Genomic DNA, 57671 nt, shown 5'->3' on the forward strand with positions numbered 1-57671 from the left:
GGCACCTGCTACAAGGCACAGGGTCAAAAGGCGGCCATTGCCCTGGGACATCAACTGGTCAACGGGGTAGTCAAGCAGGCGCGCGTTGAGCAGTGGCTGAGTTTTGCCCGGCAACATCCTGGTGGCTATCTGTACTGCTTTCGGGGCGGGCTGCGGTCACAGATCTGTCAGCAGTGGCTGGCCGAGGCCGGGCTTCAATATCCTCGCGTTGTTGGCGGTTACAAAGCCATGCGGCGGTTTCTGCTGCTGGAACTGGAGCGCTATTGCACACAGGGCTCCCTGATAATCCTGGCAGGCCACACCGGAGCGGCCAAGACAGAGCTTCTCAAACATGTGCCCATGGCGGTCGACCTGGAGCATCATGCCAATCATCGTGGCAGCGCATTCGGCAAGCGGCCGGATGGCCAGCCAGCGCAGATCGACTTCGAAAATGCTGTCATCATCGACATGCTCAAAAAATGTCACCAGGCGCCAGGACTACCTGTTGTGCTGGAGGACGAAAGTCGTCTGATAGGGCGCTGTTCATTGCCGCCGGTGCTGCGTGATGCCATGGCCAAAGCGCCAGTCGTGCTGCTGGAGGCAGACCTGGAGTCACGCACTGAACACTCCTGGGAGAATTACATTCTACGCAAATCCACCGAATGGCTGGAGGTGGCAGGTGCCGAGCAGGGCTTTGACTGTTTTGTAGAGGATCTGCGCGAAGCGTTGTCCAGAATCCGCAAACGCCTGGGCGGTGACCGGTATGCGGAGATTGGTCGTATGCTGGAAGACGCTATTGATGCCCATCGGCGTGGCGACGCCAGCCAGCACAAGTTGTGGATACGCCGGTTGCTGGAGGATTACTACGATCCCATGTACCAGTGGCAATGGCAGCGCCATGACTCACGCGTCATGTTCCGTGGTAATTTCACGGACGTTTTAAACTACCTGCGTTAAGGTCTCACCTACCGACAGACGACGGAGCTGACAATGACGACGCCTGTATCAGAAGCTGAAACAAGAAAAAGCAGCACATGGGAAGTGTTCCGTGTCTTTCTGCGGCTGGGACTGACCTCTTTCGGCGGGCCTGTCGCGCACCTGGGATATTTTCGTGAGGAATTTGTCAATCAGCGGCGCTGGATGAGTGAACGCAGCTACGCTGACCTGGTTGCCCTGTGTCAGTTTCTGCCCGGACCCGCGAGCAGTCAGGTCGGTCTGGCAGTTGGCATGTCGCGCGGTGGATACCGCGGCGCCGCGGCTGCCTGGCTGGGCTTTACCATGCCTTCTGCGATCGCGCTGATTCTGGTGGCTCTGGGAATTGGTGTCTACGCCGACGGTATTAACTCGGGCCTGCTTGGTGGCCTCAAGGTCGCGGCAGTTGCGGTCGTGGCGCAAGCCGTGTGGGGGATGGCGCGAAATCTTTGCCCGGATACACCACGCATTACCTTGATGGCGATTGCTACCTGCCTGATGCTGATCAGTCAGACCGCCTGGTCGCAGGTGGCCGTTATCATTGCTGCGGGCGTGACCGGATTGTTTCTGTTCAAAGCCGACACACAGAGTTCGGTTGATGATGGCTTGCAGGTTTCGGTAAGTCGACGAGCCGGTATTTTCTGGCTCATGCTGTTTTTTGTTCTCTTGCTGGCGCTACCGGTGCTTGCAGGCACGATGTCATCCCAGACGCTGGATATGATTGATGCCTTCTATCGAGCCGGCGCGCTGGTCTTTGGTGGAGGCCACGTGGTGTTGCCGTTGCTGCAGGCTGAGGTGGTGCCGACTGGCTGGGTTAGCGAGGACAGTTTTCTTGCCGGATACGGAGCCGCGCAGGCCGTGCCGGGTCCCTTATTCACATTTGCAGCATTTCTGGGTGCGGCAATGAATCAACTTCCTACGGGTTGGCTGGGCGGATTTATCTGCCTGCTGGCGATATTTGTGCCATCCTTCCTGTTGATCGCCGGCGCACTGCCATTCTGGCAACAGCTGCGCCAGAGTCCGCGCATTCAATCAGCCCTGATGGGAGTGAATGCTGCCGTGGTCGGCTTGTTGCTGGCGGCACTTTATGACCCGGTGTGGACCAGCGGCGTCAGCGACGCCGCCGATTTTGGTCTGGCACTAATGGCGCTGGTGGCACTGGCAATCTGGCGCCTGCCACCGTGGCTGGTGGTGGCAAGCTGCGCCGTTGCTGGCTGGGCAATCAGCCTGGTCTGAGTCAGATGGCAATGTGGCCACCAGACTGCTTCAGTCCAGTGGCAGTATGCCCAGCGCGTTGTTGTTGTTCATCGGAATGATGATCTGGTTTTGCACAGAGTCGTAGCAGATTGAAGCGGCACTCGGGATGCCCTGCGCAATCACCTCAGCCTCTTCGCCCGGACGAATACGGGAAATGCTGCCGAATCGCACACTGCTGACGTACTTGGTGCCATCCTCAGTCACTATCACACCGTCATTGCCGGCTTCCACGGCATATTCAGTCTGCAGAAGTTCGCCAGAGGGGGCGAATGTCATCACATGGTTGTTGCCGATATTGATGACAACAATATTGCCATCATTGTCGATCGCCACGCCATTGGGTGCCATCAGCGGGCTGCCATCAATAAACACAGAAGTGTCGCCATCCGCCGTAATACGATAGACGCGCTGTGGATCACGGGTGTTGGAGGCGTAAATCGTGCCGTCTTCCGTCACACCAATGCCGTTGAGCATGCTGGCGCCGGCTTCTGCAACAGAGAAGGCCTCGAGGGGCTGACCACTGGCCAGATCAAACGTGCGCACGTGATCCATATCTGCCACATACAGCACGCCATTTCGAATCGCGCTGCCCAGAGGATGGTTCAGTGTCAGACCGTTGCGATCATTGCCAATCCACTTTGCAGTGTGCACGCTGCCATCGGGATTGATCAGCGAAACATAGCCGTCATTTGGCTGCATGTCTTCTGAAACGCCGGCGTTCATGGCCAGAATCAGATTTCGCTCTGGATCAAAGGTACAGCTCTCGGCAAAGCGGAAGCTGCCAAAGACTTTGACGTTGCTGGACATCGGCGTGGCCTGACCGGCCTGATTGACTGTACCTAGGGGCTCTCCAGCCTGAAAAGACCCGGTTTGTGCGACGACCGCTGAACTGGCCGCTATTGCAAGCACACTAAAAATGGTTCGAAAACTCATAAGCGTTTCTCCTTAAACAGGACAGTTTGTATACTGTGCCAAACGTTCGGCCCAGTTTACTTGATACTGGCCGCCTCGATACAGGTATCATCGTCATTACTACGCAATTCATCGTTTCTGTGTTTCTGTTTGCCCTGGCAGCCGCCATCACCCCCGGTCCCAACAATGTCATGTTGATGAGCTCGGGCGTCAACTTTGGTTTTCGGCGCAGCGTGCCGCTTCTGCTGGGTGTGTGTATCGGTTTTCCGGCCATGTTTCTGGCTATTGGGTTCGGGTTGGGCACGGTATTCCAGCAATCTCCTCAATTGCACGAAATCATCAGCATCATAGGCATTGTGTATCTTTTGTACCTGGCCTGGCGCATTGCCCGATCGGGCGAGCCAGAGCGGGCGCGCGACATCAAGCCTTTGACCTTTCTTCAGTCTGCCGCCTTTCAATGGGTCAACCCCAAAGCCTGGGTGATGGCTACCGGCGCCATTGCCGCCTTCACGACAATCGAAGGGAACATCTATCTGCAGGTGATCAACCTGGCACTGATTTTTATTACTGCAGCCGTGCCAAGCGCGCTCACCTGGCTGTTCTTTGGTCTGGGATTGCAGGCCATGCTGTCTGATCCGAAGCGCCTGCGGCAGTTCAATTATGTGATGGCGGGCTTGCTGGTGCTGTCCATGGTCCCGGTGATTATGGATCTACTGGAATAAAAAAAGCGGCGTCTCCATCGGGAGATACCGCTCTTTATCAGACTATTGCTGGATCAAACGATTAAAAATGCCCGGCCTTGCAGAGCCAGACCGGGCTATTATCAATCAGTGCTGCGGGAAGTTGTCAGGCAGCAGACGGGGCACAAACTTGGTCATACCCTGCACCGGTCCTACTTCGCCAGCGTAGATATTGCCGTTTCGATCAACGGTCACACCTTCACCCATGGCACCAATGCCACCCATGCCGGTAGGACGCTCGGACATATGCTCCGGGATGTAGTACCAGACCTCGCCAGTGCGAGCACTGCCGATACGCAGACCTTTGCGCCAGCCCGGGTTGTAGTTGGCATCAGACTCGGAATCGATGGCGTACAGCACGTCGTTCTCGTCGATGAACATGCCGCTGATGCGGCTGAATTGATACCAGGTGTCCAGGTGATTGCCGTCCTGATCGAAAATCTGGATACGGCGGTTGCCACGATCCGCTACAAAAATGCGGCCTTGAGAGTCCATCGCCAGCGCGTGTGGTGATCTCATCTCACCTTCACCGTAGCCCCAGGTGCCCCAGCTCTTCACGAATGTACCATCAGGTGCAAACTTGGAGATGCGGCTCAGGGCGCGCGGGCCTTCTTCATCCATGAACTGTGCACTGTGTGTCTCAGCCACAAAAATGTGCCCATCGGGTGCCACCAGTACATCATTGGGCTCAGTAAAGTGGGTGGGCGGGTTGCCAGTTTCGCCGGGCGTACCCAGCACCATCAGCACTTCCCCTTCAGGGCTGAACTTGATGACCTGGTTGCCACCTGAAATATTGGGATTCTCGGCCAGTTCCTGTGCATTGGGCAGGCGTGCGTCGGCAATCCAGACATTGCCTTCCTGATCCACTTCGATACCGTGTGGCCAGACAATCAATCCGGCACCGAAACTCTGCACCACGTTACCGTTCTGGTCGAGTTTCACAATCGGATCGACATCTGACAGCGCGCATGAGTTAGTTCCACAGCGATCGCCAGCCCAGATGTGAACGCCGTCGACATCTACATGGACTGCACTGACTGAACCCCAGCTGCGTCCGTCGGGCAGCGTACCCCAGTCGCGCATTGTCTCGTATGGGTTGGGCAGATTATTGATCGGGGCCACATCGGCGTGTTCCTCGGGACCAGTCGCGCCCGGTTGAGCCAGGACTGCTGGGGCGGCCACAGCCAGCAGAGAGCCGGCCACCAAACCTGTTAACAGGTTGCGTTTGTTCATTTGCTGATTTCTCCTTTTCTCTGGGTTGCGGGGCTGTGCCTCGCGATTCAGGACGCCGTTACAGCGCCGTTTCAAATATGGCGAGCATACGGCTCCAGGCTCTCTCGGCCTGTTCCTGATGGTATACCGCCGAATCAATTACACACCAGCCATGCATGGCATCTTCGTATACTTCGATCTCTGCGGGCACATTTGCAGCAGCAAAGGCTTCGCGCAGCACTTCTTTGGATTGTGGATCACGTTCGTCGTCATTCTCGGCGACCGCAATGAGCATGTGAGCATCCATGTTTGGAATGCCCAGGTGCGGACTATCGGGATTGTCGGTAACAAGCCCTCCACCATGGAATGAACCGCCCGCGCCGATCCGGTCAGGCAAAGCGGCAGCCGTGCGCATGACAATCGGGCCGCCCATGCAGTATCCCATGGTGCCAATCTTGCGGCCGGTATCCACAGCAGACTGCTGATCGAGCCAGGCGACAAAGGTTTCTGCATCAGTAACGTGAGTACGTGCATTCAATTGACCTGCCATCGGCAGAACAATCTCGCGGATAGCCGGATCCTGAAAGCTCGCACCCTCGCCGACGACTGGCGACGGTGCGCTGCGATAGAATGGGTTAACGACCAGTACGGAATAGCCCGACTGGGCCAGCCGTTTACCCATTTCACGGAAGGCTGGGCGCAGGCCCAGAATGTCAGGCCACATCAGGACCGCCGCGTGGCTGCCGCTGGACGGGTGGACAAAATAGCAGTCGGCCATACCATCAGGTGTTTCAATCATGACGTCAGATTCGGTTACGTCCTGAGCATTGAGTACCGGTGGCAGCATGGCAGCCAGCGCGGCGCCAGCAGTCAGTTTGCCAAATTGACGTCGGGACAACTGACCCTTTCTACGCATGAATAAAATATCGTCTTCGAGGGTATGCTGGTCACACATTATTTTTCTCCTGAGTTGGAAGGCCTGCACCGTGACGAACCAGACACATGCTAATGCAAAGCATTCAGCAGCGCAAAGCCCGCCGTAACGGGCGATGACGGTTAACTTGACGCACCGGCTCCAGGTGCCCATAGTTGAGTAAAACGCCGGTTTATTGCTGTATGCATGACCGAGTTAGACAAAAAGGAGTTTCATTGATGAAAAAACTACTGGTAGGACTGTTGGCATTGGCCGTGATTATCGGGGCAGGGATGATGCTGTTGGTCAGTAATCTGGACAGCATCGTCAAACGAGCGGTGGAAAGCGCAGGTACCGATGCGCTTGGTACGCCGGTACGACTGGAGTCGGTTGCCATCGACCTCCGCGCTGGCACCGCCAGCCTCTATGGGTTTTCGGTCGCCAATCCGCCTGGCTACAGCGACCAGGATATGATTCGTGTTGATGAGTTAAGTGTCGCGATCGATATTGCCAGCCTTAACAGTGATGTTATCCGGATCACCAGTATCCGCTCGGTCAATCCCTATGTGCTGTACGAGCTGCAGGGTACCCGCGGTAATCTCAATGCGATCATGGACCAGTTCCCGCCAGCGGCCGAAACACAGGAGCCCGCCGGCCCCCTGCCAGTGATTGCAATCGACGAAATCAGTGTTAATGGCATCCAGGGCTCATTGCAATCCGCCCAGGTCAACAGAGCCGTCGACATCAATCTGGGCAATGTCCTGGTGACCGGCGTTCAGGGCACACCGGATGAACTGGCCACACAGATTTCGCGACCGTTGATAGCTCAGTTGGCCCGCAATGCGGCGGCGGCGCTGAGCTCCGCGATTGCTTCAGGCGCACTGGAAGGAGAACTACAGCAGCGAGCTTCAGAAGCGGTCGACGATCTGCGATCGGAAGCCGCCGACCAACTGGAACAGGCGGAAGATGCGGTACGTAGCCTGCGAGACCGCCTGTTGAACAACAACTGATCTTCCGAGGCGGGGAGCCTGGCTCTCCGCCCTGTTACGCATAGGGGCATGGCGCTACTACTGGCGCGGTTTGGTTTTTGCAGTCGCGACAGCGCTGGCTGGATCCTCTGGCCAGGGATGTTTGGGGTAACGGCCTCTCAGGTCCTTGCGTACATCAAAATAGCTGGTCTGCCAGAAACCGGCGAGGTCCCGTGTCACCTGAACCGGGCGCCGCGCCGGAGACAGCAAATGAACCAGTAGCGGTACTCTGCCTGCCACGATGGCGGGCGTTTCGCCCTGACCGAACATCTCCTGAAGCTTGACTGCCAGTATCGGCTCGTCCCCACTGTAGTCGATGCTTATGTTCGATCCGCTTGGCACTTTGATGTGAGTGGGTGTTAACTTATTTAGAGCATCCTGTAGCGACCAGTCCAGGCTCTCCAGCAGTATTTTTCCCAGTGGCAGACGATCTACCTGATCCAGCCGATGCAGGCCGACAACATGCGGCGCCAACCATTGCTCAAGGGATTCGAGCAAGAGAGTCTCTTCTACCTCTGGCCAGGGATCGCCCACTGTGTTGTGCAACAGTCTCAACCGGCCCAGTAACTGGCGGTCTGCATCCGACCAGCGCAGGAATCCTCGTCGGCGCAGCCCCTGCAGCAATGCATTTGCAACAGTGTCAGCAGGCAAAGAGCTGACGCTGACAGTGCCGGGCCGAGTCGCCAGGGTGAGTTCACGGTGGCCAAGCCTCAGGCGGCGACACTCGTTGGCTACCAGCCTCTCGGCTGACTGATCCCAGAATGCCTGCGGCACCCAGTGCATCGATTCAGGATACTGGTGGGCTAACGTCGCTTCAGGTAGCGAAACCGCACTGAATATTCGTGCATTGGATGGTTGTCCATCCAGCTCCAGAGCCAGTAGCAAAAGCGACTGGCTGAGAGGGTGCTGCTGCGGCAGACTGGCCTGGCCCCCGGAGAATAATTTGTATCGACCTTCACCCTGACTAAGAGCTATCCGGTCTGGATACGCCTGCAGCAGTAACATCGGCGCCACCGATTGCATGGTTGTCATATTGGGCTGAGGCAAGCTGATTCGCAGCCGCTGCGCCCATTGTCTGGCCGTCTGCTCCAGTCGCCGCTGCCGATGTCCAGCAGATTGACCAGCCTTGATCATCGCTGCCAGGGCGCCCAGCGCATCAGGTTCCGATGACTCTGGCCGTTCCTCCAGCCAGGACAGCAACCAGCAGGCGACCCCTTTACAGTCGAGACTGTCCTGTTTGTCAGCGAACTCCAGCAGGCGCGCAAGTCTTGGATGTGTCGGCCAGCGCGCACACTGCCTGCCCAGTGGGGTCAGTTGACTGGCATCCTGATGCTGCAGTAACTCGAGCATCTGCAATTGTTCCTGGCTGCTTCTGAAAGCGCCGGGAGGAGGGGGTGTCACCCAGCTCAGACTGCCTGGGTCGCCGGCACCCCAGCGGGCCAGTTCAAACACCAGTCCGGCGAGATCAGACTGCTGGATTTCAGGCTCTCGGTGCGAGGCCAATACCGTCTCCTCTGACCACAGCCGGTAACAGAATCCCGCCGCTTCACGCCCCGCGCGACCTCGGCGCTGGTCGGCACTGGCACGATTGACCAGTCGGGTAGTCAACCGTGTCAGACCACTGCGGGGCTGATAGATTGGCACTCGCTCGCGGCCGCTATCGACGACAATTCTTACACCGGGGACCGTCACACTGGATTCGGCAATCGCAGTAGATAGAATTATTCTTCTGCAGCTTTGGCGGCTGGCGCTTAATACTTCCTGTTGTTGGGCAAGCGGAAGCTGTCCGTACAAGGGGCTGACTTCGATTCCTTCAGCAAGCCTGCTGGCCAGCGCATTATGCAACTCGCGGATTTCGCGTTGACCAGGCAGGAACACCAAAATGTCGCCGTCATGCGCGGCCAGAGCTTCTATGATCACATTAGCCTGGTGCGTGACTGGTGGCGTTTGAAGTGAGGCATTGCGGTAGAAGGTTGTTACTGGCCATTGCCGTCCAGGGCACTCGATGAGTGGTGTCTCGGGGCCGAGCAGATCCAGCAGCGCTCGGGTGTCCAGCGTTGCCGACATGATCAGGATTTTCAGGTCCTCGCGCAGCACCTGTTGCGCTTCAATCATCAAGGTCAGCCCCAGATCCGCATCCAGGCTGCGCTCATGAAACTCATCAAAAATGACGCCAGTTACGTCGCTGAGGGTGGGGTCGTCCTGCAGCATGCGGATCAAAATGCCCTGGGTGACCACTTCCAGGCGTGTCTGGGAGCTGGTTTTGCTGTCGCCCCTGACGCGGTAGCCAACAGTGTTGCCGACGGATTCGCCGAGTTGATCTGCCAAAAACGCTGCAGCGAGCCGTGCCGCAACTCGACGCGGCTCCAGTAACAGCCATCGACCGCCAGGTGGTGTATCTTCCAGCAGAGCCAGTGGCACGCGAGTCGTCTTGCCCGCGCCGGGCTGCGCAACCAGCAGGCAATTTGCATTCGCTGCCACGGCTGACCGTAGCGCTGGCAGGACTGTTTCAATCGGCAGCGTGCCGGACATCAAATTCCCAGCCTTGCACCTGCGCCCAGCAAAGTGGCGATACCCAGTGCAGCGAAGATGATGGCCGCGACGATGTGTATGGCTCTCACGGGCAGGCGGTCAGCCAGCTTGTCGCCAACATAAACAGCAGGGATGTTGGCGATCATCATGCCCAGTGTTGTGCCCAGCACAACCCAGACGAGCGCTTCGTACTGCGCAGCCAGGGCAACGGTGGCGATTTGTGTCTTGTCACCTATCTCAGCCAGGAAAAAAGTGATGAAGGTAGTACCAAAAACGCCAAATGAAGTCGTTTTGGTTTTGGTATCTTCCAGAGAGTCCGGGATCAGCACCCATACCGCCATGGCAATAAATGACACACCGAGGACCCAACGCAATGCCTGGGGTTCCAGCAGCGCATTCAGCCAACTGCCTATCAGTCCGGCGACACCATGATTGGCAAGCGTTGCCAGCAAAATTGCCAGAATGATGGGTGCCGGACGGCGAAAACGCGCTGCCAGCAGGAACGCCAGCAATTGAGTTCGATCACCGATTTCAGCCAGCGTCACCAGTCCGGTGGACACCAAAAACGCATCCATCAGGAGCGCTCGTTGAACATGGCGGTACGACCACCATCAACAACGATGTCCTGGCAGTTGATATAGCTGCCTTCATCGCTGGCCAGAAACAGAGCAGTGTAGGCAATGTCCTCCGGCAAGCCGGAACGCGGGGTCGGCGTTGCTTTGGCGAGATTGCCCTGCAGTTTGGCCATCTTGCCAGCGTTCTCATCATCACTCAGCGTTTCCGCGCGTGACGAGCCACCCCAGAAAATAGGTGTGGCAATTGCGCCGGGAGATATGGCATTGACGCGAATATTGTGAGGTCCCAGTTCCACGCCGGCCAACCGGGTCAGGTGAGATACGGCGGCCTTGGCGCCCGAGTAAAGATAGCCGCCCTGGTTGATTCGGTGAGCAGCGATACTGGCATTGTTGATAATGCTGCCACCGCCGCTGGATTTCATGACCCGGGCTGCGTGTTTCATGCCAAAAGTGACACTACCGACCAGCAGTCGCATCACGCGATCGAACTCCTCTTCTGTAACCGACTCGACTGAGCTGCGCTCGCCCGCACCTGCATTGTTAAACAGGCAGTCAAGCCGACCGAATTTTGCCAGGCAGGCATCTACCAATCCAGCCATCTCGCCCTCGCGGCTGACATCCACGGCATGGAACATGAACCGTGCGCCATATTGTTCCGTAAGACTTTCAACCAGCGCTTCTCCACGCTCTTTGCTGCGCCCGGCAATTACCAGTTGCGCACCGTGTGCCGCAAAAATCCGTGCAGTTGCTTCGCCGATGCCACTGGTAGCTCCAGTGATAATGGCGACTTTGTCTTGTAAACGACATGACATCGTGGTTTCCTTCTCAAGTATTCAGTCACGGGGCATTCTACTGGGTTATTTATGGATAGAAAACGTGCAGTACTTACCGTGTTTTTGATTGGATGGGTCGGTGCAGGGAGCGCTCTCGCGCAGCAGCCACCAATCGACCCAAACGATATAGAACCAAATGTGGTCGGAGTCAGGGACGAATCGGAGATTACCGAAGAGGAGGCAGAAAGTCCGGCCATCGTTGCCGTAGCAGAGTACCGCGACCCGCTGCAGCCACTCAATCGGGCTATCTTTGCGTTTAATGATGTTTCCTACCGGTATGTCATTACACCTGCCGCCAGAGCCTATCGCACTTCTGTACCGCCGCCAGTGCGGACCGGCATAGGCAATTTTTTCCATAACCTGAAAACACCAATTTATCTCGTCAATCATCTGCTGCAGGGAAAACCACGCGAAGCAGGCACGGATGTGGGCCGGTTTTTGATAAACACGACGATCGGCGTACTGGGGTTCATGGATCCGGCCACGACACGGTTCGAGCTTGAGAAAAGAACACCCAGTGCAGGTGATACGCTTGATGGTTACGGCGCAGGCTACGGAATATACCTGGTGCTGCCATTTATCGGTCCTTCAAACCTGCGTGATGGTGGCGGGACCATGTTTGATTCGATGCTCAATCCCATTCAGTACACGATGGATAATCCAGAGGGGCTCGCAGTCAGAATCTTCGACAACTTCCAGCAGTACGCACCGTTTGCTGAGACCTATTTTGATATCAGGGATGAAAGCCAGGACCCATATATCTTTATGAGAAACCTACATCTTCAGGGATTGGAACGCGATGCAGCCTACGCAGAAGAGTGACAAGCCGACTGGCGGAATCAGGGACAGCATTGTCAATCTGATTATCGCGCAGCCTCTGCTGATCCTGTTTCTGTTTCTGGTGTTGGCCGGGGGGCTGGGATGGCAGGCGCAGAACTTCGAAATAGATGCGTCACCTGACACCCTGTTGACGCGTGACAACGAACTCTATCAGCAGACCCAGCAGGTCAATGAGCGCTACGCTCCGCAGGAATTTCTGCTTCTCACCTACGAACCACTGAATCAGCAGCTTTACTCGGACCAGACCTTTCACGACATCCTGGCAATAGCGGATGACATCATGGAATTGCCGCGCGTTGAATCGGTGCGACATATTCTGAACGTGCCGGTGTTCTCAGGTGTAGAAGGTGTCACGGAGCTTGATGCTGATCTGTCAGGGCTCTCCATCGATCCGGAAAACTACGACGCTGAGGCATTGCGGGACTCGTTCGACAATCATCCGATTTATACAAATCTACTGGTCAACGAAGATCAAACTGCCACGGCCATGCAGATTCTGTTTCGTGATGTCGAGGGGGAGTACAGCCAGCAGGAGCTGGAGCAGATGCGTGTCGATGAAGTCGATCGCATTCGTGAACTGACAGCTCCTTATGCCGAGCGTGCCAGCATCCATCTTGGTGGCGTACATGTGATCGCGTACCAGCTGATCAATATTATCAGCAGTGATCTCGTTGTCTTTGGCCTGGCTATCGCGGCAATGATCTGTGTGCTGCTGCTTATTCTGTTTCGCGGATTGCGCTGGGTAGCAATTCCGGTTATCTGCTGTGCCTGCAGTGTGTTGCCTACCATGGGTCTGTTTGCCTTGCTGGGCATCAAGGCCACGGTGATCTCTGCCAACTTTATTGCATTACAGCTGATCCTCACGCTGGCCATTGTCATCCACTTGATTGTTCAGTATCGGGAAGAAGCTAATGATGATAGCGGTGACCACAAGAATCGAATTCGTCGGACATTAAAGCACAAGATAGGTCCGTGCCTGTTTGCCGGGGTGACCACCTCAGTTGGTTTTGCTTCGCTGATCTTCAGCGACATACAACCGGTGATCAGTTTTGGCTGGATGATGATCATTGCGATGGGTTTCTCGATTCTGGCCAGCCTAGTGCTGTTTCCGGTGCTGGTCCTGTTGCTGCCGAGAGGCGAGATTCACGACGATTATCGCGGACTGACCGGCCTGGTTGGCGGTATGCGAAAGCTGGCGCTGGGCCAGCCAGTGCTCGTGTGTATTGCTGCCGCGTTGATACTGGCTGTCGGTATAGCTGGCGCGACACTGTTATCTGTGGAAAACAGTTTTATCAATTACTTTCGAACGTCAACACTGATCCACCAGGAGCTTGCATACATAGATCAGGACTTCGGCGGCACCACACCGCTGGATATCACCTACCAGATACAGGAAACGCCTGATAACCCTGATCTGATCATGTCTGCCGAAGCTTCGTTGACGCTGCAGCGCATTCATCAGGTCATGGAGAACTTTGAGGCGACAGGTCGCATTCTTTCGCCGGTCAATCTGACAGACCTGGCCCGTGAGGTAAATAATGATCGACCCATCACCGAGTATGAACTCACAGCGATCTACTGGCTGATGGAGGAGGAATTCCGAGAAGATCTGGTGGGTTCCTTTTTTAATGAGGAGCTACAGGAAGTCCGCTTCAATGTCTGGATACAGGACCTGACACCCGGACTGAATCGTGCGGAGTTTCTGGAACAGGTCAGGACGGATCTGGCGGATATTGGAGTGTCGGAAGACAGCTATCAGCTAACCAATCTGTTCATGCTATATCAGCAGATCATGCAGAAACTGTTCGATTCACAGATAAAGACCCTGGGGCTGGTATATATCGCCATTACCCTGATGTTTATGTTGATATTCCGATCCGTGAAGATCGCGCTGGTGGCAATTGTCCCAAATATTATTTCAACAGCAGCGATATTTGGTGTGATGGGATGGGCAGGGCTGCCGCTGGACCTGATGACAATCACGATTGCGGCAATTGTAATGGGTATCGCCGTCGACGATACCATTCACTATATTCACCGTTATCTGGAAGAGCGAGAATCCAATGACGCCGAGGCAGCGATTGATAATACGCATCGCAGTGTCGGCATGGCAGTGCTTTATACATCAGTATTGATTTCTGCTGGATTCTCGATGCTGGCGTTTTCGGATTTTGTGCCAAGCGTGATCTTTGGCCTGTTGACGGCGCTGGCCATGATCATGGCGCTGCTGGCGGATCTCTGTTTATTGCCAGTATTGCTGAAGAAATTTGTTTCTGCATAAAAAAGGCCTGGATCACCAGGCCTTTTCTCGATCATTTTGTCCGATCGTCGTTGCAGGCCATGTTGATATCAACGACCTGCATACGCGAGACTTAGCAGTCTGCGCCACCTACAGCTTCACAGGCTTCTTCTGCGGCGTCTTCAGTCGCGTCCATTACTTCTTCGGCGGCGTTATCAATGTTCTCGCCAGCCTCTTCTGCAGGACCGTCGCTGCATGCGGCAAGTGTCATAAATCCCATAAATGTAAAAATCAGTGCAATCAATCGCATAAATATTTCTCCTGGTTTACGTCCGTGATTTGATCAGTGTGTGAAAGCTCAGTATTGGCTGAGTGTCCATCACTACATGGGAGGTTTGCCTCGCACGGCTCTTGCGATCAGTGCGATCACAAACAGTACGATAAAGACAAAAAACAGGATCTCCGCAATCCCTACCGCAGCGCCAGCAATACCGGTGAATCCCAGCAGGCCAGCAATGATGGCGATTACAAGAAACGTTAACGCCCAACCCAACATGTTACTCCTCCTTCAGACACTAAGTCTTGAGTGATTGTTCATGTGGTGCCATTCGATAATGACAAATTTCCCTTTCAATAGCAAAACGGCTGCAAAGCGTTATTATTCCATTGGCTTTCCGTCAGCGATGTGACACAGCGCTTTGCAGTGCCTGTTGCTGAGCCACCAGTGGAGCGACAATCTGGAATTCAATGAGGTCATATAATCGGCCAAGATGGCCGCGGCGAGTGTCGCCGGGAGTGCTGTCAGAGGTCGCCACAACAACCATGTCAAACATGGGCAGTACAAAAATCAGTTGACCCCCGAAACCCCATGCGAGGGGTACCTGCAGGCCAGCCATGTCCCGCAGCCACCAGCCGTAACCGTAAAAGCGGCCTTCGCCGCGCGGTGACTGGGCGTGGGCCTGAAAAGACTCCTGTACCCAGTCGCCAGGGACGACCTGCTGGCCGTCAAAACGTCCCTGGCTCAGATACATCAGGCCAAAAGCCAGCATGTCTCTCGGGCGCATCTCCATATCATTGCCGCCAAAATAAACGCCTTTTGGGTCCTGGCTCCAGTATGCCATCCGAAATCCGAGCGGATCAGCAAGGTATCGCTGCGCAAACGCTTTTGCATTCAAGCCAGACGCACGCTCCAGAATTGCAGACAAAATATGAGTCGTGCCGGTGCTGTAAATCATGCGGCTGCCGGGTTCAGCGATCATGGGCATGCGCAAAGCAGCATCGACCCAGTCATCGGAGACAACCCAGCGCCCGTAGTTACGGCCGCTGGTGCTGGTCAGTCCGGATTGCATAGTCAGCAGGTCTTCCACTGTGATCGACGCCACCGTCGGCGCCAGGTCGGTATTGACGTATTCGGGGAAGAACTCAATGATTGGCTGCTCAACACTGTCGATGAACCCTTCTTCAATAGCGATGCCGATTAATGCAGAGATCACACTTTTAGACGCGGACTTCATGTTGGCAGGCTGGCTGGCGCTGCGACCATTGAAGTAGCGCTCATAAATGGTTTCGCCGTGCTGATGGATGATCAGACTGTGCAGGCGTGGCAATTGCTCTGCAGAAGTCTCGACCGCTTCAAGGTTGAGTGTGTTCGCTGCTGAAGATTCTGTTAGCTGTGCCGATAAGATCTGGGGAAGGGCAGCGCTAAAAGTCAGCCATATGATGACCGCCATGGACCTAGCGTGGAACAAAGTGTCGTCCTCCTGCTTGTTGCGGGTGTCGAGAGAGCATTGCTGAATTGCATCATAAACAATTACAGCCATAAAAAAACGTCTGTCTGAGTCAAGTGATTTACCTGTTCAGACAGACGTCATCGCTCTTCTCTCACTGCAAGTACGCAAACTGGAGTGAGTCGGTTCATTAAACTGGGCTGCAGTTATCATGCCATAACAAAAGCACCCAGTAGAGCGTTCGCCAGATTCACGTAAATTGGGGTTTTTTCGACTGTTTCTTTATTCTTGACGGGGTGTAATAATACCTCGATAAAAAAAACCCGCCCACTTTTGGTGCGCAGCCTTCGTGCTAGCGACCAAATCAGGGCCGTGTGGCTTGCCTATATTGATATGAACGAGTCCCAGAACAAAAGTTACAAAATATCTCCATGGACCGCCGAATTTCGGGATCCGGTGATCGAGCGGGATTACTGCCGCACGGTTGAGCGTGACAACGCGCGTTTCCTGCGCGTGGCACTGGTCATCTGGGGCACTTTGCTAATGGTGTTTGTCCCGCTTGAGTGGATCGCATTGGGGAACAGCACGGCATTTTATGTATTGTTCGCCATCAGACTATTGAATGTTACTGCATTGCTGACGCTGGCATTTTTGCTGAGAGCCAGACCACATTGGGTCAGCTGGGGCTGGCCGGTCACCATCGTCACGATTCTAGGCTATCTGTTGTTTTTCGCCTACATGCGCTATATACCGGACAGTGGACCACTGGGTCTGGCAGTGCTGATGCTGTTGCTGTTCAGCCTCTATGTCTTTGTGCCCAACCGCATTCCGTTGAACAACCTGATCGCTGTTGTTGGGATCAGCACCGTGATGGCGTCCTCAATTATGGCCGGACTCGACGCAGTCGGTTTGCTCTACATGGCCATATTGCTGATCTGGCCGGTGGGGGTTGGCTACTTTACCGCCCTGCGGATCAGCACGGGCAATCGACGGGCATATCACCTGTTGCAACAGGCCGAACAGAGTAACTCAGAACTTCAGCGTGAAATCCGGCGGCGTCAGCAGTTGGAGAAGGAGCTAAAATGGCAGGCTCAAACTGATCCGCTGACAGGTCTGTTCAATCGTCGCCAGTATGAGCTGCTGTTCAATCAGGAGATGGCCAGTGCCCGGCGCAACAAAACGCCCCTGACACTGGGGCTGATTGACCTGGATCACTTTAAGGCCATCAATGACAAATATGGTCACGATCTGGGCGACCACGTACTTTGCCAGGTCGCCGATATTCTTCAGCAACCGCTGCGTGACTCGGATATTATCGGACGGTTCGGTGGTGAGGAATTTATCATCATTCTGCCCAGGACCGACGTGGATCAGGCGCGGGTCGTGGCTGAGCGTATGCGCCTTGCCCTCTCAGAAACCATCATCAGCCATCAGGGGCAGACAGTAGTAGTCAGCGCGACATTCGCACTGGCGGAATTGACGCCTGAAGACAAAGATATCAACTCCGTAATCCGTCGAGCGGATGATGCTCTCTACGAGGGCAAAGACAGTGGCCGTAACTGTGTTGTCTGTGTGAGAGCTGCCTGACCCCGATGCGACTTGATAAGTATCTCAGTCAGGCCAGCGGTCTGTCCCGTTCGCAAGCCCGCGAGACTATCAAGAGCGGCGTGGTCAAGGTCAATGACAAGGCGGTTAAACGCGTTGATCATCAGCTTGCTGCAGATGCCATCGTGACCTGGGGTGAGGAACTGGTCTCACCAGGCTCTGCCCGCTACTTCATGCTGCACAAACCGCCCGGATATATCAGTGCGACGCGAGACAGTGATCATCCTGTTGTACTGGACCTGCTGGATGAATACCCGCGGGGATTGTCTGTGGCAGGGCGTCTGGACAAAGACACGACTGGTCTGGTGCTGATCAGTGACAACGGTGCCTGGGTTCATGCCATCATTTCACCACGGCGTGATTGCGAAAAGGTGTACCAGGCGGAACTCGATGCTGAAATTGATGACGAGATGGTCGCGGCCTTTGCGCAAGGAATGACCTTGCGCAATGAAGACAAACCCACCTTGCCTGCACAATTAAAAGTTCTTTCCGGCCGTCTGGTCGAAGTCAGAATTCGTGAGGGAAAATACCATCAGGTGAAGCGCATGTTTGCCGCTTGCGGAAGGAAAGTCCTGACATTGCATCGAACACAGATTGGTTCTATTGTGCTCGACCCGTCACTGGCGCCAGGGGACTACCGGGCGCTGACTGAGGAAGAAGTCAGAAGTATAGAAAAAGGCTGACGGTGAGCGGGTTGGACGCAACAGTCATTGGAAAAGGGCCGACCAGAGATCCACGGTGAGAAAAAAGGCCTGCAGGAAACCATACTATGAAAGATGCCAGTCTTGACCAGCTAATGCTGGTGCTCAGCAACGCCCTGCAAAACCGCGAACAGGTACTTTGGGTTGCCGATGAGAATCTGTCCCCTGAGGTCATGATGCAGCTTCGCTCTGATACTGCACTGACGGCGATGACCAATCGTATTGATGTGGCTGATAAGCTGAAGGGCCTGGGTGTTGCTGTTTGTGCGAGTGATTTTGATTTTGACGGTCTGGGAAACTTCGACCGAATTGTGTATCGACTGTCGAAAGAAAAAGCCATTGTGCATCACGTAATCAATCAGTCACTTCAGCACCTGACAGAGCAGGGCGTGCTGACGCTGATTGGTGGCAAGCAGGACGGTATAAAATCCATTGTAAAAAATGCATCGGACACTTATGGGTTGAATGCGAAGGCTAAAAAGCAGGGCGTCACCTATGTCGCGGAGCTGCCGGCTCCGAATGTCGATGTCCCGGCAGACACAGCATTACCCGACAGCAACTACGCCAATCTGCGCCAGATCAGTGTGGGTGGCGAAAAGTTCTGGACCAAGCCGGGCATCTTCGGTTGGGATAAAGTGGATCGTGGCAGCCAGTTACTTGCTGAATCGCTGCCTGGCGTTTGCCAGTACATCAAATCAGTTGACAGCATCCTGGACCTGGGCTGCGGCTGGGGCTATCTGATGTTGCAGACTAAGTTTCTGGAGGCAGCCCGTCGAGTCGCCACCGATAACAATGTCGCGGCCGTGCTGTCCGCCGAGAAAAATTTTGCCGAAGCTGGCATGAAAGTTCTGAGTCTTGTCGATGATTGTGGTGCATCACTGCAGGAGCGGTTTGACCTGATTGTCTGCAATCCACCATTCCACCAGGGCTTCTCACAAGGGGAAGCCGTCACGCTGAAATTCCTGCAGGCAGCCAGGCGGCTGAGCCGTCGCAGCACGCGTGCGGTGTTTGTGGTCAATCAGTTTATCCCGCTGGACAGACTGGGTGCGCAGTACTTCTCCCGGATTCAGGCGGTGGCCAGCAACAATGGTTTTACGGTGTACGAGCTGCGCCCCTGAGCGATTCAGATATTCTGACAAAATGAACAAACATTTCAGACTGGTCGCTGTAGCTGGCGTCTAGCGTTTGATCAGGATCTGCATTAAAAGGATTTGATGACGAGTTGTCGTAGACAGTTTCTGCTGTCAGCACTGTGCCTGCCGGCAACAATTTCTCAGAGGCAGTCCGATAGTCCAGCTGCCAGTTGTAATTGAAATTGGCGACGTTTATCAGAGACTCCTGGCGCCCATCCGGATAGGTGGCTGTCAGGTTCATGCTTTTTCCGCGACTGTGGGCGTGCGGTGAATAACTTTCCAGTCGTGCATCCTGTGTCAGCGGCTCGGATCGAAGTGTTTCGATATGATTGGCGGTATTGGCTGGGATATTAAGTTCGGGCTTCTCCAGCATGATGGTTCGCAATTGCCGCGCGGGTGCTTCGTCGTGGAAATACAAACCAATCTGAGAGCGGTCAACTGTTTCACGGCCTGAGGTCAGATAACGCAATTTAAAAGCCAGGTCGCGATCAGCACTCAGCAGAAAGCCGGTGTCATCACCAAACTGGTCACTGTGTTCGCCAGGCACATAAACGCTGATGTACTGCGCATTGTCCCCGGAGATCAGGGCATCCGGATCTGCTTCTGTCACCGATTCTTCCACGGCATAAACCAACAGGCTGTGCAGCACACTGCGATCACCCACCTTGTAAGAGATGGCGCGAAGCCAGCGATCTTCAGTTAAATCCAGAGCAACTTTTTCTACCAGGAAGTCGACATTACCCGTGGCCGGTATCTGTTGTTCCGGGACATCCACAATCAGGTCCGGTTCGCCCAGAGGCCAGTCTTCCATCGGTGCAGGCGGAACAAGCAGCGGATCTTCGCTGCCATCATTGGGCGCACCACGGTCTATCCAGGCAATCAGCATGGCCATTTCGGCATCGCTGAGCTCATGGGTCTGCTGCCAATTACCGACGGCATTATCGATCTGTCCTGGCGGCATACGACGCGTGATCAGCACTTCTCGCATCATCGGGCTCCACCCCATCACCATGATATGGCGATTCATCGCCCAGGGCGCCAATCCGTTTTCAATGTGGCAGTAAGCACACCGTCGTTGCAACAGGGGCGCAATGTCGTCCTGGTAGGAAATACCACGTTCGTCCAATGCGGCAAGAAAGTGAAAGTCGATGGCCGTTCCCTGCTCAGGAGCCTCGAATCCGGTAATGGCGGCATCCTTGAAATCGACGGATGCGGGGTCCAGCGTGACCAGCTCTCCCAGTCGGGTGAAGCCGAGCGTGCCAGCAACCGTCTGTGAGCCGTCGATCAGCACGGGCAGGTTTCCGGGCGACTCAGCCTGATTACGAATTTCGTCGGCGGAGTCGGAAGCGTTCAGCAGCAGGCAGGCCAACTGTGAGGGCTCAGCCTGATCGCAGGCGTTGGCAAACTGCCGGGCCGCGACGAGGGATTCAGCATCTTGATACGAGAATGTAAGCACGGCGACAGTCTCCACATTCCTGTACCGGTACAGGTGATGGAACTGGCCGTGCTGGTCAATCAGTCCAAAGTCTGCGGCGCTGGCGCGCGGGCTGGCGGCCAGCAGCAGAGTGGTAACTACAACTGTGATCAGGGCGAATCGCATGGCAGAAAAATCGTTATTGTTGTGTCTGTCTATTTAAGCACAGAGCCGTCACCAGGTAAGCCAGCAACAATACAAACCCTGACGGATTTTCGAATTCAGCGCTATTTTCTGCGCAGTCTGAGTGCGTTAGCAACGACAAACACGCTCGACATGGCCATCGCCCCCGCTGCCAGCATGGGTGACAACAGCAGCCCGGTAACCGGGTACAACACGCCGGCGGCGACCGGAATCAGGCTGATGTTGTAAGCAAACGCCCAGAAAAGGTTCTGTTTGATATTGTTCAATGTGGCCTGGCTGATGCCCAGTGCATTGACGACACCGTTCAGGTCGTCCCCCATCAGCACTACATCTGCCGCCTCGATGGCGATATCGGTACCGGTACCGACGGCAATACCAACATCTGCCGCAGCCAGCGCTGGCGCATCATTGATGCCATCACCCACGAAACTGAGCGTGCCGTGCTGCCGACGAAGGTTTTCCAGGGCGTCTACCTTGCCTTCTGGCAGCACTTCCGCTGCGACCTCATCAATACCGAGCTGATGCGCGATGGCCTCGGCTGTGCCCCGATTGTCTCCGGTAATCATGGCGACTTTAAGGCCCAGTTCATGCAAACCCTTGATCGCGGCTCGCGCAGACTCCTTGATGGTGTCGGCAACAGCCAGAGTAGCAGCGGGTTCACCGTTGATGGCGGCGTAAAGCGGCGTAGCGCCTTCATTCGCCAGCAGCGCGCCCTGCTTCGCCATTTCAGTCAGCTCCGGGTGCTTTTCCGCCAGAAACCGATCGGCACCCACTTCGACCCTGACGCCGTTGACGAGAGCAGATATACCCATACCCGGCGTTGCCTGAAACTCATCAGCAGGCAATAGCGCGAGGCCCTGTTCCCGCGCTGCGCTGACGATGGCACGCGCAATGGGATGCTCCGAGTGCTGCTCGGCGGAGGCGATCAATTGCAATACTTCCTCATGCTGGCGACTGCCGCGCAGAATCAACTCGATCAGTTGCGGCTTGCCTTTGGTCAGCGTGCCAGTCTTGTCGAAGGCCACTACCCGGGTGTCTCGCAGCAGCTGCAGGGCCTGGCCTTTACGCAGCAAGACTCCCAGGTCCGCCGCCCGGCCAATGCCAACCATGACCGACGTGGGTGTCGCCAGCCCCATGGCGCAGGGACAGGCTATGATAAGAACAGCGACCGCATTGATCAAAGCCATGGTGAATGCAGGCTCTGGTCCGACCAGCAGCCAGACCAGAAATGTCAGAGCAGCAATGCCCATGACAATTGGCACAAACACGGCCGTTACCCGGTCGACCAGTTGCTGGATCGGCAGTTTGGTATTTTGCGCTTCTTCGACCATCTGCACGATGCGGGCCAGCACCGTGTCACCACCGACACGAGTGGCGCGAAATGACAATCTGCCATTCTGGTTAACGGTACCACCAGTGAGCTCATCGCCTTCACGCTTGGCGACAGGCATCGCTTCGCCGGTCAGCATCGATTCATCGACATAGGAGTTTCCCGCCAGCACGATGCCATCAACGGCAATCCGCTCACCCGGGAAAACGTGGATGGTGTCATCAAGCCTGATGTCTGACAGCGCAACTTCTTCTATGGCACCTTCTCGCTCTACCTTGGCAGATTTGACCTGCAGGTCCATCAGTTTGCGAATGGCGTCACCTGTTTTGCCTTTGGCGCGTGCCTCCAGCAGTCGACCCAGCAGAATCAGTGTGACAATCACTGCAGCGGCTTCGAAATAAACATGACGTGTCTGCTCTGGAATGAAACTGCCAAACAGCGTGACAAAAACGGAAAAACTCCAGGCGGCCAGAGAACCGAGTGCTACCAGCGAGTTCATGTCGGGCGCACGGCGCAGCAGAGCCGGAAGACCTGCTTTCAGGAAGCGTCGGCCCGGTACAAACAATACAACGGAAGTAAGCACCAACTGCAGCCACCAGCTAGCAGTCTGGCTCAGTGTCTGCATCACCCAGTGATGGAAGGCAGGCACGATATGCCCGCCCATTTCCAACACCACCACCGGCAGCGTCAACACGGCTGCCAGAATGACATCGCGTTTGAGCTCAGCTAATTCGCGATCGCGGTGCTGTTCCTCCTGCTGGTAGGAGCTTTCCCGTATTGGCCGCGCCTGGTAGCCGGCATCGGTGACAGCGTGCGTGACGGGCTCGATGCTGGCGCCACTTGTCAGAGTGACCTCCGCACGCCCGGTCGCCAGGTTGACCGAAGCCGATTCCACGCCAGGTGCTTTTGCCAGAGCCTGTTCCACACGACGCACGCAAGAGGCGCAGCTCATGCCTGCAATGGCCAGTTGTAGTCGCTCACTCATTAGCAGTTTCTCCAGAGTCGGAAAGCTCATCAATAATGACACAATCAGGCGAATCATCTCCTGCGCACCGCGTGACAAGATCTTCAAGCATGGCCTGCATTTTTTTCAGGGCCAGCATCTGCTGGTCCAGCTCCTGCAGATGCTTTTGTGCCAGTTGCTTCACTTCGCGGCTGGCGCGGCGCGGGTTGTCGCGCAGTTGCAGCAGGTCGCGAATCTGCGCAATTGAGAAACCCAGGCTGCGGGCGTGTCGGATAAACCCGAGCTGTTCCAGCTGGGCCGGAGAGTACTGCCGATAACCAGCCTCGGTTCGCGCAGCGGGCCGAATCAGACCCACGTCCTCGTAATGCCGTATCATCTTGCTGCTCAGTCCGCTGTGCTGCGCAGCCTTACTGATTCGCATCATGTTGATCAGTGCTCCCTGTCATTTGCGTATGGTATTAGTTTGAACCTTCCCATAGTGGTAAGGTCAAGCACAGGATGTAAATAGCGGTTAAACTTCGTGACTGATCTGCTGGATTGAGCCTGATACAGGAGCTAAACGGATGAAATTGATACTTAAACCCTTGCTGGCGATGGCGGCGATTGTGCTGCTGACTGCCTGCCAGTCAGCGTATTACGGGGCGATGGAACGATTGGGTGTAGCCAAACGGGACATCATGGTAGACCGTGTTGAGGAGGCACAGGACGCCCAGCAGGAGGGGCAGGAGCAATTTCAGAATGCGCTGGAGCAGTTTCGCAGTGTGGTCAATTTTGATGGTGGTGACCTGCAACAGGTTTATGACCGCCTGGACGCTGAGTTTCAGCGCAGCGAGCAGGCTGCCGACCGTATTCGTGATCGAATCGAGGCAGTAGAGGATGTAGCCGATGCATTGTTTGACGAATGGGAAGATGAACTTGATCTTTATACCAATCAGCAATTGCGCCGCGACAGCGAGCAGCAACTTCGTGCAACGCGCGATCGCTACGATCAACTGGCGCGCGCGATGCAGCGCTCAGAAGCAACGCTGGACCCCGTGCTCGACAGCCTGCGCGACAACGTGCTGTATCTGAAGCACAACCTGAACGCCCGGGCGATTGCGTCGATACGCGGCGAGCTGGATACAATAGATGCAGATGTGGACGAATTGATGGCAGCGATGGAAGCCGCCATCGCCGAGTCAGATCGATTTATCGCGCAGATGCGCAGTTGAGCTGTCCTGATAGCTTCAGCAGACCCAGCCTAGCAGGGGCAGCGGCTTACCTTGCCATCGCCGGCTCCGTAGCGCGCGTCGACCCGGTTTCGGTACCAGGCGCTGTAGTCGAGAACGGGCAGGTCTGGGTGATGCGAACTCATGTGCTTTAGATAGGCCTCATAATCGCCGACGCCAATCATCAGACGCAGCGTCTGGGCTGTCAATGACAGCCCTCGACGCAGTGTTGACGGGCGAAGAAAGTCGCCAGCAGTCATCATGCATACTCCTGAGCTGGAACCAGTTTGGCCGCATCAGGGTTGTTCAGAGACTGGCGTATGGTTTTGATGGCAAAGAACACCATCGCAACCACAATCACCATAAAAAACGCGGTCATAAATGCATTGATCCGATCGTTGAACAGCACCGCCTGCATCTGAACCATGGTTGTAGCTGGCGCCAGAATTTCACCGCGGGCAATCGCAGCGGAAAATACATCAGCATGTGACAGGAAACCAATGGCGGGAATCTCGCTGAACAGTTTCTGCCAGCCGGCGATCAGTGTAATCAGCAGGACCCAAGCCGCAGGCACAGCTGGCACCAGCGCCAGCCTGCCACGACCCATGCGCACCAGAGCCACGGTGGCCAGAATCAGTGCGATGCCTGCCAGCATCTGGTTAGAGATACCAAACAGCGCCCACAGGGTATTGATGCCGCCAAACGGATCAGACACACCCTGGTACAGGAAGTATCCCCAGCCGGACACGACCAGGCTGGTAGCGATCAGGTTGGCAAACAGATTGTTGGTATCTTTCATGGCGGGCACTGCAGTGCCCAGCAGATCCTGCATCAGGAAACGGCATACACGCGTACCGGCGTCCAGTGTGGTCAGGATGAACAGGGCTTCAAACAGAATGGCGAAGTGGTACCAGAACGCCATCATCGCGCCGCCGCCCATTGCCTGAGACAGAATATGGGCCATGCCGACGGCGAAGGTTGGTGCACCCCCGGTTCGAGACAGAATGCTGCCTTCGCCCATGTCATTGGCCAGCTGGCTTAATGCTTCTGGTGTCACTACAAAACCCCAGGAACTGATGGCAGCTGCGGCGCTTTCAACAGTCGTACCGATGACCGCAGGTCCGCTGTTCAGCGCGAAATAGACTCCCGGGTCAAGAACGCAGGCTGCTATCAGCGCCATGATGGCCACGAAGGATTCTACCAGCATGGCGCCGTATCCGATCGGGCGTACATGCCCTTCGTTATCAATCATCTTTGGCGTGGTACCTGAAGACACCAGAGCGTGGAAACCGGACACTGCACCACAGGCGATCGTAATAAACAGGAATGGGAACAGCGAGCCTGAGAACACCGGACCTGTGCCATCGATAAACGGCGTAACAGCCGGCATTAGCAGCGGTGGGTTGACCACCAGGATACCGATAGCCAGGCCAATGATGGTACCGATTTTCAGGAAAGTGGACAGATAGTCGCGCGGAGCAAGCAGCAGCCAGACTGGCAACACTGAAGCAATAAATCCATAACCCATCAACCACAGTGTCAGCGTTTTGCCGTCCAGGTTAAACACCTGACCCCAGTAAGGGTGAGCGGCAACGGTCTGCCCGTAAAGCAGTGCAAACATCAGCATTGCAAAACCGATAACCGAGATTTCTCCCACTTTGCCGGGCCGGATGTAACGCAGATAAACACCCATGAACAGTGCGATCGGAATGGTAGCCGCCAGCGTGAACACACCCCACGGGCTGCCGATCAGGGCCTTTACGACCACCATGCCGAGCACGGCGAGCAGGATGATCAGAATCGCCATGATGCCAACCAGCGCGATGATGCCCGCCACCGAGCCCATCTCGCGACGGATCATTTCACCCAGTGACGCGCCGTTTCTTCGCGTCGACAGGAACAGAATGATCATGTCCTGCACGGCGCCCGCCAGCACCACACCTGCCAGTATCCACAGCGTGCCCGGCAGGTAACCCATCTGCGCCGCCAGTACCGGGCCAACCAGTGGGCCGGCGCCGGCAATCGCGGCGAAGTGATGCCCAAACAGCACCCACTTGTGAGTCGGCACATAGTCCAGGCCATCGCTCATGGTGTGAGCAGGTGTCGGTCGCGCTGGATCGACCAGCAATACTCGATTGGCGATGAACCTGCTGTAAAAGCGATAGGCAATCAGGTAAACCGAAATCGAGGCACAGACCAGCCACAGAGCACTGATTGTTTCTCCCCGGTGCAGAGCAAGCACTGCCAGACAGATACTGCCGAACACGGCTATGAACGCCCACATTATTTTCTGCTTCATGATTCAAGACCCCAGGGTCAATTGAAGGTTGAGAGGAAGGAAGTTATGGTTGAGAAAGCGTTGAGAGGAGTGATATTGATTGTCCAAATCCGCGAAGGACCCGCAGCTAGATTTGGCGAAGGCTAACAGTAAAATCAGGAAAAGATAGATGGGTCAAAGAATATTTTTTTGCGAGAGAAAACTGGTATGAGGTTTGCCGGCAGGCAAACGAGTTGAGTAGGAGAAATCGCTGGGATGCGCAATAGCTCTGCAGAAATATTTTTTAAATCAACAGGAAGATTCGGATTTATGCGGCTAATATCAGGCTGTACATCCGAACAACAATAACAAGGATCAAAATATGATGACGGATTATCAGGACGTAGACCCCGCCTACAAAACGCTGCTGCGACTTATCATCCTGATGGACACCGCATTGCTTCTGGTGCTCTGCGTATTGCTGACACGACTGGTGCCGATTGTGCCGCTTTGGGCGGGTACTACCATAGCCGGGCTGATAATCCTGCTGGCAGGTACTTACGCGACCTTCTGGGTCAACAAGCGCTATCGTCTGACAGGTTTTCAGGTTCAGCCACAGGCGGTGTATTTTCGCACTGGTGCACTGTGGCGCACGCAGACGGTAGTCACACTGAACCGCATTCAGCATGTAGAAATCACTCAGGGTCCGCTCGAGCGACTAATGAAGCTGGCCAGGCTGGTAATCTATACCGCAGGCGGGCGTGGATCTGATCTGACAATCCCGGGGCTCCCGGTGGCGAGTGCAGAAACCATTCGTGATGGCCTGCTGCAACGAATCGATGAGCAGCCGCGATACGATGAGCAGGGAGAGGCGGAGGCGGGCAGTGACGAACACTTATGAACGCGTTTCCCTGTGGGCACTGATCTACTTCATCGGGCGAACTCTGATTTTGTTTCTGCGTCAGGCAGTCAATCTGATTCCGCTGGCTGTGGTGATAGTGACTGGAGGTGACCAGTTGCGTCTGGTCATCCTGTGGCTGCTCGCTACGGGATTACCAACACTCATCGTGGTGCACGCCGTTGCGTCCTGGTGGTGCTTCCGGTATCGGGCAGATGCACACACGCTGCATGTGCGTGAAGGCATTCTCAAGCGGACTCAGCTGACTCTGGACTACGATCGCATTCAACTGGCGGATATCCGCCAGCCCTGGTATTTCAGACCTTTCGGTCAGTCGATACTCGGAGTCGAAAGCGCGGGATCCGATGGCAAGGAAGTTGAGCTCGCAGGACTTTCATATGACCGGGCTGAGTCATTGCGTCAGGCCATGATGCAGCACAAGGAAAATGCTCAGGGTCTGGCGGCAATTGATTCGCCGGCCGATGACTTCCGAGTCGATAGTGATAGCTCAGTCGCAGGCTTCAGATTGACCTTGCCTTTGTCAGAGCTTGTCCGTTATGGCTTGATGCACAATCCAGTGTTGTTGGCTCTTCCCGTTGTGGCTTATCCGCTAAGCCAGCTAGATATTATTGATGACTGGGTGATCCCGCGAGTGGAGGGTCTGGTAACGCTGATTGAGAGGGGAGGTGGGGTCCTGCAGACGACTCTATTGTGGGGGGGCGGCGTGCTTGCCGTGCTGGCGTTGTTGGTGGTGGCTTCCGTTTTGCTGTCAATCGTGCGCTACTACGGGTTCACATTAACGGCGATGGGGCAGCGCTACCAGACAAGAGCTGGCTTGCTCAGTATCGTCACTCGCAGCTTTCAGTATGTGCGGCTGCAGCGGCTGGTCTGGAGTCAGGGCATAATAGCTCGCGCCATGGGGCGCCGGTCGCTTCGCATAGATCAGACAGGCAGGCCGGATACCATGCAGCAGGCCAAGACTTTTTTTGTTCCTATCCTCAATGCCGAACGTGAAGCAGGTATTAAACAGCAACTAAGACTGACAGACGCAAACTGGCAATCTGTTCACCCAGCCAGCATGATACTGCCCTGGCTAATGACGACATCCGCGCTTACTTTACTGGTGGCGCTGTTAACTTCATGGAGTCTGGAGTGGGTGCTGGGATCGCTGTTACTGATCTGTCCTGGTGTAGCTTTGCTTGCATGGGCGAGCTGGCGCCTACGTGCAGTTTATGTCGATGATAACTGGATCGCGCTGCGACGTGGGATGATCGGCCAGCAGCAAAGCTGGATTCCGGCGTACAAAATGCAGACCTTGCGAATTCGACAGGGACCCTGGTTAAGGCTGTGGGGCACATCAGCACTGCAAGTGCTTAGCGCAGGTGGTCGCGAGACAATAGCCTGGTTGCCCGTTGCACAGATTGAGGCCCTGCAGTCGCGGCTTACAAAGTGCACGGCGGACTACCAGGGCCGCTGGATGTGAACATTTATTTGATCAGGAGATCACGCTGTGTACCAGATACATCTTGCGCAGCGAATCCACGGTCAACACAAACGGATAGCTGTCGGGCTGACCCATACTGCGGGCCAGCACGTTGAGGACGCTGCTCAGTCGCACCCACTGATTAACCTTTTGCATAAAGCCGTCAGAGAGTTCGGAGTCAGCCATGTGAAATGGAAGCTCTGCAAGATCCTGCTGGGTGAAGGGATCGGTCTGAATGCTCAGTGCATCCGCAGCAATGCCAAATTGCTCAGCCGCGCTTAGCGTGTCAGTCATGTGCAGATAATGCGCCCAGGTTTCTGCCCAGTCTTCCCAGGGGTGCGAGGCCGCATAGCTGCTGATGTAATGGCTTTGCCAGTCAGCCGGGGGACCAACATTGTAGTGATTCTGGAGCGCGGCCGTGTAATCCTGACGCTCATCACCAAACAGGCTTCTGTAAACGGGTAACCAATTGGTGTCGCGAATCAGGAGATCCCAGTAGTAATGCCCGGACTCGTGGCGGAAATGTCCCAGCAGTGTGCGGTAAGGCTCCTGCATCTGCTGACGAATCTGCTCACGAAAGGCAGGATCGGCTTCGGCGATATCGATGGTTATGACGCCAGCTTTGTGTCCAGTGACAGGTGCATCCTCTCCTGGCTGCCAGCGCAACAACTCAAAGCCCAGGCCCTTTTGCGGATCCATTTGCCGTGTTTTTACCGGCAGCCCCAACATCAGTAGCTGCGCAATCAGCCGCCGTTTGGCAAGCTCACACAGACGCCAGTAGTCGGGATTTCCAGACTGAGAAAGATCAGGAATGGTGATGTTGGTCGCGCAGGCGAGACACAGGTCGGCAGGCGAATCCTGGTCCAGCGAACCTGTGACAAGCCAGTTGCATTGTGCGGCAGAGTCAACATTGGCGCAGCGTCGATAGCTGGCAATAACGGCTTTGTCGCTGTCGCAGTCTGTCTGCAATACCCAGCGACCTGCCTGCTCGGCAGGCACCAGGCTTTGCAGTTGACCCTGCTCTGGGTGAAAGCCAAGCGCCGAGCCACAACGCAGGCAAACGCTGTTGTCGAAGAATACGACCTGGCCACATTGGCACAACTGCCGGTGACTGTATGAACTGAACAGGATCATCTATGAGGCCTGAGTCTGCACATTATCCTGTACGCGCGCGAAATAGGTCTTTGCCAGCGCGTCGTGAAGCTCACTGAAGTCCAGTTGAATATCGTCGACGAAGGCATGCAGGCGCTCCGGCTCACTGGCCAGCAGCGGGATATCCGCCCTGGAAAGATGATCGCGGCAGGTCTCCACTTCGTTTAGTACAATCTCATGACGTGGTAGCGTCAATAGTGCATTCGCGAATCGTTCCAGACAGGTCCCGACAGCGCGCGGAAAGCTCCGATTCTGCAACAGGAAGCTCAATACATCCGGGCCCCGGATACGCAGTCGAACATGCTGGCGATACATTTGATAACCGCTGAGTGATTTGAGCACACTCATCCATTGAATATTTTCAAAAGGGGTCAGTTCTCCCGGGCTGCGCGGCAGCAGATTACCTGACCTCACATCGATAATTCGGGTGATCATGTCTGCACGCTCGAGCTGACGTCCCAGCATTAGAAACGTACGCGCCTGCGTGTAGCTGAGCGTGCCCTCAATCAATCCATTGACAGTCTGGCAGCTGCGAATCACGCGTCTCAAAAATGCGTCGCGCTTGCGTGGTGTGATACCCGATTCAACCTGGTCGCGCACCGCAATAAACAGCTGGTTGACCTCTTCCCATATCTCTCTGGGGATAACGTCACGTGTGGTGCGAAGATTCTCACGTGCCGCTGCCAGTGAGCGGATGATGGAACCGTCATAGCGCTTATCCCCACATATGAAAGTCAGCACACTGACTTCATCACGATTGGGATAGAGCTCGTCAAACAGTTCGGCGTTGCCCGTGATCGCAATAATCTCTGACCAGCCGAGTTGTGTGGCGCGGGGCAGGTCCAGCAACAGGTTACTATTGACGCTGAGCAGGCGTGCGGTGTCTTCGGTTCGTTCGATGTAACGTGCCAGCCAGTATATATTTTCAGCAACGCGTGAGAGCATGGTCAGCGGCCCTCCACATCGACAATCCAGGTGTCTTTACTGCCGCCACCCTGGGAAGAGTTGACGACCAGCGAGCCTTTAACCAGTGCCACTCGCGTCAAACCGCCGGTGGTCACGTAAGTGGATTGCCCCGATAGAATGAATGGACGCAGATCAACATGGCGCGGCTCCATCACGTTACCGATCAGAGTTGGAGACGTTGATAGTGCGAGAGTCGGCTGCGCCATGTAATTGCGAGGGTCCGCCTTGATCAGCTCGGCGAACTTCTTGCGTTCTTTTTTATTCACGTGCGGGCCGATCATCATGCCATAGCCACCCGACTCATTGGCTGGTTTAACGACCAGCTTGTCCAGATTGTCGAGTACGTATTTGCGGTCGTCCTCAAACATGCACAGATAGCTGGGTACGTTCGGGATCAGTGGTTCCTGGTCGAGATAATATTTGATGATCTTCGGCACAAAGGCATACACCACCTTGTCGTCTGCTACGCCAGCACCCGGCGCATTGGCCAGCGCCACATTACCTTTGCGCCATGCGCGCATCAGGCCTCGGGCACCCAGCGCCGATTCGGGGTTAAACACCTCGGGGTCAAGGAACATGTCGTCAACGCGCCGATAAATGACATCGACTCTCTCAAGGCCGTCCACCATGCGCATGTACACGCAGTCATCATCACCGACCACGAGGTCGGATCCTTCAACCAGCTGCACACCCATTTGCTGTGCCAGGTAGGCATGCTCATAGTAGGCGCTGTTGTAGATGCCTGGTGTCAGGATGACAATTGAGGGGTCATCACCAGGGCGCGGGCTCATAGATGCCAGCATTTCGTATAGCTGGGATGTGTAATCGTCGACTGGCTGAATGAAACCGGTAGCAAAAAGCTCTGGCATCACCCGCTTGGTGACATTACGGTTTTCCAGCATGTAAGAGACGCCCGAGGGTACACGCAAGTTGTCCTCGAGCACGTAAAGAGTACCGTCTTTGTCACGCACAAGGTCTGAGCCACAGATATGTGCCCAGATGTTGTGTGGGGTATTGATGCCGACGCACTGGGGGCGGAAGTTTACTGATTGTTTCAGCAATTCGGCGGGGAAGACACCGTCTTTGATGATTTTCTGGTCGTGGTACAGGTCATTGATGAACATGTTGAGCGCCTGCACACGCTGTTTCAGGCCGGCCTCGGTTTTTTGCCATTCCTGCAGCGGTATGATGCGCGGCACAATGTCAAAAGGCCATGCCCGGTCTATCATGCTGCCTTCGGTATACACGGTGAACGTGATGCCCATCAGTTGAATGGCCAGTTCAGCAGCAGCCTTGTGCTCGCCCAGTTCCTTCGCGTCAAGCCGTGCCAGATATTCGCATAGCATATGTGCTTCGGGACGGGGCTTGCCGGGTGCGGCAATCAGCTCGTCATAGAATCCATCAAAACTATAGGTATCCCAGTCTACATTGCTCATTCAGATCTTTTTGTCCAAAACGTGGATAGCGGTTTTCCTGCAATAATTGTGCAATCACTGTACCAGTTCATCACGTTGTATCATGCGGCTGGTTGATCGGCAACTGCGGCATGGTGCGGTTTAATCAAAACAGCTCACATTGCATTAACGGTTGAGTGTTTGTCATTTGCAATTGGCATCGCCCTTGCTATGCTCGATAGACCGTTCTATGAGCCGGACTTCCTGTCATGACGATTCGCGTAGCCCTGAAACACTCCACCCGCTATAACTTTGACAGACCCGTTCAGGTGCATCCGCATCATATTCGCCTGAAACCAGCACCCCACTGCCGCACACCCATCGAGGCCTACAGCCTCAAGATCACCGGTGGTCAGTACTTTATCAACTGGCAGCAGGACCCATTCGGCAACCATGTGGCGCGGCTCGTGTTCCCCGACAAGATGACCCAGCTTCACGTTGACGTGGAAGTCATTGCGCCGATGACGGTCATCAATCCCTTCGACTTTTTTGTGGAGGAGTACGCCGAACATTTTCCCTTCAGCTATCCGGAGGCGCTAAAAAAAGATCTGGCCCCTTACCTGGAAACAGGTCGGGAAGGATCAGACGGACAGGACGGGCCCTTGCTGGATGCCTGGCTGGAGCGGGCCAGAACAGAGTTGCTGGACTCAGAAGATCTTCTGATCGCCAGTGCACTGGTGGCGCTGAACCAGCAGCTCAGCAATGATATTGAATACCTTATCCGCATGGAGCCGGGCGTGCAGACGCCTGAGGAAACCCTGCAGAAGGCCAAAGGCTCCTGTCGTGACTCGGCCTGGCTACTGGTCCATATTCTGCGTCGTCTGGGCCTTGCCGCGCGCTTTGTGTCCGGATATCTGATACAGCTGAAGGCTGATGTCAAAGCCCTGGACGGACCCTCGGGAACGGACGTTGATTTCACCGACCTGCATGCCTGGACTGAAGTTTATATACCCGGTGCTGGCTGGATCGGTCTGGATCCGACATCCGGACTGTTTGCCGGCGAGGGACACCTGCCACTGGCAGCCACACCAGAGCCATCAACTGCAGCCGCCATCACCGGTGCAACTGGAAAATGCGAGGTCGAGTTTGACTTTGCCATGAGCGTGACCCGGATTCACGAAGATCCACGAGTCACCAAGCCATACACAGACGCGCAATGGGAAAAAATCGATGCGCTTGGCGAGCAGGTAGATGCAAAGCTGGAAACACTTGATGTGCGCTTGACCATGGGAGGTGAGCCCACTTTTGTATCAATCGATGATATGGATGCACCAGAATGGACCATTGCCGCGCAGGGACCCACCAAACGCCGGTTTGCTGAGAATCTGCTGCATCGACTGCGACCTCACTATGCCCCCAACTCCCTGCTGCACTATCAACAGGGCAAGTGGTACCCGGGCGAACCTCTACCGCGTTGGGCGCTTGCCTGCTACTGGCGAAAAGACGGCAAGGCGGTCTGGAAAGATGATCGCTGGCTGGCCCGCATGGATCAGGACTATGCCGTTGGCGAGTCACAACTGCGTCAATTTGCGAGCTCGTTGGTCACGCGTCTGGCGCTGGACGAGAAGTATCTGATCCCGTGTTATGAGGATGCGTACCACTATCTTTGGCTGGAGCGTCAACAGCCGGTTGATATTGATCTGCGCAGCGAAAAGCTGGGCAAGGATGAAGATCGCCTGCGGCTCGCGCGTTTGCTGGAGCATGGCATGGACAGTCTGGTGGGTCTGGCACTTCCACTGACGGCAACATCGGTGCAACAGAGCCAGTCAAAACAGCCGCGGCTGTGGTTGAGTGGCCGCTGGCATGTACGCCGCGATCACCTTTATCTGATCCCTGGCGATTCACCAATGGGTTTGCGATTGCCATTGAGTGCATTGCCAGTCAAAAAGCGTGAAGAAGAGCAGGCGCCCTCCTGGTTTGGGGAGCTGCCACCGCTGGAGGACGACAATGGCGAGGTCGCCCAGTGGTATAGCGAGTCCCCACAAAGACAGCCCGGTGTTACTCAAACTGGCCTGCATATTCATGGGCGGAGCCAGGAATGGCAGGAACAGATCCCGAATGAGAAAGCGGATGAAACCATCGGCACCGCATTGTGTCTGGAACCCAGAGACGGCAAATTATTCGTATTCATGCCGCCGCTGCCGCTGCTGGAAGACTACCTGGCTTTGCTGGCAGCTATTGAGAACACAGCGGCCGAGCTGAAGTTGCCAGTCTGCATAGAGGGATATCCGCCACCTTCAGACCCCCGCCTGCAGAAATTCATGATCACGCCGGATCCCGGTGTCATCGAAGTCAACGTCGCGCCATCGAAGAGCTGGCGCGAACTGGTCACCAATACCCGTGTGCTGTATGAAGAGGCACGGCTGAGCAGGCTGGGAACGGAAAAGTTCATGCTTGATGGCCGGCACACCGGCACTGGCGGGGGTAACCATGTCACGCTGGGCGGGGCAACGCCAGCTGACTCCCCCTTCCTGAGACGGCCGGATCTGCTGGCCAGCATGCTGACATTCTGGCAGCACCATCCCAGCCTTTCCTATCTGTTCTCAGGGATGTTCCTTGGGCCGACCAGTCAGGCGCCGCGTGTGGATGAGGCGCGTCATGAAGCCCTCTACGAGCTGGAGATAGCGCTGTCGCAAATGCCAGTTGGCGATGTGCCGGCCCCCTGGCTTGTGGATCGCTTGTTGCGGCATTTGCTGACCGATATTACTGGCAACACCCATCGCGCCGAGTTCTGTATCGACAAGTTGTATTCGCCGGACTCCGCTACCGGGCGCCTGGGTCTGCTTGAGTTGCGTGGTTTCGAAATGCCACCACATGCAGAGATGAGCCTGATGCAGCAATTATTGATTCGGGCACTGGTAGCCAGGTTTTACGCCTCACCCTATCGCAAGCCACTGGTGCGCTGGGGAACCGCGCTGCACGATAAATGGATGATGCCGTATTACATCTGGCAGGATCTGTGTGACGTGCTGGCAGATCTGCGCGATCATGGCTTTGAATTCCAGAGCGAATGGTTCGCGCCATTTCTGGAGTTTCGTTTTCCGCTCGCTGGCGAGGCCCAGTACGACGGTGTTCAGATTCAGCTGCGCCAGGCTATCGAGCCCTGGCATGTGCTGGGAGAGGAAGCCAGCGGCGGCGGCACAGCGCGTTATGTCGATTCATCTGTCGAGAGGCTGGAAGTCAAATTGACAGGCTACAACCCGGCACGCCATGTCCTTACCTGCAATGGCTACAAGGTCCCGCTGCAGCCTACCGAGCAATCCGCGCAGGCGGTGGCGGCGGTACGTTTCAGAGCCTGGCAACCGCCCTCGGCACTGCATCCGATGATCAAGGTGCACGCACCGCTGGTCTTTGATCTGGTGGATACCTGGAATGGGCGTTCTCTGGGCGGTTGTACCTACCATGTGTCGCACCCGGCCGGCAGAAACTATGAGACATTCCCGGTTAACGCCAATGAGGCTGAAGCCAGACGCATGGCGCGATTCTGGGCTCATGGTCATACTCAGGGACAGATTGCTGAAATCAAGCGTGTGTCGGTGCGGGAGTACCCGCATACTCTGGACCTGAGGCGCAGCGCCGTGACGGATTCAGATCTCTAGAGTCGAGGCTTACAGCAATTACCCGGAAGCTATGTGAACCAGGCAGACAGGACGCTAAGCTTGTACACTTGTCAGCCGACACACTGCATGACAAGATCTACCGGTTTTTAATCACGAACAGGCCACACCATGCAGTCCGCAAGCCCCGCTGACCCCGTCAAATCCCTGCTGGGCGACTACCCTGGTCATGGTGCTCATGACGAGTTGTACGAGCGCGGGCAGGTCAGGGCGCACTGGCAGCAGCTGCTGACTGAATTTGCAGCGCTGGGCGCAGAGCTTCTCACACAGCGCAGCGACGAAGCACAAAACCTGCTGCACGAGAATGGTGTTACCTTTAATCCTTACGAAGACGACCCCGGCCAGCAGCGCTCCTGGCGACTCGACTGCTTGCCCTGGGTCATCAGCACCGCCGAATGGGAGGCGCTGGAAAAAGGGCTGCAGCAACGCAGCAGGCTCCTGGCTCACCTGCTGGATGATCTGTACGGTGAACGCCATGTGATTGCTGAGGGTCTGTTGCCGCCGGAGCTGGTTTATACCCATCCCGGTTTTCTGTTTTCTGCCGCTGACTCGCCCCCCATGGTTGAACGACCGCTGCTGATTTCCCACGGCTGCGATGTAGTTCGCGATCATGAAGGGCAATGGCTGGTGCTTGGCGACCTGACACAATCACCCTCCGGTGTGGGTTACGCACTGGAAAACCGGATCACACTCTCCCGCGCACTGCCGGGCCTTTACCGTGATGCACCACTGAAACGACTGGCCGGGTTTCTGCAGGCACAGCACCGATGCCTCGCGGCACTGGCGCCGGCGCACCGCGAGCAGGCCAATATCGTCCTGTTGACGCCGGGGCCCGGCAGTCCGGGCTATTTCGAACACGCCTGGCTGGCGAATTACATGAACGTGCCACTGGTAGAAGGCGACGACCTGGTTGTGCGCGAAGGCCAGGTATGCGTGCGAACACTGGGTGGGCTGAACCAGGTTGATGTCATTCTGCGCCAGATCAATGACCCCTGGTGCGACCCTCTGGAGCTGCGACCGGATTCTTTACTGGGTGTGCCAGGCCTGCTGCAGGCCGCTCGTGATGGTGAAGTGAGGATCGTTAATGCTTTGGGCGCCGGAGTCCTGGAGCATCCGGCCCTGGCGGCATTTCTGCCGGTACTCTGTGAGCGTCTGCTGGGTGAAGCGCTGATGCTGCCATGTCGTGAAACACTGTGGTGTGGAGACAATGATGCGCTGCAGCGCATAAGACAGGCACCGGAAGAATGGATCCTGCGCGACATTACACAACCTGGCAAAGCCTTCAGGGTTGACCAGATGGGGCTTGAAGCTGCACGTCATCTTAGGATGGACCTGAATGCGCGCCCCCATCTGTTCTCTGCCCAGCGTCCCATAAAAACGGCCGTGACACCGGGCTTCAATCCCCGCACCGGTCAACTGGAGCGTCAGCAGGCCTCACTGCGACTGTTTTCACTGCTGGAACCGAATGACATTCCCAAGCCTGTTGCCGAGCAGCATTTCCGCATCATGCCTGGCGGTCTGGCCTGGGTGGGAGAACCCGGCTCAGCGATGATGAAAAGTGCTGTGGTCAAAGACATCTGGGTGCTGGCGCCGGTACCACAGCCGCACATCAGTATGCTCAGGCATGCCGGCGGTCCCATTCTGGTGACACGTGATGGCAAGGATTTGCCATGCCGGGTCGCAGAGAGTCTGTTCTGGCTGGGCCGCTACGGGGAACGCCTGGATGTGCGCGCCCGTCTGCTGCGTGAATCCCTGACCAAACTCCTGCAGGAAGACCCTCACAGCGAGGGCGCGACGCTGCTGCCTGACCTGATGACCGCATTGGATGTGGCACCTGATGCTGATGAACTTGAAGAAATGCTGAAGGAGCTTCCTGAGCATCCAAGATTTTCCAAGGCGCATACGCTGGCGCGGGACCGCTTATTGAATTTGCTGGCAGACCAGGGGCCACAGGGTATGCCAGGAATTTTTGCCAGTTTTGTGCGCAACAGCCGTTCCGTGCGTGACCATCTTGGCGACGACCTCTGGCGCTCGGTCAGCAATATTCGCCAGCGCTGCAATGCCATGTCGCGCGCGCGCGGCGTAGTTGCTGGCCAGCGACTGCTGGAAGCCGTGGTACTGGATCTTGCTGCATTTTTTGGCCTTTGCAACGAAACCATGCCGCACCACTATGGCTGGCGCTTTCTGGACATTGGTCGCTTTATCGAACGCATTCTGGGCACGCTGGAATTACTGAAGCTGGCGCTGCTCACCGCCAGGCAGCCTGGCATCCCGCTATGGGAGGTGGTGCTGGCCACGACTGACAATTTCACGGTTTACCGACGTCGTTTCCGTTCACAACTGCATCCATCGGCAATCCTCGATCTGCTGCTGTTTGATGAGACCAACCCGCGTTCGGTGGGTTATATGTTGCGCCGCATTCAGCGGCAGGTGGCGCGTCTGCCGGGCCAATCGCAGTCGTCCTACCGTAACCTGGAGAACCGCCTGATCATCGAGGCGACCAGTACTCTGCATTTGATGGATATCGAGACCCTGGCTGATCTCGAAAACTCCGACTCGGCCCGAGAGGCCCTGACGGGTCTGCTGGATCGGATTATTGCGCCGATGTCCGCGCTGTCGGATGCCATCTCGCACAGTCACTTCAGTCATGTTGAGGCGCCGCGCCAGCTGGTCACCATGCAGGTCAGCCCGGGTCTGGACGATGGCAAGACGCCAGCCAGGAGTGAGCGCCGATGAGATATCAGATTCGACACCTGACACGCTACGATTACAGTGGCCAGGCAACGCTCAGCCACAATGAAGCGCGGGTTCTGCCGCGCAATCTGCCTTGGCAGAAATGTCTGAACAGCGAGTGGCAGATCAGCCCGAAACCGGTCCGGCTGCGCGAGCGCAGCGATTTTTTTGGCAATCGGGTTGCCTATTTCTCGACCGAGAGCGTGCACGACAGCCTCGAAGTGGTGGTCGTAAGTGAGGTTGATGTCAGTGCGCGTCCTGCCCAGGACATATTCAGCACCATTACCTGGCCTGATGCGGTATCCGATGTCGCGCAAAGTCACCGCACCGGGAACAGAGAATGTATCGACGCCAGGCTGTACGTGCTGGAGTCGCCATTTGTCCGGCAGCAGCAGACACTTCAGCAGTACGCCGAGGAGTGTTTTGAAGACACTTCGGACCTGATTCAGGGCCTGCATATCCTGAATAAACGCATATTTGATGAATTCACTTATGATCCGGGAGTCACCACGACGGCAACCCCGGTGCATGAGGTTATGGCTGCCAAGCGCGGCGTCTGTCAGGATTTTGCGCATCTGATGATCGGATGCCTGCGCTCTCTTGGGCTGCCAGCGCGCTACGTGAGCGGTTACATGGAGACCCTGCCACCTCCCGGACAGGAGAAACTGCTGGGTGCTGATGCCACCCATGCCTGGATTGCGGCCTTTATTCCGGGTTGGGGCTGGCTGGAGCTGGATCCAACCAACGGCTGTCTGCCGGACGAGCGTTATATCGTGCTGGGCTGGGGCCGTGATTATGCTGACGTGACACCGCTCAAAGGTGTCATGACCGGCGGCGGGGAGCATGAGCTGTCAGTAGCTGTGGATGTCATTCCCAAAGAAGTCGAGCAGACCACAGCCGTGGCCCTGGATTTTGGCAAATAGCGGACGCGCTGTTTGCGCCATAATATCCGGCACGCACAAATCAAGAGACAGGAGTCAGTGATGAAAAAAGTGGTACTGGTGACAGGAGCCTCCTCGGGCATTGGTGAAGCGACCGCGCGGAAGTTCGCCGAGCATGGCTTTGCCGTGATTCTGGCGGCCCGGAGCGAAGACAAGTTGAAGGCGCTGGCCGACTCTCTGCAATCAGTCACTGATGTCCATGCGGCCCGTCTGGATGTTACCGATCCTGCATCCATTGATGCGTTTTTTCTGAGCCTGCCCGAGGCCTTTCAGCACATCGATGTGCTCGTTAACAATGCCGGTCTGGCGCTGGGTCTGGAACCGGCTCATGAGGCCCACATGGAAGACTGGGAAACCATGGTGCAGACCAACATCATGGGCCTGCTGAGGGTGACCCGGCGCGTATTGCCAGGCATGGTGGAGCGCAACGCCGGGCACGTTATCAACATTGGTTCAACGGCCGGCAACTGGCCCTATCCCGGTGGCAATGCCTATGGAGCCAGCAAAGCCTTTGTGCAACAGTTCTCACGTGGTCTGCGCTCAGACCTGCGCGGCAAGCGCATTCGTGTCACCAACATTGAGCCCGGCATGTGCGAGACCAATTTCTCCAACGTGCGCTTCAAATGGGATACCGACAAGGCCAGCAAGGTCTATGAAGGGACTCAGCCGCTCAGTGGCGAGGATATCGCCGACATCGTTTACTGGGTGAATTCAACACCGGCCCATGTCAATGTAAACACGCTGGAAGTCATGCCAGTGAGCCAGACCTGGGCGCCGTTTCATATCCATCGCGAGTGAAATCACTCAATATTCTGGATCTGCTCGCGCATCTGCTCGATCAGCACCTTCAGCTCCACCGCATTCAGTGTGGTTTCAGCCACAATAGACTTGGATGACAGGGTGTTCGCCTCGCGGTTGAGCTCCTGCATCAGAAAGTCCAGGCGCCGGCCGATGGGCTCTTTGCGGCCCAGCACGCGCTCCACTTCAGCCAGGTGGGTATCCAGACGGTCGAGTTCCTCATCCACATCGGCCTTCTGGGCCAGCAGCACGGTTTCCTGCTCCAGACGTGCTGGATCGAGTTCTGTCTTGAAGGCGTCAAGACGGCTGCGGATGTTGTCCTGCTGACGCTGCAGAATCTCCGGCAGCCGGTCTCGCAATGAGCTGACTATCTCGGCGATGGCAGCCAGACGCTGGCGAATCAGCCTGGCCAGCTCATCGCCTTCACGCTGCCGCGCTTCGTTAAAATCGGTCAGGGTCTCCTGCAACAGCGCCAGCGCATCGCTGTGCATACTGTCGGCATCCAGTTCATGCTCCTGCATGACGCCCGGCCAGCGCAGGACGTCTGCGACTGTCAGTGGGCGCGCATCGCTGATGATGGCGCTGACCTGATCGCTCAGGGATTTTAGATGCTGAACGCGCTCGGTATTCAGGGCCTCCTGCACGGAGACATCCTCGCGCATCTGGTAGCGCAGTGCACAATCGACCTTGCCGCGCGCGATCGCCTTGCGCAGGGCGTCCCGTACAGCGGGCTCAAGCGACTTGAACATCTCAGGTATGCGCAGGCCCGGCTCCAGGTAGCGATGATTGACGGAACGTATCTCCCAGCTCAGCGTGCCCCAGTCATACTCTTTTTGCTTCCTGGCGAAAGCCGTCATGCTGGCTACCATAGTGTCCCCTTTGTTCCTGTGCGTGTTGCTGCGGTGTGCGAGCAGATTTACATCTGTCGTAAACGATCAAGTGTAACCCAATCGCACAAAGATCGACGAGTGCAATGCCGGGGGGAATGCGGGATAATCACAGGCCGAACATTCATCAGTATTTTGAGGTTACATGTCTGACACTATCCAGAATTCCGTTAACCGTCCCAGTCAGCGCGCTGGCGACCAGCTTCGCGATATCCGCCTGACCCGCCGCTATACCAAACACGCCGAAGGCTCGGTACTGGTTGAGTTTGGTGACACCAAGGTTATCTGTACCGCCAGTGTGGAGGAGGGAGTGCCGCGATTTCTGAAGGGAAGTGGCCAGGGCTGGGTCACTGCGGAATACGGCATGCTGCCACGCTCCACCGGTTCACGGATGGATCGCGAGGCGGCACGAGGCAAGCAGAGTGGTCGCACACAGGAAATTCAGCGCCTTATTGGTCGCTCTCTGCGAGCAGCTCTGGACATGTCACTGCTTGGCGAAAATACCATCAAACTGGATTGTGACGTGATTCAGGCCGATGGTGGCACACGTACGGCCTCCATCACGGGTGGCTGTGTGGCATTGCACGATGCGATCACTTTCATGCTTGAGAAAAAACTGATCAAGCAGAACCCGATCAAGCAGTTGATTGGCTCGGTTTCGGTTGGCATGTATCAGGGTATGCCAGTGCTGGATCTGGATTACGCTGAAGATTCAAACGCCGAGACCGATATGAATGTTGTAATGAACGATGCAGGACGCTTTATCGAAGTACAGGGGACCGCCGAAGACGGCGATTATGACTTTGAACAACTACAGCAGATGATCGGCCTGGCGCAAAAAGGAATTGCCGAATTGATTGTGAAGCAAAAGCAGGCGCTGGGGCTGGCATGAGCGACACACACGAGGAACAGGAGATGACTCTGAAACCGTATCAAATGCGTTTTCTGGAGTACGCGATAGAAAATAACATCCTGAAGTTCGGAGAGTTCACGCTAAAGTCCGGGCGAGTGAGCCCTTACTTTTTTAACGCTGGTCTGTTTAATACCGGTGAGGCACTGGCTTTTATAGGAAGCTGCTACGCAAGCATGCTGGCCAGCTGTGGCCTTGATTATGATCTGTTGTTTGGGCCGGCCTACAAGGGCATTCCACTGGTGTCAGTGTCTGCAGCGGCCCTGGCATCCGAGCACGGCATCAACAAGCCCTACAGCTTTAACCGCAAAGAGGCGAAAGCTCACGGTGAAGGCGGCAACATCGTTGGATCACCGCTGCAGGGCAGGGTGATGATTGTTGACGACGTGATTACCGCAGGGACGGCGATTCGCGAAGTCATGAGCATGATCAAACAGGCAGATGCCAAACCGGCCGGCATTCTGGTTGCCCTCGACAGGCAGGAGCGCGGCCAGGGCGAACTGTCCGCCATTCAGGAAATCGAGAAGGAATATCATGTGCCGGTGCTGAGCCTGATCAACCTGAACCAGATCATGAATTTTCTACTTTATCAGGACGACGAGGAACTCAAGGCCTTTTTGCCGGCGATTCGCAATTATCGCCAGCGCTACGGTGTGTAACGCTGGCGCGGGCGGGTATTCTAGAAGTTGTATGGGCTGGGATTGGCAGTGGCCTCACTAAACGGCTGCAGCAGGTTCTGTTGCAGGTAGTGCCACTGCTCATCCCAGTGTTCAGTCGGCTTGCGGCTGAATTCGCTGCGGACAAACTGGACCAGGCGGCCTTCAGCGGCGGACAATAGCAGGTTCGCCAGAACCGCAGGTGAGACTGGTGGTTTGAGATTCTCGCGAATCTGCGCTTCCCGCAGTACCTGCTTGAGTTGTGCTTCCAGCCGGTCAAACAACTGGCTGATGCGCGCTCTGAGCCGGTCTGTTTCGCCCGTCAGTGCGTCGCCGACCAGCAGCCGGGTCATCCCCGGATTCTTTTCCGCAAACGTCACCAGCAGGGTCAGAATCTTCTCGCAGCGCTCAGCGGTAGTCAGTTCGTCCTGCAGGATACGGCTGATGCGGGTGAACAGCGTATCTTCAATAAACTTGATAAGCCCCTCAAACATGCGCGCCTTGCTGGGAAAGTGCCGGTAAAGCGCGGCCTCGGAAACGCCCACCTCTCTCGCCAGTGCCGCTGTGGTAATGCGGGCGCCAGGGCCCGATTCCAGCATTTGCGCCAGAGACTGCAGAATCTGTTCCTTGCGGGATGTTTTTTTGGCAGCTCTGGAGCTGGCGTCTCTGGTCTGCGCAGCGGGTGTATTCATCAGGCAGATTCTCCTGTGGTGCGCGTGTTGCTGATCAATGTGCCGACGCCAGTGTGCGTAAATATTTCCAGCAGTACTGCGTGCTCAACCCGACCATCAATGATGTGCGCGCTACGCACGCCATGGTTCACTGCCTCCAGCGCACAGTTGATCTTTGGCAGCATGCCGCCGTAGATCGTGCCGTCGGAAATCAGCTCATCCACCTGGGCGGTTGTCAGCCCGGTGAGAACATTACCCTTTTTGTCCATGACGCCGGAAATATTGGTCAACAGCATCAGTTTCTCGGCGTTCAGCACCTTGGCAATTTCACCAGCTACTGTATCGGCGTTGATATTGTAGGTGGCGCCGCTGTCGTCAACACCAATGGGGGCGATCACCGGAATGAAATCACTGTGCTCCATCATGCGCAGCACCTCGGTATTGATGCGGGTGACCTTGCCCACCTGGCCCAGGTCCAGCAGTTTGTCGGCCTGGCCGTTGTCACCGGCTTTTTTCTTGAGCAGCTTTTCGGCGCGGATCAGGTTGCCATCCTTGCCGGTGATGCCGATGGCTTTGCCACCGTTCTTGTTCAGCAGAGCCACAATTTCCTGGTTCACAAGGCCGCCAAGCACCATCTCCACCACATCCATGGTCTGGCTGTCGGTGACACGCTGGCCCTCGATAAATTCGGACTGAATGTTGAGCCGCTCGAGTAACGAACCGATCTGCGGACCGCCACCGTGAACGACCACTGGATTCATGCCAACCAGCTTCATCAGCACGATGTCGCGAGCAAAACTGTTTTTCAGGGTTTCGTCAGTCATTGCGTTGCCGCCGTACTTTACGACGATGGTGCTGCCAGTGAACTGTTGAATGTAGGGCAGTGATTCAGTCAGTACGTTGGCAATATTCTTGGCGGCTGCTAGGTCCAGGGGCATCAGAAATTCCACTCAATTCGTTGGATTACAAGAGTTTGGCAGTATATAACGACTTACTGCGTTTTAAAAATCAGGCTGTCTGTCAGCGATGGTCAGGAGCGGGAATTCCAGGATAGGGTCAACTCGCTGCAGCAGGGCCCGGAATTCACCCTGAATGCGCTGCATGACATCTTCTGTCTCGGCCTCAAAGCGCAGCAGCAGGGCGGGCGTGGTGTTGGAAGCGCGAACCAGCCCCCAGCCCCGATCAAAGTCAGCCCGAATGCCATCAAGCCGGTTTACACGCGCTCCAGGAAAATCCGCCAGCCGTTCAAGACGGGCCATCAGTTCGAATTTGTGAGACTCATCGACCTCAATTCTGATTTCCGGGGTCACCAGGCTGGTAGGCAGGGACTGCAACAGGGCGTCAGAGCTGGCAGTACCCGCGGCCAGGATTTCCATAAATCTTGCTGCGGTGTAGAGACCATCGTCGTATCCGAACCATCGGTCCTTTATGAACACATGGGCCGAAAACTCGCCGCCCACAACCGCGCCAGTCTCCTGCATCCTGTGTTTCATGAAAGAGTGGCCGCTGCGGCTCATCACCGGTTCGCCACCACAGTGCTGAATGCGATTGATCAGCAGGCTGCTGCATTTTACATCAAACACCACGCTGGGCTTGCGGTCTTCGGCGGCCGCGCAATAGCCGGGCACAATATGATCGACCAGTAACATCAACAGGCGATCCGTGTCCATGACCCGGCCCTGATCAGTGACCAGAACCACCCGGTCACCATCGCCGTCCAGAGCAACTCCCAGATCTGCTGAGTGAGTCTTCACTTGCGCCACCAGGTCTTTTAAATTGCCGTTGATGGTTGGGTCCGGGTGGTGGTTTGGGAAGGTGCCATCCAGCTGGCAGTACAGCTCAATGACCTCACAACCAAGGGCTCGATACAGCGAGGGGGCGACCAGGCCCGGTACTGCATTTCCACAATCAACAACCACACGCAGGGGCCGCTTGAGCTTTATGTCCTGACAGATACGATCGATATACGCTGGCATGATGTCCAGCACGCGCCGGGACCCTCGCGGCAGATTGGACCCACGCACCTTGTCGGGTCGTCTGGCGAGAAAGTTGGCCTGCTCGCGAATGCCCTGTATCTCCTCAGGGTTCAGACAGCTGCGATCACGCACGATCTTGATACCATTATAGTCCGCCGGATTGTGGCTGGCAGTCAGCATCACGCCGGAATGGCAATCGGTGGTGTGGGTCGCGAAATACAGCAATGGTGTGGGTATGGTGCCAAGATCAATGATGTGGCATCCGCTGTCGAGGATGCCCTCGCTGAGGGCTGCGGACAGGATCGGGCTGGACAGGCGGCCGTCGGCGCCAAACAGGATTTCGTTGTGACCATTGCTTTGCGCCAGATAACCAATGGCCTGGCCAATGACACGAATATTGTCTTCTGTCAGGTCACGGCCAACGATGCCGCGAATATCGTAAGCCCGGAACATTCTGGCGGGCAGTTCGCAGCTGGCGGCCTGCTGTACCATGTCAGACACGCGTGTCTGTTTTTGCGTTGGCATTCAGCCGCTCCTTGATCAACGCAAGCATGTGTCTGGCTATCAGGTGCTTGTTGCCCGGCCCCAGCGATTGTTGCTCCGCACCATCAGCTGCGGGCCAGAGGGCTGTCGCCGCAATAGAGTCGCTATTGAAGGTCGCGGTGGCGTCATTGGCAAACAGCAGGTCCAGCTTCTTGCGCTTCAGTTTGTCTTCCCCGTGCTCGAGCAGCTGCTGTGTTTCGGCGGCAAATCCCACCATAAACGGACGTGTCTCAAGCGCAGCAATGGTGCTGATGATGTCGGGATTGCGGACCAGTTCCAGTTGCAGCGTATCTGCGTTCTTTTTGATTTTATGCGGTTGCTGTTCGGCAACGCGGTAATCAGCAACAGCCGCTACACCAATAAACACGTCAGTTTCAGGTGCTGCTGCCAGCGATGCATCCAGCATCTGCTGGGCGCTGACAACATTGACGAGCTGTGCACGCTCGGGCGGCGTCAGAGTCACCGGCCCACTGATCAGTGTGACGCTTGCACCCAGCTGAATTGCCTCGGTGGCCAGGGCATAGGCCATTTTCCCGGAGCTGTGATTGCTGATGAATCTGACAGGGTCGATGGCTTCACGTGTTGGACCTGCGGTAATGGTCAGATGCAGACCACTGAGTATGCCTGTGTCGAACAGTCCCGCGCAGGCTGTCGCCAGATCGATTGGCTCCAGCATCCTGCCGGGGCCAACATCACCACAGGCTTGAGATCCGGCGGCGGGCCCAAGTACTGTATATCCACGTTGTGTCAGCGTGGCCAGGTTGTCCTGGGTGGCCTGATTAAGCCACATGCCCTGGTTCATGGCGGGTGCGACAGCAATCGGCGCCTTGCTCGCCAGCAGCAGCGTGGTGAGCAGGTCGTCAGCGTGTCCACGTGTGGCTCGTGCCAGGAAATCAGCGCTGGCCGGTGCGACCAGTATCAGATCCGGCCAGCGTGCCAGTTCGATATGGCCCATGCCAGCCTCGGCGTCGGCATCCAGCAGATCCAGGTGGACACGGTGGCCAGAAAGGGCCTGCATGGTCAGCGGCGTGATGAACTCGGTGGCAGCCCTTGTCATGACGACGCACACTTCGGCGCCGGCCTTGGTGAACAATCGTGTCAGTTCCGCACATTTATAGGCAGCTATTCCGCCCGTCAGTCCAAGCAGAATGCGCTTGTTGGCCAGCGTTGCCAGCGGGTTTTTCAGCATAGCCGATTTCCATTCGCGGAGAGTATGAGGTGCATTCTATGCAAGCGGGCACCCCAGCGGCAAGGCGGGCGCGAAACCAGGGTGCTATAACCCTAGGGTAGTGACATCGCAAGGCACATTTTCCAGGGACAGGAGAAAAGAACAACGTGGGAATCAAGGACTGGCCCGCTGGCGAGCGGCCAAGGGAAAAACTATTGGCGGATGGCCCCTCCGGTCTGTCAGATGCGGAGCTGTTGGCCGTGCTGCTGCGAACCGGTACACGGGGGCAAACAGCGCTCGATGTAGCCAGGCGACTGCTGGTTGAGTTTGGCAGTCTGTCGGCAATCCTGACGGCCACGCTGGATGAGTTTTGCAGCAGTGATGGCCTGGGGCCAGGCAAATACGTGCAGTTTCAGGCTGTTCTGGAGCTGGCGCGACGCTATATGGCAGAGCGGCTGATGGAAGCCGACGCCTTGACCAATTCAGAATTGACGCGCGATTATCTTCGGGCCAGGATGCGCGACTACCCGCATGAGGTTTTTGCATGCCTTTATCTGGATAACCAGCATCGCGTGACGGCAATGGAAGAGCTGTTTAAAGGCACCATCGATGGGGCTGCAGTCTATCCGCGTGAGGTGGTCAAGCGCTGTCTGCACAACAACGCCGCAGCGGTCATATTCGCTCATAACCACCCCTCTGGCCTGGCGGAGCCCAGCCAGGCGGACATTGCTATCACCAATCGCCTCAAGCTGGCGCTCAACACCATTGATGTCCGGGTGCTCGATCATGTTGTTGTAGGTCGCGGGGAGGTTGTCTCATTCGCAGAGAGAGGGCTGCTGTGACGATGCTGCTGTCGCTAGAAATAGCCGAAATAAGTTGCCTTTGGATAGCCGTTTTGGTATAAATCGCGGCTCAAATTTTTCTGCACGGGTTTGTAACGAGGCAAGATCATGTCCAACGTATGTATGGTAACCGGCAAAAAGCCGATTACAGGCAACAATGTTTCTCACGCGCACAACAAGACACGTCGTCGTTTTGTGCCAAATATCCAGACACACCGTTTCTGGGTTGAGTCCGAGAAGCGTTTTGTGAAACTGAAAGTATCAACCAAAGGTATGCGTACTATCGACAAGAAGGGCATCGATGCCGTTCTGACCGATATCCGTGCCAATGGCGTTAAAATTTAAACATTTCCGGATTCAGGTGGTAATCAGCCATGCGCGATAAAATCAAACTGGTTTCTTCTGCAGGTACCGGTCACTTCTACACGACTGACAAGAACAAGCGTACTACGCCAGACAAGATCGAAATCAAAAAATTCGATCCAGTAGTTCGCAAGCACGTCATGTACAAAGAAGCCAAGATCAAGTAATACCTTTGCCGTCGCGTCCTGCGACGGGCAGCAATCAACCGCTGCGAAGGCCTCCGTTACAAAAACACCCGGTCGACATCATGTCTACCGGGTGTTCCCGTTTCTGGACCACAAGAGGTCAATCGACGCCATTCGTGCGGCGATAAATCTGCTTACTTCTGTTTGCTGAGAGATTTGGCCAGCTTCTGCGTTGCTGCGGCCAGCTTCGGATCGCTGACAAATTCCTTTTTCAGCTTGCCAACGGTCGTTGACACCGTGCCGTAGCGCTTCAGCTTGAACAGTTTGGCGATTGCCTGCAGTGTTGAGGCTGACAGTTCCTGGCACAGGTACATGGCGACCCAGCGCGGAACGTTTTTGGATCCAGGGCCTCTGGCTGCCTGATAGATGCTGTCTTCGGTCACCTTGAAGTGCTTGGCAACTGCCGTCACGATCTGCTTGCAGCTAGGTCGCCACTTGGCATTCACCCCTCTGGATACTCCGCGGGCTTTGGTGGCACTGCGTTTGCTGGCGGCAAATTTGCGGAATTTCTCATCGCCCATCACGGATGACAGATTCTTCTTGCCGTAGAAGTGGGCCATCTCCTCGTCGACGCCCTCGTCAACGTAGGCCGCATAACGCTGGAAGCGGCGATTGGCCGGACCATCCAGCTGCCCCAGCGCTTCATCGCGCACCAGCCAGACAGGCGGTTTTACTTTATTGGTATAAGCCGGGTAGCTGGTCCAGTCATTTTTCTCCAGATCCTGTTTGCGCACCCCCAGGTGAATATACCGGGTCAGTGGCAGCAGGTACTTGTCGGCCTGCACCAGTACAGCTTTGTAGCGACCTTTGAACAGCGAGCCGTCCGAGCGCTTCATGCGCTGGTAGCTTTGTGTGTAAAGGCCGTCGATCTGCCGCATGAAGCGGCTGAGGTTGCCCTCGGGAGTTTTTATCAGAAGATGGTACTGATCCTTCAGCAGTGCGTAGGCGTGAACCTGCACGTTCAAGCGCTGGCAGGTTTCCTCCAGTGCTTGCAGAAACGCCTCATAGTAGCGTGCTGACGGGAAGACACGCTGGCCTTCCAGCGCTACATTAGAGACGTGATAAACTGCATCCGGATACTCGATTCGAAGTGGTCGTGCCATGGCCTGAGTTCCTTTTTTGCTTACGTTCTGTAGTTTTATTCTTCTTTATTAAATACAGTTGACCCCACTAACAGGTCAAATAGTGAACCACATTGACGCGTCAGGTCAACAGCAATTCCCGGGTTTGCCTCGCAGCTAAAGCTCCACTCGGCGCACGGACAGGCAACGAGACTATTTGTGTGGCACCTCAGCCAGCGTGATTGCGCGCTTGGGGCCAGGTAATCCCTCAATGCTGAGGCTGTGATCCTCAGGGTCCAGTCCATCAATCAGCGACTGGAATGGCATCCAGTCGGTGGTGCGCTGCTCCTGTGCGGAGGTCACATTGACATCTACAGTTCGAACGTTGACGAAGCCACAGCGCCTTAGCCAGCTCTCCGTAGTGGCTACAGAAGGCAGAAACCACACATTATTCATACGACAGTAGCGATCGGGGGGGGTTAAGGCATAGCCTTCGGGGCCATCTGCAATCAGGGTTTCAAGCACAAGCTCTCCGCCTGGGCGCAGGCTGTCGAACAATTGAAACAAATGGTCCAGAGGTGAGCGGCGGTGGTACAACACGCCCATGGAGAAAACAGTGTCGAAGGCAGCACTCTTGTCGGGGAACTGATCAAGCGTGACAGGTACCACAAAGACCGGCAGATCACGCAGGAAGTGCTGGATCAAACGGTACTGAAAAAAGTAGGCAGGATGCGGGTCAACACCCAGCACCATCCTGGCGCCTTCGCCCAGAGCGCGATAACAGTGATAGGCGTTGCCACAGCCAACATCCATCACGCGACGACCCGCAAGGGGCGCTATATGGGGCAGCAAGCGGTCCCACTTCATGTCGGAGCGCCATTCACTGTCTATTTCAACGCCAAACAGAGACCAGGGGCCTTTGCGCCATGGTATCTGCGTCCTGGCGGCTTCCAGAATCGTCTGATACTGCGAGTCGCTGCAGTCGGAGCGGTCGCCAATGCGCACTCCGTGTTTCAGATCCAGCACAGAGCGCTGGACATCAGGCAACGCATCGTACATCGCCAGCCATTTATCGGTCAGGCCATGCCCCCGAGAATACAGGTATTCTTCGCTGGCATAATTGGAAATATCCTCCAGCGGTGTGCCCTTCAGCAGTTGCCGCAGTCGTTGATCAGCTGTGGTATCGCGCATCAGCGTACAGCCACCATGGAACAGAAGTTAAAGCATTGAAACCAGACATCGCAGGACTGAAAGCCGGCTGACTGAAGGCGGGTTTTATGGGCGTCGATGGTCTCGGGGATCAGCACATTCTCCAGTGCTGCGCGTTTTTGTGCGACCTCCATTTCAGAATAGCCCTGCGCCTGTTTGAACTGATGGTACAGATCAACAAAAAGCTCATTCATGTCATCATCGGCGAAACGAATCTTCTCAGAGAGAATGAGTATGCCGCCAGGAGACATTCCGTCAGCGATCTTCTGTATCAGCGCCTGACGCTTTTGGGGAGCAATAAACTGAAGTGTAAAGTTCAGTACGACGACCGATGCATTGTTGATCTGCGTCTCGCACACATCTTCGCACAGCACACGGATGGGCAGGCCCTCATGCTCGTCTGTCTGCACCATGGCATTGAGCCGAGTGACCATGGCCTCGGAGTTATCAATGGCGAGCAGCTCGTAGTCTTGATGTTCAATCTGATGTGCCATCGCCAGACTGGCGCCGCCCAGTGAGCAGCCCAGATCATAGATCCGGGTGCCAGGTCTGCAATATCGAGCCGCCAGTACGCCGATCATCGACAGAATGGTCGCATAACCTGGCACCGAGCGATTGATCATGTCGGTAAACACCGACGCGACTTTTGCGTCGAAAACAAAATCGCTGCGCTGTTGTGGGCTGGCAAATATGTTATCGCGCAGCGGCGGCGTGTGCGTCGACTTGCTCATGCGGCTCTTCCGTAAAACTAGTCAGCAGGGACGTGTTGATGCCCGGCGTCGCGCAGGGACTGGCGAATACGAGCGGCAGTCAGTTGTTGGGCCTCTTCGTCACGCTCTTCTGCCAGCGAGAAATTCAAATCACTGATGGCCTTAATGGGGACCAGGTGAATATGCGCATGTCGCACTTCCAGTCCGGCTATCATCATGCCCACTTTCTCGCAGGGGAACAGTGAACGCATGGTGCGAGATAACAGGCGGCTGACCGTGAAAACATGCTGCGTCAATGCCTCGTCCATATCATCCCAATGGTCAACTTCATGGTGTGGAATCACCAGCAGGTGGCCTTCGCGAATGGGTTTGATTGTCAGGATGGCAAAGCACGTGCCATCGTTCCACAAAAGGTGTCCGGGTAACTCACCCTGACGGATGCGGGTAAACAGGCTGCTCATGGTGTAGGGCTCCTTTCAGGGCGCTATTATGCTGGATTTCGTGATACAGTCCAATCGCGTCAGTATCAGTGAGTCAGTCTTGATGTTTCTCCGTCGCAAAAGTGCCAAACCCGTCGCCGTTGTTGAAGAGCAGTGGTTGGACGACCTGCCCCTCGAATGCCGTCTGGTCCGCAGTCAGCGCAAGAGTCTGGCCGTGCATGTCAGCCACGACCAGATAGAAGTTCGTGCACCGGTTTTTGTATCAGAGGCCGAGATCAAGCGCTTTCTGGACAAACATCGTCGCTGGGTTCTGCGCAAGGTGGAAGAAAAACAGCAGCGGCATTCAGAGCGACTGGATCTTGGTGATGGCGGCCGCATCCTCTACAAGGCGCGTGACACCCGTGTTGTTCATCAGCTTGCCAGCAGCCCGGCGGTCACCGTTATAAACGAGACAGTTGGTCAGACCCTGCGTATCAGTGGTCAGGGGCTGGAAGCAGGAGCGCCGGACAGCCAGGCAGCGGCGGCCCGCATTCTCCGGCAGTGGCTGCAATCGCAGGCCAAAGCCTACCTGCCTCAGCGCACACAGGCACTGGCAGACTATCTGGGTGTCGGCGATAAACTCAAGGAAGTGGTGTTCAGGAAAACCCGCAGCAAATGGGGGCACTGCACCTCAGCCGGGCGCATCCAGTACAACTGGCTGATCATGCTGGCCCCCGATGGGGTGATTGACTACATGATCAGCCACGAAGTGTGTCACCTTCTTCACATGAATCACTCGAAGGCCTACTGGCAGGCAGTGTCTCGTGTCTGTCCTGATTACCAACGCTACGTGGGCTGGCTCAAGCAGCACGAACACCGACTGTGGTTCTGATCAGTTGGCGGCAGCCGATTGCTGGCGGCGCTGCATGATGGCAATACCCATACCTCCGATCAGCAGCACAGCACTGATGCTGAGCAGCATGGCCTGGCTGTAGCCCAGCATGCCGCCCGAGGGTGCTGCCAGCGCCAGTCCAGATACACATACCAGGCCGCGACCGAACAGGCCGATACGACCCTCGCCCAATCTGCCGAAACCAATCAAGTAGCCCTGCAGGCCGGCTGACAACAACGCCACGCCCAGCAGCGCTGTAGATATCAATAGCACAGCCTCGCTGATGTCGCCCTGCAACAGCAACGCCGGGTTGAAGACAAAAAAGAACGGGATGAAATAAATAATCGCGCCCAGTCGCATCGCTTCCCAGCCAGCGCGCATTGCCGACACCTGGGCGACGGACGCCGCAGCGAAGGCCGCCAGTGCGACAGGGGGCGTAATGAAGCTCAACATGCCCCAATACATGATGAACATGTGAGCGGCCAGAGGATCCAGGCCAGCATTGATCAGAGCTGGCGCCAGTACGATAGCCAGGAAAATGTAGGCAGCTGTCACGGTCATGCCGATGCCCAGCACAAAACTGGTGATTGCACCCATGATCAGCAGCACCAGCGTGTTGTCACCAGCCAGATAGACCAGGTCGTTTGCCAGAGTGCCGGCCATGCCCGTAACGGCCAGGGCGCCGACGATAAGGCCAATGGCAGCCAGAATGCCCGCCAGCTCCGCCATCAGCCGGCCCGTGGCGGCAACCATCAGCATGAACTTCTTAAGATCCATGCGATGGCTGGTGAACTGGTTGATGATCAGCAGGGCAGCGGTAGCAATGAATGGCGCTGTCGCCTCGCGCTGCATATAGACCAGCATCACTGTCAGGATTACGAAGACAGCAATAAAGTACCAGCCTTCCTTGAATACAGTTCCCAGTTTGGGCAGTTCCGGTTTGGGCAGGCCGCGCAGGTCATTGCGCGCCGCGTAGGCATCGATCTGTACAAACAGACCAAAGAAATACAGTACGGATGGAACGATGGCCGCGACCGCGATGGTCACGTAGCTCACGCCGAGAAAACTCGCCATCACGAAAGCCGTGGCGCCCATGATAGGCGGCATCAATACACCGCCCGTGGACGCGCAGGCTTCTACGCCTGCCGCATAACCGCGTGAGAAACCTACGCGCTGCATCGCTGGGATCGACAGCGGGCCAGTGGTCAGCACGTTGGTGATCGGGCCACCACTCATGGAGCCCATCAGACCGCTCGAGAAAATTGCCACTTTTGCCGGTCCGCCACGCATGTGGCCCAGAAGGGCAAACGCCAGATTGATAAAGAACGGGCCGCCACCGGTGTATTGCAGGGAGACACCAAACAGAATGAAGCCGAATACCAGCATGGCAAAGGAGTTCAGGGCCACGCCAAAGACACTCTCCTCACCCAGGACATGGAATATCGCGACATCATGAATCGGCATGCCGATGCCGGCCACCACAGCAGGCATCTTGTCTGCATAGGTCGGGTACAGTGACAGCACCAGCACGATGAAGAAAATTGGCCAGCCGCCAGCGCGGCGTCCGGCTTCCAGAATGATGACCCAGGTAATCAGCGCCAGCACAATGCCTTCCAGTGGTGCTGCATATTCCCAGGCGTCCAGGATGATGCGCTCGGCGTTAAAGGCAAAGTACGAAAAGATCACCGCCACCAGGCCAATAATCACCTTGTCGTACCAGGGCACAAAGGTCAGATTATTTTTGTTCGACGGGAAGGTAATGAACACCATGGACAGCATCAGGCCGGTTATTAAATAGAGATAGCGCCCATCAAGCATGGTGTAGTCGATAAAGAAACCCAGCGCAAAAATCTGGTTGATGGCCAGCAGCGACGCGGCCGCTGTCAGCACAGCCATCACTGCCCGCCAGCGAGTGGCCAATTGCCGGTAGCGCCCGATGGCGGGCAGCTCGGTGGTGTCTTTCTTTTCTTCTGGCGGCGCGATGGGCGGGATAATCTTATCAGTCATGGAATTATTCTTTATTGTGGGTCTGTTGGGTGTGTCGGAAAGGTCTCTACTGAGTATCTGACAGCGTTATCAGCCCGCGTGCGGCCAGCGCCTGTTCGCGATGGGCCAGCCAGCCGGCTTCAAAGGAGGCGCGGTCTTCCGGCGCACCAGGCAGGTACTCATGCCAGGCATCCATCAGGACCTGCTGACGGAAAAGGTTTTCCTGTTGCTTGGCTTCCGCCTCATCAGTCCAGATACCGATTTCCTTGAAGTAGCGAATCGCCCCCTCGTGATAGGGGATAAAGGCGTTCTCCAGCTGCTGGCCATTGATGCGCCAGCCATTGGCGCCCGGTGCTGAGGCTTTGTAGTCGTCGTAGTGCACAGCTATGACTTTGGCAATGCCGTACACCATATCAGGGTCCAGATCTTCCATGGCCACCAGCAGTGGATAGGCCGAGGTAAAGACCTCAATGCCTTCCTGCACATCTATCGCGGGGCCCTCGGTCGCAACATGAGGCACGTACCACGGCAGACGGGCTCTTACATTCTGTACACCTTCAGCGTTTTCTGGTGGAAATTCCACCCAGTACAGACCTCTTGGTGACGAGTCCAGACGCATAAAGGGCGGGGAATTGCAGGCGCCACCAGCCACATCGGCGCGGTCGTTGATCACTGCGTCAATCGACGCGTTGTAGCCACCCACCTCGACCATCTCTACGTCGTCCCAGGTCAAACCGCCGTAGGCCAGCAGCGCGGTCGTGGCATTGTTCAGTGACGGCGCGCCCTGCACGAAGGTGACACGTTTGCCGCGAATGTCGTCGATGGTGCGAATCTCTTCATCAGCTGCGGTTGCCAGGCTGAATGAGCAGCTGGTTGAAAAATTGGACAGAATGGCGCGAATGGGTTGTGGTCCCCAGATGCGTGCGGCAAAGTTCAGGATACCTTCCTGGGCATATACGGCCTCAGAGCCACCGGCGGACATATTAACCCGACCGGCATTCAGAGTTGCCAGACGCGAGACATCATTGCGGCCCGGCACAACACGTAGATTGACCCCATACTGACGTTGCAGGATATTGCCTATCGCGACAGCCTGGCTATAGCCACCCGTACCGGTTGGATAAGCCGACCAGGCGATGGTCTGTGGCATGTTGAGTTGGCCAGCAGGTGGGTTTTCGGGAAGTTCTTCAGTGTTACAGGCAGACAGGATGACGGCCATGATACCGGCAGCCGACGCACGCCTGAGAAGGGTTGCGAGTGCTGGTTGCCAGGGTTGGGCAAAAATTGTGGCCGGTCTTAACATCTGCGTGTCTGCTCCTGAAGGTCGCTATTTTTGAACCAGTCAGGAAGAATAACGCAGGATATTCACCAAAGCCAGAACGACTCCGGTGTGAATCAGGCCAATGGCGGTTGTTGTGGGGTGAACGTGTAGACCAGATCCCAGACGCCATGCCCCAGCCGATGGCCGCGCCGCTCAAACTTGGTTTCCGGGCGGCCGGTATTGCTCGCCCAGACAGCCTCGCCCGCACTGTTGCTTAGCTCGGCATCGGCTTCCAGCACTTCCAGCATGTGCTCGGCATAGTTCTCCCAGTCGGTTGCCAGATGTATGTTGCCACCGGGTTTGATTTTCTGTTTGAGACGCTCAACGAAGCCCGGCTGGATCAACCGGCGCTTGTGATGCTTCTTCTTGTGCCATGGATCAGGGAAAAATATCTGCACTGTATCAATGCTTTGATCGGCGATGCAGTCGCGCAGAATCTCCACGGCATCATGGCAGTAAATGCGGAGGTTGGTGATGCCCTGCTGGTGAATCGTGTGCAGTAGTTTGCCAACACCGGGGCGATGTACCTCAATGCCAATAAAATTCTTTTCAGGACTTTCAACAGCCATCTGAGCCAGCGAGTCTCCCATGCCGAAACCGATTTCGACCACAAGCGGTGCCTGGCGTCCGAATGTCTGCATAAGGTCGAGAGGCGCTTTGGTGTCCTCAATGACATAGGAAGACCAGTAATTCTCAATCGCTTCTTTCTGGGCCGTGGTCAGACGTCCGGCGCGAATCACAAAGCTTCGCAGCGGGCGATGGTGAGCCGTGTCCGGCGTCTTTTCTGTCATGGGTGCGGGTCTGCTTATATTGTCGACAAGGGGATCAGAAAAACGTGCCATCTATCGGCGAGGAAGCGCTGGCATAGAGCTTTCGTGGCATCCGACCAGCCAGCCAGGCTTCGCGCCCGCTCTCCACGGCTTTGCGCATGGCGCTGGCCATCAGCACGGGATTGTTCGCCTCGGCAATGGCAGTGTTCATCAGCACGCCGTCACAGCCCAGCTCCATGGCAATGGTGGCGTCTGAGGGTGTGCCGACGCCGGCATCCACAATTATCGGCACTGTGGCGTTTTCCAGAATCATGCGGATGTTGTAGGGGTTTCGAATGCCCAGGCCGGAGCCGATTGGCGCACCCAGAGGCATGACGGCAATACAGCCGATTTCTTCCAGTCGTTTGGCAATCAGCGGGTCGTCGCTGGTGTAGACCATGACGTCGAAGCCGTCAGCAACCAGCTGCTCGGCGGCCGCCAGCGTT

General features: G+C 56.0%; 52 protein-coding genes (2 of these 52 only partly in view). 22 read left to right on the plus strand and 30 right to left on the minus strand.

All coding sequences use genetic code 11. The features are described 5' to 3' along the window. On the plus strand, positions 1–936 hold the 3' portion of the coding sequence (gene mnmH, locus QGM61_RS10885; RefSeq protein ID WP_237132613.1) for a tRNA 2-selenouridine(34) synthase MnmH. 165 nt of this gene lie to the left of the window's left edge; the window shows 936 of its 1101 coding nt (coding positions 166–1101); the start codon falls outside the window, past its left edge; the stop codon is at positions 934–936. Between the two features lie 33 nt (positions 937–969). Further along, a complete protein-coding gene (gene chrA, locus QGM61_RS10890; protein WP_281132978.1) occupies positions 970–2187 on the plus strand; it encodes a chromate efflux transporter in 1218 nt (405 codons plus the stop codon). A 30-nt stretch (positions 2188–2217) separates the two neighbouring features. Here chrA and QGM61_RS10895 read toward each other — a convergent pair whose 3' ends face one another. Next, positions 2218–3141, minus strand: coding sequence for an SMP-30/gluconolactonase/LRE family protein (locus QGM61_RS10895; protein ID WP_237132615.1), 924 nt, complete (start codon positions 3139–3141; stop codon positions 2218–2220). Between the two features lie 35 nt (positions 3142–3176). Between QGM61_RS10895 and QGM61_RS10900 the strand changes: the two genes are divergently transcribed. Continuing rightward, entirely contained in the window at positions 3177–3842 is a 666-nt protein-coding gene (locus tag QGM61_RS10900) for a LysE family translocator (protein ID WP_317622179.1), read from the plus strand. 105 nt (positions 3843–3947) lie between these two features. Here QGM61_RS10900 and QGM61_RS10905 read toward each other — a convergent pair whose 3' ends face one another. Together QGM61_RS10905 and QGM61_RS10910 are read right to left on the minus strand one after the other, a co-directional pair. Continuing rightward, positions 3948–5093, minus strand: a complete 1146-nt coding sequence (locus tag QGM61_RS10905) for a peptidyl-alpha-hydroxyglycine alpha-amidating lyase family protein (RefSeq protein WP_281132980.1) — start codon at positions 5091–5093, stop codon at positions 3948–3950. Positions 5094–5151: 58 nt separating this feature from the next. Further along, positions 5152–6027, minus strand: a complete 876-nt coding sequence (locus tag QGM61_RS10910; RefSeq protein WP_281132982.1) for a dienelactone hydrolase family protein — start codon at positions 6025–6027, stop codon at positions 5152–5154. Between the two features lie 197 nt (positions 6028–6224). On the opposite strand from QGM61_RS10910, the gene QGM61_RS10915 reads away from it, so the two are divergent. Next, positions 6225–6995 (plus strand): hypothetical protein, encoded by a 771-nt coding sequence (locus tag QGM61_RS10915; RefSeq protein WP_237132618.1) that lies wholly within the window; start codon positions 6225–6227, stop codon positions 6993–6995. 57 nt (positions 6996–7052) lie between these two features. On the opposite strand, the gene hrpB is transcribed toward QGM61_RS10915, so the two are convergent. From hrpB to QGM61_RS10930, 3 genes are read right to left on the minus strand one after another with little or no spacing between them, the layout of a single operon-like run. Continuing rightward, positions 7053–9545, minus strand: a complete 2493-nt coding sequence (gene hrpB, locus QGM61_RS10920; RefSeq protein ID WP_281132984.1) for an ATP-dependent helicase HrpB — start codon at positions 9543–9545, stop codon at positions 7053–7055. Next, entirely contained in the window at positions 9545–10123 is a 579-nt protein-coding gene (locus QGM61_RS10925; RefSeq protein ID WP_411268264.1) for a TMEM165/GDT1 family protein, read from the minus strand. Before QGM61_RS10925 ends, hrpB begins: the two co-directional genes overlap by 1 nt. After that, a complete protein-coding gene (locus QGM61_RS10930; protein ID WP_237132621.1) occupies positions 10120–10932 on the minus strand; it encodes an SDR family NAD(P)-dependent oxidoreductase in 813 nt (270 codons plus the stop codon). Before QGM61_RS10930 ends, QGM61_RS10925 begins: the two co-directional genes overlap by 4 nt. Positions 10933–10983: 51 nt before the next feature. Here QGM61_RS10930 and QGM61_RS10935 point away from each other — a divergent pair, with 51 nt between their 5' ends. Together QGM61_RS10935 and QGM61_RS10940 are read left to right on the plus strand one after the other, a co-directional pair. Continuing rightward, positions 10984–11775, plus strand: a complete 792-nt coding sequence (locus QGM61_RS10935; protein WP_281132987.1) for a VacJ family lipoprotein — start codon at positions 10984–10986, stop codon at positions 11773–11775. Next, positions 11753–14074, plus strand: coding sequence for an efflux RND transporter permease subunit (locus QGM61_RS10940; protein ID WP_281132989.1), 2322 nt, complete (start codon positions 11753–11755; stop codon positions 14072–14074). The genes QGM61_RS10935 and QGM61_RS10940 overlap by 23 nt, the downstream gene beginning before the upstream one ends. A 91-nt stretch (positions 14075–14165) precedes the next feature. On the opposite strand, the gene QGM61_RS10945 is transcribed toward QGM61_RS10940, so the two are convergent. The 3 genes from QGM61_RS10945 to QGM61_RS10955 all read right to left on the minus strand — a co-directional run bounded on the left by QGM61_RS10945 (position 14166) and on the right by QGM61_RS10955 (position 15852). Then, positions 14166–14342, minus strand: a complete 177-nt coding sequence (locus QGM61_RS10945) for a hypothetical protein (RefSeq protein ID WP_237132624.1) — start codon at positions 14340–14342, stop codon at positions 14166–14168. Positions 14343–14414: 72 nt separating this feature from the next. After that, entirely contained in the window at positions 14415–14588 is a 174-nt protein-coding gene (locus tag QGM61_RS10950) for a DUF1328 domain-containing protein (protein WP_237132625.1), read from the minus strand. Positions 14589–14709: 121 nt separating this feature from the next. After that, entirely contained in the window at positions 14710–15852 is a 1143-nt protein-coding gene (locus QGM61_RS10955; protein ID WP_281132990.1) for a serine hydrolase domain-containing protein, read from the minus strand. A gap of 300 nt (positions 15853–16152) precedes the next feature. Between QGM61_RS10955 and QGM61_RS10960 the strand changes: the two genes are divergently transcribed. The 3 genes from QGM61_RS10960 to QGM61_RS10970 all read left to right on the plus strand — a co-directional run bounded on the left by QGM61_RS10960 (position 16153) and on the right by QGM61_RS10970 (position 19183). Next, a complete protein-coding gene (locus QGM61_RS10960; protein ID WP_281132991.1) occupies positions 16153–17346 on the plus strand; it encodes a GGDEF domain-containing protein in 1194 nt (397 codons plus the stop codon). 5 nt (positions 17347–17351) lie between these two features. Beyond that, positions 17352–18047: a pseudouridine synthase gene (locus QGM61_RS10965; protein ID WP_281132993.1), complete on the plus strand. Its 696-nt coding sequence runs from the start codon at positions 17352–17354 to the stop codon at positions 18045–18047. Between the two features lie 86 nt (positions 18048–18133). After that, complete coding sequence (locus QGM61_RS10970; protein ID WP_281132995.1) at positions 18134–19183, plus strand: methyltransferase; 1050 nt, start codon at positions 18134–18136, stop codon at positions 19181–19183. Here the strand turns inward: QGM61_RS10970 and QGM61_RS10975 are convergent. From QGM61_RS10975 to cueR, 3 genes are all read right to left on the minus strand, one after another. Beyond that, a complete protein-coding gene (locus QGM61_RS10975) occupies positions 19158–20798 on the minus strand; it encodes a hypothetical protein (protein ID WP_281132996.1) in 1641 nt (546 codons plus the stop codon). The two genes, QGM61_RS10970 and QGM61_RS10975, sit on opposite strands and share 26 nt — an antisense overlap. Positions 20799–20899: 101 nt before the next feature. Further along, on the minus strand, positions 20900–23131 hold the full coding sequence (locus tag QGM61_RS10980; protein WP_281132998.1) for a heavy metal translocating P-type ATPase: 2232 nt from the start codon (positions 23129–23131) through the stop codon (positions 20900–20902). Beyond that, a complete protein-coding gene (gene cueR / locus QGM61_RS10985) occupies positions 23124–23534 on the minus strand; it encodes a Cu(I)-responsive transcriptional regulator (protein WP_317622180.1) in 411 nt (136 codons plus the stop codon). Before cueR ends, QGM61_RS10980 begins: the two co-directional genes overlap by 8 nt. A 139-nt stretch (positions 23535–23673) precedes the next feature. Between cueR and QGM61_RS10990 the strand changes: the two genes are divergently transcribed. Next, on the plus strand, positions 23674–24321 hold the full coding sequence (locus tag QGM61_RS10990) for a DUF2959 domain-containing protein (protein WP_281133000.1): 648 nt from the start codon (positions 23674–23676) through the stop codon (positions 24319–24321). Positions 24322–24350: 29 nt separating this feature from the next. On the opposite strand, the gene QGM61_RS10995 is transcribed toward QGM61_RS10990, so the two are convergent. Then, positions 24351–24581, minus strand: coding sequence for a YbdD/YjiX family protein (locus QGM61_RS10995; RefSeq protein ID WP_281133002.1), 231 nt, complete (start codon positions 24579–24581; stop codon positions 24351–24353). Further along, positions 24578–26617, minus strand: a complete 2040-nt coding sequence (locus QGM61_RS11000; protein ID WP_281133003.1) for a carbon starvation CstA family protein — start codon at positions 26615–26617, stop codon at positions 24578–24580. Before QGM61_RS11000 ends, QGM61_RS10995 begins: the two co-directional genes overlap by 4 nt. Before the next feature lie 340 nt (positions 26618–26957). Here QGM61_RS11000 and QGM61_RS11005 point away from each other — a divergent pair, with 340 nt between their 5' ends. Both QGM61_RS11005 and QGM61_RS11010 read left to right on the plus strand, forming a co-directional pair. Then, on the plus strand, positions 26958–27476 hold the full coding sequence (locus tag QGM61_RS11005) for a PH domain-containing protein (RefSeq protein WP_281133005.1): 519 nt from the start codon (positions 26958–26960) through the stop codon (positions 27474–27476). Further along, positions 27460–28956 (plus strand): PH domain-containing protein, encoded by a 1497-nt coding sequence (locus QGM61_RS11010; protein ID WP_281133007.1) that lies wholly within the window; start codon positions 27460–27462, stop codon positions 28954–28956. Before QGM61_RS11005 ends, QGM61_RS11010 begins: the two co-directional genes overlap by 17 nt. A gap of 12 nt (positions 28957–28968) precedes the next feature. Here the strand turns inward: QGM61_RS11010 and QGM61_RS11015 are convergent, their stop codons facing one another. The 3 genes from QGM61_RS11015 to QGM61_RS11025 are packed head-to-tail and all read right to left on the minus strand — an operon-like array spanning position 28969 to position 32510. Continuing rightward, positions 28969–30090, minus strand: a complete 1122-nt coding sequence (locus QGM61_RS11015; RefSeq protein ID WP_281133009.1) for a putative zinc-binding metallopeptidase — start codon at positions 30088–30090, stop codon at positions 28969–28971. Further along, positions 30091–31053 carry an alpha-E domain-containing protein gene (locus QGM61_RS11020; RefSeq protein WP_281133010.1) on the minus strand — a complete coding sequence of 321 codons (963 nt, stop codon included), beginning with the start codon at positions 31051–31053 and terminating at the stop codon, positions 30091–30093. 2 nt (positions 31054–31055) lie between these two features. Further along, positions 31056–32510, minus strand: coding sequence for a circularly permuted type 2 ATP-grasp protein (locus QGM61_RS11025; RefSeq protein ID WP_237132638.1), 1455 nt, complete (start codon positions 32508–32510; stop codon positions 31056–31058). A 227-nt stretch (positions 32511–32737) separates the two neighbouring features. Here QGM61_RS11025 and QGM61_RS11030 point away from each other — a divergent pair, with 227 nt between their 5' ends. The 4 genes from QGM61_RS11030 to QGM61_RS11045 all read left to right on the plus strand — a co-directional run bounded on the left by QGM61_RS11030 (position 32738) and on the right by QGM61_RS11045 (position 40617). Further along, on the plus strand, positions 32738–36127 hold the full coding sequence (locus QGM61_RS11030; protein ID WP_281133012.1) for a DUF2126 domain-containing protein: 3390 nt from the start codon (positions 32738–32740) through the stop codon (positions 36125–36127). Between the two features lie 129 nt (positions 36128–36256). Beyond that, the gene (locus QGM61_RS11035) at positions 36257–38881 is read left to right on the plus strand and encodes a circularly permuted type 2 ATP-grasp protein (protein WP_281133013.1); all 2625 of its coding nucleotides are present in this window, start codon (positions 36257–36259) and stop codon (positions 38879–38881) included. Beyond that, on the plus strand, positions 38878–39801 hold the full coding sequence (locus QGM61_RS11040) for a transglutaminase family protein (protein ID WP_237132641.1): 924 nt from the start codon (positions 38878–38880) through the stop codon (positions 39799–39801). Before QGM61_RS11035 ends, QGM61_RS11040 begins: the two co-directional genes overlap by 4 nt. A gap of 60 nt (positions 39802–39861) precedes the next feature. Continuing rightward, positions 39862–40617 (plus strand): SDR family oxidoreductase, encoded by a 756-nt coding sequence (locus QGM61_RS11045; protein WP_281133014.1) that lies wholly within the window; start codon positions 39862–39864, stop codon positions 40615–40617. Positions 40618–40619: 2 nt separating this feature from the next. Here QGM61_RS11045 and QGM61_RS11050 read toward each other — a convergent pair whose 3' ends face one another. Beyond that, a complete protein-coding gene (locus QGM61_RS11050; RefSeq protein WP_281133015.1) occupies positions 40620–41486 on the minus strand; it encodes a YicC/YloC family endoribonuclease in 867 nt (288 codons plus the stop codon). 163 nt (positions 41487–41649) lie between these two features. Here QGM61_RS11050 and rph point away from each other — a divergent pair, with 163 nt between their 5' ends. Continuing rightward, positions 41650–42396: a ribonuclease PH gene (gene rph, locus QGM61_RS11055; protein ID WP_281133016.1), complete on the plus strand. Its 747-nt coding sequence runs from the start codon at positions 41650–41652 to the stop codon at positions 42394–42396. Between the two features lie 29 nt (positions 42397–42425). Continuing rightward, the gene (pyrE, locus tag QGM61_RS11060) at positions 42426–43073 is read left to right on the plus strand and encodes an orotate phosphoribosyltransferase (RefSeq protein ID WP_317622186.1); all 648 of its coding nucleotides are present in this window, start codon (positions 42426–42428) and stop codon (positions 43071–43073) included. A 20-nt stretch (positions 43074–43093) separates the two neighbouring features. Here the strand turns inward: pyrE and slmA are convergent, their stop codons facing one another. The 4 genes from slmA to coaBC form a co-directional block, all read right to left on the minus strand. After that, complete coding sequence (gene slmA / locus QGM61_RS11065) at positions 43094–43762, minus strand: nucleoid occlusion factor SlmA (RefSeq protein ID WP_237132646.1); 669 nt, start codon at positions 43760–43762, stop codon at positions 43094–43096. Continuing rightward, positions 43762–44679 carry an acetylglutamate kinase gene (gene argB / locus QGM61_RS11070; protein ID WP_237132647.1) on the minus strand — a complete coding sequence of 306 codons (918 nt, stop codon included), beginning with the start codon at positions 44677–44679 and terminating at the stop codon, positions 43762–43764. The genes slmA and argB overlap by 1 nt, the downstream gene beginning before the upstream one ends. A gap of 63 nt (positions 44680–44742) precedes the next feature. Beyond that, positions 44743–46242, minus strand: coding sequence for a phosphomannomutase/phosphoglucomutase (locus QGM61_RS11075; protein ID WP_281133018.1), 1500 nt, complete (start codon positions 46240–46242; stop codon positions 44743–44745). Continuing rightward, complete coding sequence (gene coaBC, locus QGM61_RS11080; protein ID WP_281133019.1) at positions 46211–47449, minus strand: bifunctional phosphopantothenoylcysteine decarboxylase/phosphopantothenate--cysteine ligase CoaBC; 1239 nt, start codon at positions 47447–47449, stop codon at positions 46211–46213. Before coaBC ends, QGM61_RS11075 begins: the two co-directional genes overlap by 32 nt. Positions 47450–47595: 146 nt before the next feature. Between coaBC and radC the strand changes: the two genes are divergently transcribed. From radC to rpmG, 3 genes are all read left to right on the plus strand, one after another. Next, positions 47596–48270, plus strand: a complete 675-nt coding sequence (gene radC, locus QGM61_RS11085) for a RadC family protein (protein ID WP_281133020.1) — start codon at positions 47596–47598, stop codon at positions 48268–48270. Positions 48271–48378: 108 nt separating this feature from the next. Further along, positions 48379–48615 (plus strand): 50S ribosomal protein L28, encoded by a 237-nt coding sequence (gene rpmB, locus QGM61_RS11090; protein WP_237132651.1) that lies wholly within the window; start codon positions 48379–48381, stop codon positions 48613–48615. A 29-nt stretch (positions 48616–48644) separates the two neighbouring features. Continuing rightward, positions 48645–48800 (plus strand): 50S ribosomal protein L33, encoded by a 156-nt coding sequence (rpmG, locus tag QGM61_RS11095; protein WP_237132652.1) that lies wholly within the window; start codon positions 48645–48647, stop codon positions 48798–48800. A gap of 152 nt (positions 48801–48952) precedes the next feature. On the opposite strand, the gene QGM61_RS11100 is transcribed toward rpmG, so the two are convergent. The 4 genes from QGM61_RS11100 to QGM61_RS11115 form a co-directional block, all read right to left on the minus strand. Further along, positions 48953–49921, minus strand: a complete 969-nt coding sequence (locus tag QGM61_RS11100) for a helix-turn-helix domain-containing protein (RefSeq protein ID WP_281133021.1) — start codon at positions 49919–49921, stop codon at positions 48953–48955. Positions 49922–50092: 171 nt separating this feature from the next. Next, a complete protein-coding gene (gene cmoB / locus QGM61_RS11105; RefSeq protein ID WP_272907158.1) occupies positions 50093–51070 on the minus strand; it encodes a tRNA 5-methoxyuridine(34)/uridine 5-oxyacetic acid(34) synthase CmoB in 978 nt (325 codons plus the stop codon). After that, a complete protein-coding gene (cmoA, locus tag QGM61_RS11110; RefSeq protein ID WP_237132654.1) occupies positions 51070–51819 on the minus strand; it encodes a carboxy-S-adenosyl-L-methionine synthase CmoA in 750 nt (249 codons plus the stop codon). Before cmoA ends, cmoB begins: the two co-directional genes overlap by 1 nt. Before the next feature lie 17 nt (positions 51820–51836). Next, on the minus strand, positions 51837–52259 hold the full coding sequence (locus QGM61_RS11115; RefSeq protein ID WP_281133022.1) for an HIT family protein: 423 nt from the start codon (positions 52257–52259) through the stop codon (positions 51837–51839). A 28-nt stretch (positions 52260–52287) separates the two neighbouring features. Here QGM61_RS11115 and QGM61_RS11120 point away from each other — a divergent pair, with 28 nt between their 5' ends. Then, positions 52288–53109, plus strand: a complete 822-nt coding sequence (locus QGM61_RS11120; RefSeq protein ID WP_237132656.1) for a M48 family metallopeptidase — start codon at positions 52288–52290, stop codon at positions 53107–53109. On the opposite strand, the gene QGM61_RS11125 is transcribed toward QGM61_RS11120, so the two are convergent. From QGM61_RS11125 to QGM61_RS11140, 4 genes are all read right to left on the minus strand, one after another. Continuing rightward, the gene (locus QGM61_RS11125) at positions 53110–55116 is read right to left on the minus strand and encodes a TRAP transporter permease (RefSeq protein ID WP_281133023.1); all 2007 of its coding nucleotides are present in this window, start codon (positions 55114–55116) and stop codon (positions 53110–53112) included. A 46-nt stretch (positions 55117–55162) separates the two neighbouring features. After that, positions 55163–56398, minus strand: a complete 1236-nt coding sequence (locus QGM61_RS11130; protein WP_281133024.1) for a TAXI family TRAP transporter solute-binding subunit — start codon at positions 56396–56398, stop codon at positions 55163–55165. A 92-nt stretch (positions 56399–56490) separates the two neighbouring features. After that, positions 56491–57207 (minus strand): tRNA (guanosine(46)-N7)-methyltransferase TrmB, encoded by a 717-nt coding sequence (trmB, locus tag QGM61_RS11135; protein ID WP_237132659.1) that lies wholly within the window; start codon positions 57205–57207, stop codon positions 56491–56493. Positions 57208–57241: 34 nt separating this feature from the next. Beyond that, positions 57242–57671, minus strand: the 3' portion of a protein-coding gene (locus tag QGM61_RS11140) for a thiazole synthase (RefSeq protein WP_281133025.1). The gene runs 359 nt beyond the window's last position; only the last 430 of its 789 coding nucleotides appear in the window; its start codon lies off the right edge, out of view; its stop codon occupies positions 57242–57244.

The organism is Pseudohongiella sp. SYSU M77423 (assembly GCF_029911965.1).
GTDB lineage: Bacteria > Pseudomonadota > Gammaproteobacteria > Pseudomonadales > Pseudohongiellaceae > Pseudohongiella.

What these genes read in the sequence shown, in the direction of transcription:
- QGM61_RS11035 (WP_281133013.1), top strand. Translation starts at nt 36,257, where the DNA reads ATGCAGTCCGCAAGCCCCGCTGACCCCGTCAAATCCCTGCTGGGCGAC.
- QGM61_RS11115 (WP_281133022.1), bottom strand. Translation starts at nt 52,259, where the DNA reads ATGAGCAGCCTGTTTACCCGCATCCGTCAGGGTGAGTTACCCGGACAC.
- QGM61_RS10975 (WP_281132996.1), bottom strand. Translation starts at nt 20,798, where the DNA reads ATGCGATTCGCCCTGATCACAGTTGTAGTTACCACTCTGCTGCTGGCC.
- QGM61_RS11120 (WP_237132656.1), top strand. Translation starts at nt 52,288, where the DNA reads ATGCTGGATTTCGTGATACAGTCCAATCGCGTCAGTATCAGTGAGTCA.
- slmA (WP_237132646.1), bottom strand. Translation starts at nt 43,762, where the DNA reads ATGAATACACCCGCTGCGCAGACCAGAGACGCCAGCTCCAGAGCTGCC.
- QGM61_RS11030 (WP_281133012.1), top strand. Translation starts at nt 32,738, where the DNA reads ATGACGATTCGCGTAGCCCTGAAACACTCCACCCGCTATAACTTTGAC.
- QGM61_RS11130 (WP_281133024.1), bottom strand. Translation starts at nt 56,398, where the DNA reads ATGTTAAGACCGGCCACAATTTTTGCCCAACCCTGGCAACCAGCACTC.
- coaBC (WP_281133019.1), bottom strand. Translation starts at nt 47,449, where the DNA reads ATGCTGAAAAACCCGCTGGCAACGCTGGCCAACAAGCGCATTCTGCTT.
- QGM61_RS11125 (WP_281133023.1), bottom strand. Translation starts at nt 55,116, where the DNA reads ATGACTGATAAGATTATCCCGCCCATCGCGCCGCCAGAAGAAAAGAAA.
- QGM61_RS10910 (WP_281132982.1), bottom strand. Translation starts at nt 6,027, where the DNA reads ATGTGTGACCAGCATACCCTCGAAGACGATATTTTATTCATGCGTAGA.
- QGM61_RS10930 (WP_237132621.1), bottom strand. Translation starts at nt 10,932, where the DNA reads ATGTCATGTCGTTTACAAGACAAAGTCGCCATTATCACTGGAGCTACC.
- hrpB (WP_281132984.1), bottom strand. Translation starts at nt 9,545, where the DNA reads ATGTCCGGCACGCTGCCGATTGAAACAGTCCTGCCAGCGCTACGGTCA.
- chrA (WP_281132978.1), top strand. Translation starts at nt 970, where the DNA reads ATGACGACGCCTGTATCAGAAGCTGAAACAAGAAAAAGCAGCACATGG.
- QGM61_RS10945 (WP_237132624.1), bottom strand. Translation starts at nt 14,342, where the DNA reads ATGCGATTGATTGCACTGATTTTTACATTTATGGGATTTATGACACTT.
- QGM61_RS11005 (WP_281133005.1), top strand. Translation starts at nt 26,958, where the DNA reads ATGATGACGGATTATCAGGACGTAGACCCCGCCTACAAAACGCTGCTG.
- QGM61_RS10960 (WP_281132991.1), top strand. Translation starts at nt 16,153, where the DNA reads ATGAACGAGTCCCAGAACAAAAGTTACAAAATATCTCCATGGACCGCC.
- QGM61_RS10980 (WP_281132998.1), bottom strand. Translation starts at nt 23,131, where the DNA reads ATGAGTGAGCGACTACAACTGGCCATTGCAGGCATGAGCTGCGCCTCT.
- QGM61_RS11075 (WP_281133018.1), bottom strand. Translation starts at nt 46,242, where the DNA reads ATGCCAACGCAAAAACAGACACGCGTGTCTGACATGGTACAGCAGGCC.
- rpmG (WP_237132652.1), top strand. Translation starts at nt 48,645, where the DNA reads ATGCGCGATAAAATCAAACTGGTTTCTTCTGCAGGTACCGGTCACTTC.
- QGM61_RS11020 (WP_281133010.1), bottom strand. Translation starts at nt 31,053, where the DNA reads ATGCTCTCACGCGTTGCTGAAAATATATACTGGCTGGCACGTTACATC.
- QGM61_RS11050 (WP_281133015.1), bottom strand. Translation starts at nt 41,486, where the DNA reads ATGGTAGCCAGCATGACGGCTTTCGCCAGGAAGCAAAAAGAGTATGAC.
- QGM61_RS10965 (WP_281132993.1), top strand. Translation starts at nt 17,352, where the DNA reads ATGCGACTTGATAAGTATCTCAGTCAGGCCAGCGGTCTGTCCCGTTCG.
- QGM61_RS11000 (WP_281133003.1), bottom strand. Translation starts at nt 26,617, where the DNA reads ATGAAGCAGAAAATAATGTGGGCGTTCATAGCCGTGTTCGGCAGTATC.
- QGM61_RS10995 (WP_281133002.1), bottom strand. Translation starts at nt 24,581, where the DNA reads ATGATGACTGCTGGCGACTTTCTTCGCCCGTCAACACTGCGTCGAGGG.
- QGM61_RS11040 (WP_237132641.1), top strand. Translation starts at nt 38,878, where the DNA reads ATGAGATATCAGATTCGACACCTGACACGCTACGATTACAGTGGCCAG.
- QGM61_RS11015 (WP_281133009.1), bottom strand. Translation starts at nt 30,090, where the DNA reads ATGATCCTGTTCAGTTCATACAGTCACCGGCAGTTGTGCCAATGTGGC.
- QGM61_RS10915 (WP_237132618.1), top strand. Translation starts at nt 6,225, where the DNA reads ATGAAAAAACTACTGGTAGGACTGTTGGCATTGGCCGTGATTATCGGG.
- argB (WP_237132647.1), bottom strand. Translation starts at nt 44,679, where the DNA reads ATGCCCCTGGACCTAGCAGCCGCCAAGAATATTGCCAACGTACTGACT.
- QGM61_RS10905 (WP_281132980.1), bottom strand. Translation starts at nt 5,093, where the DNA reads ATGAACAAACGCAACCTGTTAACAGGTTTGGTGGCCGGCTCTCTGCTG.
- QGM61_RS11100 (WP_281133021.1), bottom strand. Translation starts at nt 49,921, where the DNA reads ATGGCACGACCACTTCGAATCGAGTATCCGGATGCAGTTTATCACGTC.
- rph (WP_281133016.1), top strand. Translation starts at nt 41,650, where the DNA reads ATGTCTGACACTATCCAGAATTCCGTTAACCGTCCCAGTCAGCGCGCT.
- cmoA (WP_237132654.1), bottom strand. Translation starts at nt 51,819, where the DNA reads ATGAGCAAGTCGACGCACACGCCGCCGCTGCGCGATAACATATTTGCC.
- QGM61_RS10990 (WP_281133000.1), top strand. Translation starts at nt 23,674, where the DNA reads ATGAAATTGATACTTAAACCCTTGCTGGCGATGGCGGCGATTGTGCTG.
- QGM61_RS10950 (WP_237132625.1), bottom strand. Translation starts at nt 14,588, where the DNA reads ATGTTGGGTTGGGCGTTAACGTTTCTTGTAATCGCCATCATTGCTGGC.
- cmoB (WP_272907158.1), bottom strand. Translation starts at nt 51,070, where the DNA reads ATGCGCGATACCACAGCTGATCAACGACTGCGGCAACTGCTGAAGGGC.
- QGM61_RS10940 (WP_281132989.1), top strand. Translation starts at nt 11,753, where the DNA reads ATGCAGCCTACGCAGAAGAGTGACAAGCCGACTGGCGGAATCAGGGAC.
- QGM61_RS11025 (WP_237132638.1), bottom strand. Translation starts at nt 32,510, where the DNA reads ATGAGCAATGTAGACTGGGATACCTATAGTTTTGATGGATTCTATGAC.
- cueR (WP_317622180.1), bottom strand. Translation starts at nt 23,534, where the DNA reads ATGATGCGAATCAGTAAGGCTGCGCAGCACAGCGGACTGAGCAGCAAG.
- rpmB (WP_237132651.1), top strand. Translation starts at nt 48,379, where the DNA reads ATGTCCAACGTATGTATGGTAACCGGCAAAAAGCCGATTACAGGCAAC.
- QGM61_RS10935 (WP_281132987.1), top strand. Translation starts at nt 10,984, where the DNA reads ATGGATAGAAAACGTGCAGTACTTACCGTGTTTTTGATTGGATGGGTC.
- QGM61_RS11045 (WP_281133014.1), top strand. Translation starts at nt 39,862, where the DNA reads ATGAAAAAAGTGGTACTGGTGACAGGAGCCTCCTCGGGCATTGGTGAA.
- QGM61_RS10895 (WP_237132615.1), bottom strand. Translation starts at nt 3,141, where the DNA reads ATGAGTTTTCGAACCATTTTTAGTGTGCTTGCAATAGCGGCCAGTTCA.
- QGM61_RS10970 (WP_281132995.1), top strand. Translation starts at nt 18,134, where the DNA reads ATGAAAGATGCCAGTCTTGACCAGCTAATGCTGGTGCTCAGCAACGCC.
- trmB (WP_237132659.1), bottom strand. Translation starts at nt 57,207, where the DNA reads ATGACAGAAAAGACGCCGGACACGGCTCACCATCGCCCGCTGCGAAGC.
- QGM61_RS10955 (WP_281132990.1), bottom strand. Translation starts at nt 15,852, where the DNA reads ATGGCTGTAATTGTTTATGATGCAATTCAGCAATGCTCTCTCGACACC.